General features: G+C 67.3%; 52 protein-coding genes, 1 tRNA gene and 1 pseudogene (1 of these 54 only partly in view). 36 read left to right on the top strand and 18 right to left on the bottom strand.

The features are described from left to right. The 5 genes from feoB to G6032_RS00455 form a co-directional block, all read right to left on the bottom strand. A protein-coding gene (gene feoB / locus G6032_RS00475) for a Fe(2+) transporter permease subunit FeoB (protein WP_165280164.1) crosses the window boundary here: on the bottom strand, window positions 1–24 show its 5' end (the start). 2313 nt of this gene lie to the left of the window's left edge; the window shows 24 of its 2337 coding nt (coding positions 1–24); its start codon is at window positions 22–24; its stop codon lies off the left edge, out of view. Continuing rightward, window positions 21–269, bottom strand: coding sequence for a FeoA family protein (locus G6032_RS00470; RefSeq protein ID WP_240901836.1), 249 nt, complete (start codon window positions 267–269; stop codon window positions 21–23). Before G6032_RS00470 ends, feoB begins: the two co-directional genes overlap by 4 nt. Beyond that, entirely contained in the window at window positions 259–840 is a 582-nt protein-coding gene (locus G6032_RS00465) for a c-type cytochrome (protein ID WP_165280163.1), read from the bottom strand. The genes G6032_RS00470 and G6032_RS00465 overlap by 11 nt, the downstream gene beginning before the upstream one ends. Before the next feature lie 10 nt (window positions 841–850). Then, entirely contained in the window at window positions 851–2089 is a 1239-nt protein-coding gene (locus G6032_RS00460) for a carbohydrate porin (protein WP_165280162.1), read from the bottom strand. Between the two features lie 234 nt (window positions 2090–2323). Further along, window positions 2324–2410 (bottom strand) — tRNA-Leu (locus G6032_RS00455). Between the two features lie 125 nt (window positions 2411–2535). Here G6032_RS00455 and G6032_RS00450 point away from each other — a divergent pair. The 10 genes and pseudogenes from G6032_RS00450 to G6032_RS00405 all read left to right on the top strand — a co-directional run bounded on the left by G6032_RS00450 (window position 2536) and on the right by G6032_RS00405 (window position 16545). Further along, window positions 2536–3135: an RNA polymerase sigma factor gene (locus G6032_RS00450; RefSeq protein ID WP_165280161.1), complete on the top strand. Its 600-nt coding sequence runs from the start codon at window positions 2536–2538 to the stop codon at window positions 3133–3135. Continuing rightward, window positions 3108–3752 (top strand): hypothetical protein, encoded by a 645-nt coding sequence (locus G6032_RS00445; RefSeq protein ID WP_165280160.1) that lies wholly within the window; start codon window positions 3108–3110, stop codon window positions 3750–3752. Before G6032_RS00450 ends, G6032_RS00445 begins: the two co-directional genes overlap by 28 nt. Before the next feature lie 35 nt (window positions 3753–3787). After that, on the top strand, window positions 3788–4735 hold the full coding sequence (locus G6032_RS00440; protein WP_165280159.1) for a PDZ domain-containing protein: 948 nt from the start codon (window positions 3788–3790) through the stop codon (window positions 4733–4735). 17 nt (window positions 4736–4752) lie between these two features. Next, window positions 4753–5805, top strand: a complete 1053-nt coding sequence (queA, locus tag G6032_RS00435; RefSeq protein WP_165280158.1) for a tRNA preQ1(34) S-adenosylmethionine ribosyltransferase-isomerase QueA — start codon at window positions 4753–4755, stop codon at window positions 5803–5805. Further along, window positions 5802–6931: pseudogene (gene tgt / locus G6032_RS00430) on the top strand (tRNA guanosine(34) transglycosylase Tgt). The gene queA and the pseudogene tgt overlap by 4 nt, the downstream one beginning before the upstream one ends. Before the next feature lie 57 nt (window positions 6932–6988). Then, the gene (gene yajC / locus G6032_RS00425) at window positions 6989–7312 is read left to right on the top strand and encodes a preprotein translocase subunit YajC (RefSeq protein ID WP_165280156.1); all 324 of its coding nucleotides are present in this window, start codon (window positions 6989–6991) and stop codon (window positions 7310–7312) included. A gap of 24 nt (window positions 7313–7336) precedes the next feature. After that, window positions 7337–9190: a protein translocase subunit SecD gene (gene secD / locus G6032_RS00420; RefSeq protein WP_165280155.1), complete on the top strand. Its 1854-nt coding sequence runs from the start codon at window positions 7337–7339 to the stop codon at window positions 9188–9190. 13 nt (window positions 9191–9203) lie between these two features. Further along, window positions 9204–10139 (top strand): protein translocase subunit SecF, encoded by a 936-nt coding sequence (gene secF / locus G6032_RS00415; RefSeq protein WP_165280154.1) that lies wholly within the window; start codon window positions 9204–9206, stop codon window positions 10137–10139. 107 nt (window positions 10140–10246) lie between these two features. Beyond that, window positions 10247–11359: a two-component system response regulator gene (locus G6032_RS00410; protein ID WP_165280153.1), complete on the top strand. Its 1113-nt coding sequence runs from the start codon at window positions 10247–10249 to the stop codon at window positions 11357–11359. Continuing rightward, window positions 11356–16545 (top strand): PAS domain S-box protein, encoded by a 5190-nt coding sequence (locus G6032_RS00405; RefSeq protein WP_165280152.1) that lies wholly within the window; start codon window positions 11356–11358, stop codon window positions 16543–16545. Before G6032_RS00410 ends, G6032_RS00405 begins: the two co-directional genes overlap by 4 nt. 12 nt (window positions 16546–16557) lie before the next feature. Here the strand turns inward: G6032_RS00405 and G6032_RS00400 are convergent, their stop codons facing one another. Together G6032_RS00400 and G6032_RS00395 are read right to left on the bottom strand one after the other, a co-directional pair. Beyond that, a complete protein-coding gene (locus tag G6032_RS00400) occupies window positions 16558–17163 on the bottom strand; it encodes an outer membrane beta-barrel protein (RefSeq protein ID WP_165280151.1) in 606 nt (201 codons plus the stop codon). Between the two features lie 59 nt (window positions 17164–17222). Next, window positions 17223–18023: an inositol monophosphatase family protein gene (locus G6032_RS00395; RefSeq protein ID WP_165280150.1), complete on the bottom strand. Its 801-nt coding sequence runs from the start codon at window positions 18021–18023 to the stop codon at window positions 17223–17225. 113 nt (window positions 18024–18136) lie between these two features. Here G6032_RS00395 and G6032_RS00390 point away from each other — a divergent pair, with 113 nt between their 5' ends. The 13 genes from G6032_RS00390 (at window position 18137) to G6032_RS00330 (ending at window position 30113) form a co-directional block, all read left to right on the top strand. Next, on the top strand, window positions 18137–18898 hold the full coding sequence (locus tag G6032_RS00390; RefSeq protein WP_165280149.1) for an RNA methyltransferase: 762 nt from the start codon (window positions 18137–18139) through the stop codon (window positions 18896–18898). A 46-nt stretch (window positions 18899–18944) separates the two neighbouring features. Further along, on the top strand, window positions 18945–20132 hold the full coding sequence (locus G6032_RS00385; RefSeq protein WP_346763734.1) for an IscS subfamily cysteine desulfurase: 1188 nt from the start codon (window positions 18945–18947) through the stop codon (window positions 20130–20132). A 2-nt stretch (window positions 20133–20134) separates the two neighbouring features. After that, entirely contained in the window at window positions 20135–20527 is a 393-nt protein-coding gene (locus tag G6032_RS00380; RefSeq protein ID WP_165280147.1) for an iron-sulfur cluster assembly scaffold protein, read from the top strand. Window positions 20528–20590: 63 nt separating this feature from the next. Beyond that, window positions 20591–20914 carry an iron-sulfur cluster assembly accessory protein gene (locus tag G6032_RS00375; protein ID WP_165280146.1) on the top strand — a complete coding sequence of 108 codons (324 nt, stop codon included), beginning with the start codon at window positions 20591–20593 and terminating at the stop codon, window positions 20912–20914. A 135-nt stretch (window positions 20915–21049) separates the two neighbouring features. Continuing rightward, window positions 21050–21481 carry a nucleoside-diphosphate kinase gene (gene ndk, locus G6032_RS00370; protein WP_165280145.1) on the top strand — a complete coding sequence of 144 codons (432 nt, stop codon included), beginning with the start codon at window positions 21050–21052 and terminating at the stop codon, window positions 21479–21481. A gap of 7 nt (window positions 21482–21488) precedes the next feature. Then, complete coding sequence (gene rlmN, locus G6032_RS00365) at window positions 21489–22595, top strand: 23S rRNA (adenine(2503)-C(2))-methyltransferase RlmN (protein WP_165280144.1); 1107 nt, start codon at window positions 21489–21491, stop codon at window positions 22593–22595. Next, window positions 22592–23329, top strand: coding sequence for a type IV pilus biogenesis/stability protein PilW (gene pilW / locus G6032_RS00360; RefSeq protein WP_165280143.1), 738 nt, complete (start codon window positions 22592–22594; stop codon window positions 23327–23329). Before rlmN ends, pilW begins: the two co-directional genes overlap by 4 nt. Beyond that, window positions 23326–24312: a RodZ domain-containing protein gene (locus G6032_RS00355; protein WP_165280142.1), complete on the top strand. Its 987-nt coding sequence runs from the start codon at window positions 23326–23328 to the stop codon at window positions 24310–24312. Before pilW ends, G6032_RS00355 begins: the two co-directional genes overlap by 4 nt. A gap of 15 nt (window positions 24313–24327) precedes the next feature. Continuing rightward, on the top strand, window positions 24328–25605 hold the full coding sequence (hisS, locus tag G6032_RS00350) for a histidine--tRNA ligase (protein ID WP_165280141.1): 1278 nt from the start codon (window positions 24328–24330) through the stop codon (window positions 25603–25605). Window positions 25606–25660: 55 nt separating this feature from the next. Next, entirely contained in the window at window positions 25661–26359 is a 699-nt protein-coding gene (locus G6032_RS00345) for a tetratricopeptide repeat protein (protein ID WP_165280140.1), read from the top strand. Further along, entirely contained in the window at window positions 26356–27522 is a 1167-nt protein-coding gene (gene bamB, locus G6032_RS00340) for an outer membrane protein assembly factor BamB (protein ID WP_165280139.1), read from the top strand. Before G6032_RS00345 ends, bamB begins: the two co-directional genes overlap by 4 nt. A 13-nt stretch (window positions 27523–27535) precedes the next feature. Beyond that, window positions 27536–28933, top strand: coding sequence for a ribosome biogenesis GTPase Der (gene der / locus G6032_RS00335; RefSeq protein ID WP_165280138.1), 1398 nt, complete (start codon window positions 27536–27538; stop codon window positions 28931–28933). Window positions 28934–28955: 22 nt separating this feature from the next. Then, window positions 28956–30113 (top strand): homoserine O-acetyltransferase, encoded by a 1158-nt coding sequence (locus G6032_RS00330; RefSeq protein ID WP_206211720.1) that lies wholly within the window; start codon window positions 28956–28958, stop codon window positions 30111–30113. On the opposite strand, the gene xseA is transcribed toward G6032_RS00330, so the two are convergent. Beyond that, window positions 30095–31342, bottom strand: coding sequence for an exodeoxyribonuclease VII large subunit (xseA, locus tag G6032_RS00325; protein ID WP_165280137.1), 1248 nt, complete (start codon window positions 31340–31342; stop codon window positions 30095–30097). The genes G6032_RS00330 and xseA overlap by 19 nt on opposite strands. Window positions 31343–31430: 88 nt before the next feature. Between xseA and guaB the strand changes: the two genes are divergently transcribed. Together guaB and guaA are read left to right on the top strand one after the other, a co-directional pair. After that, window positions 31431–32897, top strand: coding sequence for an IMP dehydrogenase (gene guaB / locus G6032_RS00320; protein ID WP_165280136.1), 1467 nt, complete (start codon window positions 31431–31433; stop codon window positions 32895–32897). Between the two features lie 13 nt (window positions 32898–32910). Further along, window positions 32911–34488 carry a glutamine-hydrolyzing GMP synthase gene (guaA, locus tag G6032_RS00315; protein WP_165280135.1) on the top strand — a complete coding sequence of 526 codons (1578 nt, stop codon included), beginning with the start codon at window positions 32911–32913 and terminating at the stop codon, window positions 34486–34488. Window positions 34489–34786: 298 nt separating this feature from the next. Here guaA and G6032_RS00310 read toward each other — a convergent pair whose 3' ends face one another. From G6032_RS00310 to G6032_RS00300, 3 genes are all read right to left on the bottom strand, one after another. After that, window positions 34787–35365, bottom strand: coding sequence for a hypothetical protein (locus G6032_RS00310; protein WP_165280134.1), 579 nt, complete (start codon window positions 35363–35365; stop codon window positions 34787–34789). A gap of 19 nt (window positions 35366–35384) precedes the next feature. Then, the gene (locus G6032_RS00305) at window positions 35385–35855 is read right to left on the bottom strand and encodes a hypothetical protein (RefSeq protein ID WP_165280133.1); all 471 of its coding nucleotides are present in this window, start codon (window positions 35853–35855) and stop codon (window positions 35385–35387) included. Window positions 35856–35916: 61 nt separating this feature from the next. Next, window positions 35917–36210, bottom strand: a complete 294-nt coding sequence (locus G6032_RS00300) for a hypothetical protein (RefSeq protein ID WP_165280132.1) — start codon at window positions 36208–36210, stop codon at window positions 35917–35919. A 259-nt stretch (window positions 36211–36469) separates the two neighbouring features. On the opposite strand from G6032_RS00300, the gene G6032_RS00295 reads away from it, so the two are divergent. The 4 genes from G6032_RS00295 to tadA all read left to right on the top strand — a co-directional run bounded on the left by G6032_RS00295 (window position 36470) and on the right by tadA (window position 40949). Beyond that, window positions 36470–38464: a tetratricopeptide repeat protein gene (locus G6032_RS00295; RefSeq protein WP_165280131.1), complete on the top strand. Its 1995-nt coding sequence runs from the start codon at window positions 36470–36472 to the stop codon at window positions 38462–38464. 130 nt (window positions 38465–38594) lie between these two features. Continuing rightward, window positions 38595–39887, top strand: a complete 1293-nt coding sequence (locus tag G6032_RS00290) for a hypothetical protein (RefSeq protein ID WP_165280130.1) — start codon at window positions 38595–38597, stop codon at window positions 39885–39887. A 146-nt stretch (window positions 39888–40033) separates the two neighbouring features. Continuing rightward, entirely contained in the window at window positions 40034–40480 is a 447-nt protein-coding gene (locus G6032_RS00285; protein WP_165280129.1) for a hypothetical protein, read from the top strand. Next, a complete protein-coding gene (gene tadA / locus G6032_RS00280; protein WP_165280329.1) occupies window positions 40461–40949 on the top strand; it encodes a tRNA adenosine(34) deaminase TadA in 489 nt (162 codons plus the stop codon). Before G6032_RS00285 ends, tadA begins: the two co-directional genes overlap by 20 nt. Here the strand turns inward: tadA and mltF are convergent. Further along, window positions 40946–42313, bottom strand: coding sequence for a membrane-bound lytic murein transglycosylase MltF (mltF, locus tag G6032_RS00275; protein WP_165280128.1), 1368 nt, complete (start codon window positions 42311–42313; stop codon window positions 40946–40948). The genes tadA and mltF overlap by 4 nt on opposite strands. A gap of 85 nt (window positions 42314–42398) precedes the next feature. Further along, the gene (locus tag G6032_RS00270) at window positions 42399–43208 is read right to left on the bottom strand and encodes a DUF3667 domain-containing protein (protein ID WP_165280127.1); all 810 of its coding nucleotides are present in this window, start codon (window positions 43206–43208) and stop codon (window positions 42399–42401) included. A 92-nt stretch (window positions 43209–43300) separates the two neighbouring features. Between G6032_RS00270 and G6032_RS00265 the strand changes: the two genes are divergently transcribed. Then, window positions 43301–43918 carry a class I SAM-dependent methyltransferase gene (locus G6032_RS00265; protein ID WP_165280126.1) on the top strand — a complete coding sequence of 206 codons (618 nt, stop codon included), beginning with the start codon at window positions 43301–43303 and terminating at the stop codon, window positions 43916–43918. Here the strand turns inward: G6032_RS00265 and G6032_RS00260 are convergent. Both G6032_RS00260 and G6032_RS00255 read right to left on the bottom strand, forming a co-directional pair. Continuing rightward, on the bottom strand, window positions 43891–46914 hold the full coding sequence (locus tag G6032_RS00260) for a hypothetical protein (protein ID WP_165280125.1): 3024 nt from the start codon (window positions 46912–46914) through the stop codon (window positions 43891–43893). The genes G6032_RS00265 and G6032_RS00260 overlap by 28 nt on opposite strands. Before the next feature lie 135 nt (window positions 46915–47049). Continuing rightward, window positions 47050–47958, bottom strand: coding sequence for a radical SAM protein (locus G6032_RS00255; protein ID WP_165280124.1), 909 nt, complete (start codon window positions 47956–47958; stop codon window positions 47050–47052). Window positions 47959–48126: 168 nt separating this feature from the next. Between G6032_RS00255 and G6032_RS00250 the strand changes: the two genes are divergently transcribed. Genes G6032_RS00250 through G6032_RS00240 form a run of 3 tightly spaced genes read left to right on the top strand, consistent with a single transcriptional unit; the run spans window position 48127 to window position 50588 of the window. Further along, complete coding sequence (locus G6032_RS00250) at window positions 48127–49926, top strand: sodium:proton antiporter (protein ID WP_165280123.1); 1800 nt, start codon at window positions 48127–48129, stop codon at window positions 49924–49926. A 49-nt stretch (window positions 49927–49975) separates the two neighbouring features. Beyond that, complete coding sequence (locus G6032_RS00245) at window positions 49976–50185, top strand: DUF3185 family protein (protein WP_165280122.1); 210 nt, start codon at window positions 49976–49978, stop codon at window positions 50183–50185. 10 nt (window positions 50186–50195) lie between these two features. Further along, on the top strand, window positions 50196–50588 hold the full coding sequence (locus tag G6032_RS00240; protein ID WP_165280121.1) for a hypothetical protein: 393 nt from the start codon (window positions 50196–50198) through the stop codon (window positions 50586–50588). Window positions 50589–50806: 218 nt separating this feature from the next. Here the strand turns inward: G6032_RS00240 and G6032_RS00235 are convergent, their stop codons facing one another. Both G6032_RS00235 and G6032_RS00230 read right to left on the bottom strand, forming a co-directional pair. Continuing rightward, a complete protein-coding gene (locus G6032_RS00235; RefSeq protein ID WP_165280120.1) occupies window positions 50807–52999 on the bottom strand; it encodes a patatin-like phospholipase family protein in 2193 nt (730 codons plus the stop codon). Window positions 53000–53031: 32 nt separating this feature from the next. Beyond that, the gene (locus tag G6032_RS00230; RefSeq protein ID WP_165280119.1) at window positions 53032–53874 is read right to left on the bottom strand and encodes a type II CAAX endopeptidase family protein; all 843 of its coding nucleotides are present in this window, start codon (window positions 53872–53874) and stop codon (window positions 53032–53034) included. A gap of 299 nt (window positions 53875–54173) precedes the next feature. Between G6032_RS00230 and G6032_RS00225 the strand changes: the two genes are divergently transcribed. After that, window positions 54174–54629, top strand: a complete 456-nt coding sequence (locus G6032_RS00225) for an META domain-containing protein (protein ID WP_165280118.1) — start codon at window positions 54174–54176, stop codon at window positions 54627–54629. Further along, window positions 54629–55807, top strand: coding sequence for an META domain-containing protein (locus G6032_RS00220; protein ID WP_165280117.1), 1179 nt, complete (start codon window positions 54629–54631; stop codon window positions 55805–55807). Before G6032_RS00225 ends, G6032_RS00220 begins: the two co-directional genes overlap by 1 nt. Before the next feature lie 94 nt (window positions 55808–55901). Here G6032_RS00220 and G6032_RS00215 read toward each other — a convergent pair whose 3' ends face one another. Beyond that, on the bottom strand, window positions 55902–56549 hold the full coding sequence (locus G6032_RS00215; RefSeq protein WP_165280116.1) for a cation transporter: 648 nt from the start codon (window positions 56547–56549) through the stop codon (window positions 55902–55904). Window positions 56550–56639: 90 nt separating this feature from the next. Here G6032_RS00215 and G6032_RS00210 point away from each other — a divergent pair. Further along, window positions 56640–57171 (top strand): amino acid permease (locus G6032_RS00210; RefSeq protein WP_165280115.1); only part of this gene is annotated, 532 nt, incomplete at its 3' end.

Below are 57171 nucleotides of genomic sequence, written 5' to 3'. Positions count from 1 at the left end.
TCCAAGGGTGTAAAGATCTTTCATGAGAGTTTCTCCACGAGTACGGCGGCGGCCTCGCCGCGGCGCAGCGACATGGAAAAGCCGCGCACGGAGATTTCCACCGGGTCGCCCATCGGGGCGAGACGGGTGACGCTGAGCTCGGCACCGGGTGTCAGGCCCATGGCCAGCAGCTTGCGCCGGTAGGATGCCGAGGCGCCGGTGAAGCCCGTGATACGGACGCGGTCGCCGGTCTGCAGGTCGCCGAGCGTCATGGCGTGCTTATCGTTCATCGGACTGCTCCGCCAGGGTGCGCATGTAGGTCACGAGCTGCCAGATCTCGGTCTCGCTGAGCTGCTCGCCGAAGGGCTGCATCGAGGTTGCGCTGCGACGGCCGGGACGCTCGATCTGCTGGGCGCCCTGGGTGGCGGGGTCGTGGAACACGCCCGAGCCGCGCTCGATGACCCAGTACAGCTGCCCGTCGGGGAGCGGGTTCATGGTTTCCGCGCAGGCGAGGTTCCGCGGCGGCGGCACGAGTCCCTCACCGGCAGGGCCGCCGCGACCATCGTCGCCGTGGCACGTAGCGCACGAGGTGGGGGTCCGTGGCGCTTCATAAAGCATCCGACCGCGGGCGATGTTCTGTTCGCTCGCGGGAAGCGGATTGGTCAACGCCAGGTAGGTGTCGGGCGCCTGCTCCGTCTGGCGGCTCTGCGGGCAGTCGAGGGCGCTCGCGGCTTGCCGGGTCGCGTCCGCAGCGGATGTGGTGGCCGCCGGCTCCGGGCCGGTCGTGCAACCCCATCCGCCCGACAGCAGCAGCAGGCCGACAAGGCCGAGGCGGCGAGAGGCTGGTTTCAGGAAGGTCATGGCAACGTCCTCAGAATGTGACCTGGTAACGCAGGCCGACGAGGGTCGCGTCATCCAGCATGGGATCGGTCGATGGATTCTTGATGTACTGGGCGTCGAACTGCACGCTCAGCCAGGGCAATACCGGAATCCAGTATGTCAGCTCGAAGGCGATCTCCCGGCTGTCCACCGGGGCGCCCGCGGCCTCCTGGGCCGTCTCGAAGCTGTCCCCGTTGAAGGCCGCCGAAACGCCGAGGCCGAGCACGTCCTCGTCGCGTCCCGTGAACGGGCCGGTGTATACGAGACCACCCCCCGCATAGTAGCCGAACTGGTTCACGTCTTCGTCGGCCAGGCCGAGCCTCAGGAAGCCGCTGAGGCCCTGGGTGAACTGGCCGGGTTCGGTGTACAGGGCGCCTTCCAGCAACCCGTAGATACCCTGGGTGCCCTGGCGGCGTCGCGGCTCACCCTGCGCATCGGTGGCGAGCAGGTCGTCGAAGTCCGTCGTGTAGTGCCAGGCGCCGAGCGCCGCGCGCAGGAAGCGCCCTTCGTCGCCACTCCGCTGGAATCCCGCTTCGGCGAGAAACAACAGCCCGTCGTCGTCGCCGAGAATGATCTGTGTGCCCTTCGGGTCATCGGGGTCGCCGGCGACGCCGTCGAGCACGGCCGCCTGCACGTAGTGTTCATCGGTGGCCTGGAATCTCGCCCGCAGGCCGAGGCATGTCGTGGGATAGACGCAAGGCCCGTTGAGGCCGGTCTCCGACAGGTCCAGGCCGGTGCCGAAGCCGCCGTTGATGAACACGCCGGCGGTTTCCTTGACGTCGAACTCGGCGTCGGCCCCGTAGAGCCCGCCGAGGATCGCAAGCCGGTCGTCGAAGAAGGAGCGCTCGACCCACGCCTCGAGGAGTTTCGCGGTCTCGACGTTGGCCAGGTTGCTGGGGGCGTGAGCGCTGCCTGCGCCGTCGCCCGGATCGCGCCCGAAAGTGCCGATCCCCAGCACGAAGATCTGCGTGCTGGACCAGCCGAACAGCCGCTCGGCATCGATCGAGACGCCGGCTTCCACGAGCCCGGAGAAGTACGTGCTGCGTGCTTCGCCGCCGTCTGTCACGGCGATCACGTCACCCGTGTGCGCCAGGTCGATCTCGATCCCCCGGTCCGCCCAGTCGCTGCGCAGCCCGTTCCAGTCGCCCGTCAGCCTGAGGCGTTCGGATAACGGGATGTCGGTCCCGGGCGCTTGCGCCTGGGCTCCGGCCATCCAGCAGGTGGCGCTCATGCCCAGCGCCAGGGCCAGTACAGTCTTCTTTCCGGACGAATGCTTCCGGTTCGACCGACACCCGGGGCGGGTTTTCGTGTCAGTCCGTTGTGGCAAACCCCATTCCATGGTGGCTCCCTCGTTGTTGCAAATAGGAACAGTTCGTATTCGCAACAGTACGACGAAGCTGACGGCTCGACAATACGTATCAACCAATACGTAAGAACCGTCGAACGTCGTCGATCTTCGAGGAAGTGGTGCCCGGGGCGAGAGTCGAACTCGCACGATGTCACCATCGGCGGATTTTGAGTCCGCTGCGTCTACCAGTTCCGCCACCCGGGCTTGCGGGGAGGCAGGGCCGCCCGCAGCGGCGAAGCTTACCATTGGTCCACCCCGAGGTGGATACTGCGACCTTTCGGGGTTTTGCGGCATCTGAACAGCAGGATCACTCGTCTTCCGGAGCCAGAGTGGCGGGATTCTCCGATTGCACACCTGACCCGGCGCTACTCGAACGGGCGCGGCGCGGCGACATGCAGGCGCACGAAGTTCTGTACCGGGGTTACGCGCGACCCGTGTTCACCCTGGCCAGCCGGATCCTCGACGACCCGGCGCAGGCCGAGGAAGTCCTGCAGGACACCTGCATCGAGATTATCCGGAACGTGGCCGGATTCCGCGAGGACGCCGCTTTCGGCGGGTGGGTGAAACGCATTGCCACCAACAAGGCGTTGGCGCACCTGCGCAGTGCATGGCATCGCAAGGGACGGCGCTTCGCGGACGACGAGGCCGAAGACCCGGCCATGGCGGGATCCACCCAGGGCGACGTCGCCGTCGGCGTCGCCGACCAGGAGGGCCTGGCCCGGGCACTCGCCATGCTGACGCCTGCGGCGCGCGCCGTGGTCTGGCTCTACGACGTCGAGGGATTCAGCCACGAGGAGATCGCCGCCCTGATGGGCAAGAGCATCAGTTTTTCCAAGTCCCGGCTCGCGCGCGCTCACCGGCAATTGCGCGCCCTGCTGGCCGAAGACGAAGAGGTGCAACCATGCATGCGACAACCGAACAGCTGCTGAACCTGCGCGATGGCGCGCCGGTGGCGGAGTTGACCGCCGCGCACGTCCGGGCCTGTCCGGCGTGCCGGCAGGAGCTCGAAGAGCTCGTCGAGATGCGGGAACGGCTGCGCGGCTTGCCCGAGGTCGCGCCCCCCGTCGCGTCGTGGGACGCGGTCGCGGCGCGGCTGGCCTCGGGTCCGGAACAACCGGTGCGGTCCGCGCGCCATGCGGCGTGGTCCTGGCTGGCGATGGCGGCCAGCATCACCCTGGCACTGTCACTGCTCTGGATCGTCGACCACGACCCGGCTGATCGTCCGGCGCCCGGCACGACCACCGACCTGGTCGCGTCCACGCCGGCGCCGTCGAACTCCGTCCCGGGCGGGCGCGCGACGGCGCTCGTCCATGCCTCGCGCGAGCTGGAGGCCGCGTTGCGCGCCCTGCCGGCGGCGCCCCGCGTGACCCGCGCCAGCACGGCGCTCACCGTCGCGGAACTGGAGGATGGTCTCCTGCGGATCGACGCCGAGTTGAACCGCCAGGGCCTTCCTCCGGAGCGGGAAGTGACGCTGTGGCGCCAGCGCGTCGGATTGATGGATGCGCTGATGCAGGTCCGCTATGCCGAACTCGCCGAAACCTATTGAGGGGCGAACGCCCCGCCGATCGAAGGAGAAGCCCGATGAGAAACCTGTTCCATGGCAGTGCGCTGGTGATGCTGATGATCTTTGCGCTGGGCGGTCCGTACGCCATCGCCGAGCCGGAGGATCGCGCGCCCGCGCCGGAAGTCGACGTCGAAGTGGAAGTCGTCGTGCCGCCCGATGCCGAGGCGGATGCCCGCTTCCGCGAGGCCCGCGCGCGCCTCGAGGCCGCTGCGCGCGAGATCGCGGAACTGACCGCGCAGGCGGTGGGCGAAAGCAGCGTGGAGATCCGGGAGTTGCTGCGCGCCCCGCGGCGCATGATGCTCGGCGTCAGCATCGGCCCGACCGAGACGGTCGGCGAGGGCGAACCGGGCGAGGCTCGCGCGGCGGGCGTCCAGGTGCTCGGCGTGACGCCGGGCGGACCTGCTGAGGAGGCGGGTATTCGCAGCGGCGACGTCCTGCTGGCGATCGGCGACACCGAGCTGGACTGGACCGCCGACACCTCGCCGACGGACAAGCTGCTGGCGGCGCTGGATCGCAGTGAAGCGGGCGACGAACTCGAGCTTCGCTATCGGCGCGCCGACGAGGTCGCCACGGCGGCAGTCGAGATCCGTCCCTGGACGGCCCGGCTGTTCGGCTGGTCGTCCGACGGCTTTGGATTCCCGACACCTCCGGACGCGCCGCGCCCCCCCGCATTCATGCACCGGTTCATCACCGCGGGCTGGGGCGACATGGAGCTGGTGGAGCTGACGCCGACCCTGGGCGAGTATTTCTCCGCCAGCGAGGGCGTGCTGGTGGTGCGCGCGCCGTCCGACCCCGTGCTGGGCCTGCAGGACGGCGACGTCATCGTGGATATCGCGGGGCGCAAGCCGGCCGATCCGGGCCACGTGGTGCGGATCCTGCGTTCCTATGCGCCCGGCGAGCGCCTGGTGATGACGGTCATCCGCAAGGGGAAATCCGAGCAACTGGAGGCGGACATCCCCGGCTGAGGTAAGATCTGCGCCCCATGCGGCGCGCTGAATTCAGTTACGAACTTCCCGAGGAGCTGATCGCCCAGGCCCCCCTGGCCGAGCGATCCGCCAGCCGGCTGCTGGTCGTGGACGGCGCCGCCGCGAATTGGCGCGACGGCGCTTTCCGCGACCTGCCGGACCTGTTGCAGGCCGGCGACCTGCTCGTGGTCAACGACACGCGCGTCATCCCGGCGCGGGTATTCGGCCGCAAGGCATCCGGCGGACGGGTGGAACTGCTCGTCGAACGCGTCACCGGCGAACACACGGTCGTCGGCCAGCTGCGCTCCAGCAAGACGCCACGGCCCGGCACGCGCCTGGACTTCGACGGCGGCGCCCGCGCCGTGGTCCAGGGACGCTGCGGGACGGGCGACGCATTGTTCGACCTGCAGTTCGACGCGGCCGTGATGCCGTGGCTCGAGGCGCATGGGCGGATGCCATTGCCGCCGTATATTCACCGCGACCCGGACGCCGCCGACAGCGCGCGCTACCAGACCGTCTACGGCCGCCAGCCCGGGGCGGTGGCTGCACCCACTGCGGGCCTCCACTTCGACCCGCCGCTGCTGGCCGAGCTGGCGGACCGCGGCATCGAGGTGGCCAGCGTGACCCTGCACGTCGGCGCGGGCACCTTCCAGCCGGTGCGCACCGAGGACCCGCGCGCCCACCGCCTGCATGCCGAGCGGGCCGAGGTGAGCCCCGCCACCTGCGCCGCCATCGCCGCGACCCGGGCCCGCGGCGGGCGCGTGATCGCCGTCGGCACGACCGTGGTAAGGAGCCTCGAGGCGGCGGCCCAGGGCGGGGCGGTGGCGCCGTTCGCCGGGGAGACCGACCTCTTCATCCTGCCGGGGCATCGCTTCAGGGTCGTGGATGGGCTGGTCACCAACTTCCACCTGCCGGAATCCTCGTTGCTGATGCTGGTGTGCGCCTTCGGCGGCCAGGAGACGCTGCTGGCCGCCTACCGGCATGCCGTCGCGGCCCGCTATCGCTTCTTCAGTTACGGCGATGCGATGTTGATCTGGCCGACGCCGGACGCCCGCGGGACGACAGCGTGAAGTTCACGCTGCTCAGCACCGACGGGCGTGCGCGCCGCGCCCGGCTCGAGTTCGCCCGGGGGGTGATCGAAACCCCGGTGTTCATGCCCGTCGGCACGTACGGGACGGTCAAGGCGATGACGCCGGAAGAACTCGAATCCCTCGGCGCGCGGATCATTCTCGGCAACACTTTCCACCTGATGTTGCGGCCGGGCGAGGCGATCATCCGGGCGCACGGCGGATTGCACGGCTTCACCCACTGGGAACACCCGATCCTGACCGATTCCGGCGGTTTCCAGGTCTGGAGCCTGGCCCAGATGCGCAAGATCACGGAGGAGGGCGTGCGTTTCGCCTCGCCGGTGGACGGTGCGCCGGTGTTCCTGGGGCCGGAGCGATCCATCGAGATCCAGCACGCCCTGGGCGCGGACATCGTCATGGTGTTCGACGAGTGCACGCCGCACCCGGCGACGGAACGCCAGGCGCACGATTCCATGGCGCTGTCCCTGCGCTGGGCGGCGCGCTGCCGTGCGGCCCATGGCGATCACCCGTCGGCCCTGTTCGGCATCGTCCAGGGGGGCATGTTCCCGGCGCTCCGCCAGGCGTCCCTGGCCGGGCTGCTGGAGCTGGGCTTCGACGGCTATGCGCTCGGCGGCCTGTCGGTCGGCGAGAGCGCGGCCGAGCGCGAGGAGGTCATCGACGCGGTCGAGCCGGCCATGCCGGCGGACCGGCCGCGCTACCTGATGGGGGTGGGCACCCCGGAGGACCTGGTCGAGTCGGTGGCGCGGGGGATCGACATGTTCGATTGCGTCATGCCGACCCGCCATGCCCGCAACGGCTACCTGTTCACCCGCCGCGGCACCGTACGCATCCGCAACGCCCGGCACCGCGACGATACGGGACCGCTGGACCCCGAATGCGGCTGCTACACCTGCAGGAACTACTCCCGCGCCTACCTCCGGCACCTGGAGCGCTGCGGAGAGATCCTCGGCGCCCGGCTGAACACCATCCACAACCTGCATTATTACCTCGACCTGATGGCGCAGATGCGTGCGGCCATCGAGTCCGGGGGCTTCCAGGCCTGGCGTCGCGAGTTCTACCGGCAGCGCACAGGCGAGGAATGAGGCAAGCGGCGCGGAGCGTGGCATAATAGCCCGCTGTTTTACCGCCGCTCCCTCCGGGGCGGCGCACTGCGGGGGCGTATTCGATGGATTTCTTCATTTCCGACGCGTGGGCACAGGCAGCCGGGCAACCCGACCCGTTCATGAGTTTCCTGCCGCTGATCCTGATTTTCGTGATTTTCTACTTCCTGCTCATCCGGCCGCAGACCAAGCGCGCCAAGGAGCACCGGAAGATGGTTTCCGAGCTGAAGGCCGGCGACGAGGTCGTCACCGGCGGGGGGATTCTCGGCCGCATCACCGAGGCCGGCGAACAGTTCATCAAGGTCGAGGTCGCAGACGGCGTCGTGCTCAAGATCCAGCGCCAGACCGTCATCTCCATCCTGCCCAAGGGCACCGTCAAGTCCGTCTGAGCGGCCGGCTACCAGGAATTTCACGTGGTTCTCAACCGTTTTCCTCTCTGGAAGAATTTGCTCGTCGTCGTGATCCTGCTCGTCGGGATCGTGTTTGCCTTGCCGAATATCTACGGTGACGCGCCGGCGGTGCAGGTCACCGCGGAAGCCGGCCAGCCGCTCGACGAACTGGCACTGAACCGGGTGACGGCGATTCTCGATGCGCGCGGCATCAGCCACGGCCCGAGCTACGTCGAGGACGGGCGGGTGACCGTGAAGTTCCCGGATGTCGAGGAGCAGCTGCGCGCGCTCGACCTCGTGCGGGAGCAGCTCGGCGACGGCTTCGTCGCGGCGTTGACCCTGGCGCCGCGCACGCCCGCCTTCCTGCGCGGGCTCGGCCTGCAGCCGATGAGCCTCGGGCTCGACCTGCGCGGCGGCGTGCACTTCATGTACGAAGTGGACATGGAGGCCGCCATCGGCCAGGCGCTGGACCGCTACGAGGCCGATTTCAAGACCCTGTTGAGAGATGCGCGCATTCGCTACAAGGCCGTGCGCCGCGACGGCGACGTGGTGCGCGTGGTGCTGGACAGCGCCGCAGACCAGCAGGCCGCGGCCGGCGTGATCGCGGAGGCCGACCAGGAGCTCGACATCGACCGGCGGCAGAGCGGTGCCGATTTCGAGCTGGTGGTCCGCATGACCGAAGAGCAGGTCCAGGAGCGCCAGAACTTCGCCATCGAGCAGAACACGGTCACGCTGCGCAACCGCGTCAACGAGCTCGGCGTCTCCGAGCCGGTGGTGCAGCGCCAGGGCGCGGATCGCATCGTCGTCCAGCTGCCCGGCGTGCAGGACCCCGCGCAGGCCGAACGCGTGCTGGGCGCCACGGCCACCCTCGAGTTCCGCCTCGTGGACGAGGTCAACAGTCCCTTCGAGGCCGCGGAGCGCGGCCGCGCGCCGCTCGGCTCCGCGCTCTACACGGACCGCAACGGCCAGCCGATCCTGCTGCGCCGTGATCTCATCGTCAGCGGCGACCAGTTGACCGGCGCCTCCGCGGGCTTCGACGAAGGCCAGCCCGCCGTGTTCGTCAATCTCGACGCGCGCGGCGCGCGCAAGATGGGCGAGACCACCCGCGCCAACCTGAACAAGCGCATGGCGGTGGTGTTCATCGAGCAGAAGCGCGATCTCGTGGAGCGGGGCGGCGAGACGGAGGAGGTCACGCGCACCGAGGAACGCGTCATCAGCGTCGCCACGATTCGGGGCGTGTTCTCCAACCGCTTCATGATCACCGGGCTGGAGCCGCTCGAGGCGCGCGACCTCGCGTTGTTGCTGCGCGCCGGTTCCCTGGCTGCGCCCATTTTCAAGGTCGAAGAGCGCACCATCGGGCCGAGCCTCGGCCAGGAGAACATCGATCGCGGGATGCAGGCCGTGGCCATCGGCTTCCTGCTGGTGATCGTGTTCATGGCGCTTTATTACCGGGTGTTCGGACTCGTCGCCAACCTCGCGCTGTTGACCAACCTGGTGCTGGTCATCGCCCTGCTTTCGATGCTGCAGGCGGCGCTCACCTTGCCGGGCATCGCCGGCATCGTGCTGACGGTCGGCATGGCGGTGGACGCCAACGTGCTGATCTTCGAACGTATTCGCGAGGAGTTGCGCAACGGCAACACGCCGCAGGCCGCGATCCACGCCGGCTATGAAAAGGCCTTCTCGTCCATCGCGGACGCCAACATCACCACGCTGATCGCGGCGATCGTGCTGTTCACCTTCGGCACGGGCCCGATCCGGGGATTCGCCGTGACGCTGTCACTCGGCATCATCACGTCGATGTTCACCGCGATCGTGGGCACGCGCGCCGTGGTCAACCTGCTTTACGGCGGTCGGCGCGTCCAGACGCTGCCGATCTGAGGAGTCTGCCGGGATGGATTTTTTCAAGATCGAATCGCATATCGATTTTCTCAAGCCGAAGAAGATCGCCTTCATCATTTCGGCCGTGCTGATCGTCGTGTCGCTGGTGTCGCTCGCGACCCGCGGCCTGAACTTCGGCATCGAGTTCCGCGGCGGCGTGGTGGTCGAGGCGGGGTTTCCTGACTCGGTCGAGTTGCCGCCGATACGTGACGCGCTCGAAGCGGCGGGCATCGATCGCAGCGTGGTGCAGCACTTCGGCAGCTCGCGCGAGGTCACGGTGCAGCTGCTGGCCGAGGAGGGTGCCCGGGCCGGTGAGACACGCGACCGGATCATGGCGCTGCTGCGCTCGGTGGACGCCGGGGCGGAGCTGCGGCGCGTCGAGTTCGTGGGGCCGCAGGTCGGACGGGAACTCGCCGAGGCCGGCGGCCTGGCGGCGCTGTTCGCGCTGTTGATGATCCTGGCTTACGTGTCGTTTCGCTTCCAGTGGAAGTTCTCGCTCGGCGCGGTGGCGGCGCTGGTGCACGACGTCATCATCACGATGGGTATTTTCTCGCTGCTGCAGCTGGCTTTCGACCTCGCGGTGCTGGCGGCCCTGCTGGCCGTGATCGGCTACTCGCTCAACGACACCATCGTGATCTTCGATCGCATCCGCGAGAACATGCTGCGCCTGAGGCGCAAGAGCACCGAGGAGGTCATGAACACCTCGCTCAACCAGACCCTGTCGCGTACCATCATGACCGGCGTCACGACGCTGCTCGTGTTGCTCGCGCTTTATTTCCTCGGCGGCGAGGCTATCGCCGGCTTCTCCCTGGCGCTGATCATCGGCGTGCTGGTCGGCACTTACTCGTCCATCTACATCGCCAGCGCCACGGCCCTGGCCCTGAAGGTGACGACGGTGGATCTCGTGCCGCCGCAGCCCAAGGACGACGAATCGGGCGTCATGCCCTAGGCGAGGGGGCCGCGGGAACCCTCCCCGCGGGTGGTGAAAACCCTGATTCAGGGCGTCGAGCGCCGCTGCTAGAGTGGCGGCCTGTTTTCGCCCCAGCGGAAATCAAAGTGTCACCCGACCCGCCGCCTCAAGACAAAGCCACGTTGCTGATCGTCGACGACGAGGCCGTGAACCTGGCATTGCTCACCAGGCTGTTGCGTCCGGCGTACCGCGTGCGCGCGGTGAACAGCGGCGCTCGTGCGCTGCAAGCCGTCACGAGCACCCCGCGGCCCGACCTCGTCCTCCTCGACGTGCTGATGCCCGACATGGATGGGTACCAGGTGCTCGCGGCGCTGCGCGGCCGGCCGGAGACGCATGACATCCCGGTGATTTTCCTCACTGCCCTGGCCGAGGCCGATGACGAGGAGCGGGGCCTGCAGTCGGGTGCGGCGGACTACATCACGAAGCCGATCAAGCCGGCGGTGTTGCAGGCGCGTGTCGGCGCCCAGCTGGAAGCGAAGCGTGCGCGTGAGTTCATGCGGGACAAGAACGCTTTCCTCGAGGCGGAGATCGCGCGACGCATGTCCGATAACGAGGCGGCGCAGCAAGTCGGCATCCGGGCGCTGGCGCATCTCGCGGAGACCCGGGACTCGGAAACCGGAAATCACATTCTGCGCACCCAGTACTACGTGCGCCTGCTTGCCGAACACCTGCAGACCCATCCGCGCTTTCGTGATGTCCTCACGCCGGCCAACATCGAATTGCTGGCCAAGTCGGCACCCTTGCATGACATCGGCAAGGTGGGCATCCCCGATGCCATCCTGCAGAAGCCCGGGCCGCTTACGGCGGATGAATGGGAAACGATGAAAAGGCATGCAAGGATGGGCTACGACGCCATCGAGCGTGCCGAGGCGGACGTCGACCGTCCCGTGCCTTTCCTGGTTCTTGCCAAGGAGATCGCTCGCTGGCACCACGAGCGCTGGGATGGCACCGGCTACCCCGACGGGCTTGCGGGCGAGGCGATTCCGGTCTCGGCCCGGATCATGGCGGTGGCCGACGTTTTCGACGCGATGAGCTCGTCGCGTGCCTACAAGGCGGCAATAGAGGTCGACGCGGTGCGTGACTTCATCCTCGCCGGCAGCGGCACGCAGTTCGACCCCGACGTGACGGCCGCGTTCGAAGCGCTCTATCCTCGGTTCGCCGCGATTGCGAGGCGCCACGCCGACGCACCCGGAACATGAGTGACCGTGGCACCTACGCGCTGATTATCGCACTCGGCTATGCCGTGGCCGCAAGCGCATGGATCATTCTCTCCGATTTCGCGCTCGGCGCCATGGTGACGGATCTCCGTACAGCGACGGTCGTCGGCGCGATCAAGGGCATCGGTTTCGTCGCCGTCACCACGGCCATGCTCTACCTGACGCTGCGGCGACTCGTGCCGAGCGCCGTCGCCGAGGAAACGGCCCTGCCTCGTCGTTGGCTGGGCTGGGGGTTGGGAGTCCTGCTCACCGGCCTCGCGGCGGCTGGTATCGTCGCCACGCTGTCGCTCACCGCGATGCACGAGCGCCACGAGGTCGAGCACCTCCAGGTGCTCGCCGAGTCGAAAGCCGTCCAGGTCGGAGACTGGTTGCGCGAACGCCGCCAGGAGGCGCGATTCGTGGCCGGTTCCGGCGTGCTGCAGAACGCCTTGAGCCAGTGGCGTGGTGCGCAGGAAGAGGACAGCAGGCGCTTGATCCTGGGCCGTCTCGAGTCCATGCGGGAAATGATGAACTACGAGACCGTGCTCGTCGCGGATCGCGGCGGCGAAGTGCTGCTCGGGGTCGGAATGCACCAGGCGATGAGTCCTTCCATGAAGGACGCCTTCCAGCGGGCGCTGCAGACCGGCGAGGTGCAGTTCACGGATAATTACCACGACGATCGCGACGGCGCGGCGCATCAACATATCGACCTGGTGGCGCCCATTCGGTTACCGGGCAACGAGTCGGAGCTCGGCCTGGTATTGCGTCTCGGGCAAGCGGAGTCGCTGTTCGCCTTCCTGCAGGACTGGGCCGCCGCCACGGAGACCGGTGAGGCGCTGCTCGTGCGGCCCGGTGCCGATGCGCCGGTGTTGCTCAACAATGCCTCCCTCGAGTCGGCGGGCAGCACGGCGGCAAAGTTCGATGTTCCGCCAGGGGAAGAGATCATTCGCTCCGTGGCAACCGGCGAGGCCGGCTTCGGCGAGGCCCTGAAAGGCCGCGACTTCCGTGGCGACGCGGTGGTGGCCGTGGCCGCCAGGGTGCCGGACGCCGACTGGTGGGTGTTCGCGAAAATGGACCAGCGGGAGGTCTACGACGCGATTGCCGGGGATATCGCGCGCACGGCGCTGGTCGTGTTGCTCCTCCTGCTGGTCATGATCGCCACCGGGGTGATGTGGGCCCAGCGCAAGCAGTTGTCGTGGGCGCAGGTACGGGAAGGTGACCACCGCGCGCGCTTGCAACTCGAGAAGGAGATGGCGCAAGAGCGCAATCGCCGCCTGCAAACCGCTGAGCGATACCAGGCGCTGATCGAGCATGCGCGCGACATCATTATCACGAGCGACGCCGCCAACCGCATCGTTCAGGTGAACAAGGCGGCGGTGGCTGCGTACGGCTGGGACGAGGCGGCGCTGCTCCGGAAGAAACTCGGAGACCTGCGAGCCGCCGAGACCCCGCCGGAGCTCGACGTGCTGCGTCGCCGTGCCGGCGAGATGGACGGGGTGTTGTACGAAACCACGCACATCCGCCGCGACGGCACGACATTTCCCGTGGAAGCGAGCTGCCAGTTCATGGAGATCGGGGGTGAAGTATTTCAGCAATACATCATTCGCGACTTGAGTTCTCGCAAGGCCTCGGAACGCAAGCTCGACGCCAATGCGCGCCTGCTGGCGCTGGCCTCGGGAATGGCGCATATCGGTGGCTGGGAAGTGGATCTCGACCAAGGCACGATGACCTGGTCGGATGAAGTCTGCCGCATTCACGAGGTCCCGCCGGGAACGGTGCTCGATGTCGCAGAAGGCATCGATTATTACGCGCCGGAAAGCCGCGCGCGCATCAACGAGGTCTTCACGGCTTGCACCACTCTCGGCACTCCCTACGACGAGGAACTTCAGATCCTCACGGCCCGCGGTCGTCGCGTCTGGGTGCGCACAGCCGGCCAGGCCGTGCGGGATGACTCCGGGCGGATCGTCCGGGTGCAGGGCGCTTTCCAGGACATCACCGAGGCGAAACGCGTCGAAGAGGAGCTCCGCGAACGGGAAGAACAGCTCAATCTCCTGATCGAATACACGCCGGCGGCGGTCGCCATGTTCGATCGCGAGATGCGTTACATAGCGACGAGCCACCGGTGGCGGAAGACCTATGGCCGTGGCGAGCTGGAGGTGCCGGGACGCTCGCATTACGAGGTGTTTCCCGACATCGGCCCGGAGCGCCGGGCGGCCCATGCGCAGGCGCTGGCCGGAGAGGTGGTCAGGGCGGATGCCGATCCCATGGAACTCGGCGACGGTCGGACACGATGGTTTCGCTGGGAAATTCGTCCCTGGCTGAAAGCCGACCGGGCCGTCGGGGGGATCATCATACTCAGCGAGGACATCACCGAGCAGCGCGAGAACCAGGCGCGCCTGGTCATCGAGGCGAAACGCGCGAAGGCGTTGCTGGAGTTGCCGATCGCCGCGGAATCACTGGATGAGAAGGCTTTCATGCAGCGCGGTCAGCAGCTGGCCGAGAATCTCACTGACAGCAACATCGCCTTCATCCACTTTGTTCACGACGACCAGGAGACGATCGAGTTGGCAAGCTGGTCCCGCCGGACACTGGAGGACTTTTGCACGGCCGACTACGAAAGCCATTACCCCGTCAGCAAGGCCGGCATCTGGGCGGATGCGCTGCGCCGGCGCGAGGTCGTCGTGTGCAACGATTATGCGAGCTTCCCGGACAAGCAGTGGCTGCCCGACGGACATGCCGCGTTCCGGCGGATACTGACCGTGCCGGTCATCGAAAACGGTCGGGTCGTCATGCTCATGGGCGTCGGCAACAAGCGTACTGACTACACCGACGCCGACAAGGAGACGGTGCAGCTGATCGCCGACCAGGTGTGGCGCATCGTGCAGAAGCGGCGCGCCGAGAACCGGCTCCGCCAGCTCTCGCTCGCCATCGAGCAGAGCCCCGACAGCATCGTGATAACGAACCTCGACGCCGAGATCGAGTATGTCAACGAGGCTTTCCTGCGGACCAGCGGTTATGCGCTGGACGAGGTCCTCGGCCGCAATCCGCGCATTCTGCGCTCCGGCAAGACCCCGCGCGCGCATTACGAAACCATGTGGGCGGCACTCTCCGCAGGCGACAACTGGAAAGGCGAGTTCTACAACCGGCGCAAGGACGGCAGCGAGTACGTCGAGCTCGGACACGTGGCGCCCCTGCGCCAGCCCGACGGCACGGTCACGCATTACGTGGCGGTCAAGGAGGACGTCACTGAGCGCAAGCGGATCGACGAAGAACTCGCACAGCACCGCGACCGGCTGGAGGAGCTCGTACGGGAGCGTACGCTACAGCTCGAGGAAGCGCGTGGCCGCGCCGAAACGGCGAGCCGTTCCAAGAGTGCCTTCCTGGCGAACATGAGCCACGAGATTCGCACTCCGTTGAACGCCATCGTGGGCCTGGTCCATATCCTGCGGGGGGACGAAGCGACGCCGGAGCAGCTCGAGAAACTCGAGCGGGTCGAGAACGCGGCGGGTCACCTGCTGTCCATCGTCAGCGACATCCTGGACATCTCGAAGATCGAGGCCGGCAAATTCGTCCTGGACAGCCAGGATTTCCGTCTCTCGGCGGTGCTCGATCATGTCCGCTCGATGATTTCCGCGAACGCCCGGGAGAAAGGACTCGACGTCAGCATCGACCCCGACGGCGTGCCGTATTGGTTGCGGGGCGACCCGGCGAGGCTCCGGCAGGCGCTGCTCAACCTGGCGGGCAATGCCGTCAAGTTCACCGAACGGGGCACGATCCAGCTTCGCGCGCAGCTGTTGGCCGAGGATGCCGACGGACTGCGGGTCCGTTTCGAGGTCGAGGATACCGGGATCGGCATCGCGCCCGAGCGCGTCGGGCAATTGTTCCAGGCCTTCGAGCAGGGCGATGCCTCGGTGACGCGCAACTACGGCGGCACGGGACTCGGCCTGATGGTGACACGCAGGCTGGCGGAGCTGATGGAGGGGCGCGCCGGGGTACGGAGCGAGCTGGGTGCCGGCAGCGTGTTCTGGTTCGAGGTTCGCATTTCGCGGGGCCGCGGCGTCGAACCGCCCGATATTTCGGCGCCTGAACCGCCGGCCACGGGAGCGGATGCTTTCGCGCCGTACCGCAAAGCCCGGGTCCTGCTGGTGGAAGACAATGCCGTCAACCGTGAAGTGGCCGAGGCCCTGCTGCATGGTGTCGGCTTGTCGGTGGAATGCGCGATGGACGGGCTCGAAGCGCTCGAGCGCGTCACGGCGGGTCGTTATGACCTGGTGCTGATGGACGTCCAGATGCCCCGCATGGACGGCTTCACCGCGACCCGGCGGATTCGGGCGATTCCCGGCTGCGAATCGTTGCCGATCCTTGCAATGACGGCCAACGTGTTCGCGGAGGACCGCCGGCAGGCCTTTGCGGCCGGAATGAACGATTTCATCGCCAAGCCGGTGCAGCCCGAGTCGCTGTACCGCACCCTGCTGCACTGGTTGCGGGCCCGCGCCGCGGCTATGCGGAGCGACGACGACAGCGGGTTGGCTGCCGCGCCGCCGCCCAACGGTCGCGACGTGATTCCCGTACAGGACGGGACGACGGCGGCCGAAGTGCCGTCACTGGAGACGGTCGAGGGTCTCGACGCAGGGGCGCCGCTCGCCATTCTCGGGGGCGATGTGGATGCGTACCTCCGCCTGGTGCGCCAGTTCCTCCGTCAACACAGCGATGAGCCTGAACGGATGCAGGCGGCGTTGGGAGAGGCAGGCGAGGATGCGCTGCGCCGCAGGGCGCATTCGGTCAAGGGAGCCGCTGCATCACTGGGGGCGCACCGGGTCGCGGCGATCGCAGCCGAGCTGGAGCAGGCTGCAGCCGGTCATGCGCTGGAGGGTACCCGCCTGGACAGTCTGCTGGATGACCTGGCGGATGCGCTCGCCGCGCTGGCGCCGTTCGCCGATGCGGCAAGAGATGCGCTGTCGCCCGACGGCGGGTCGGATCCAGCGCCACAGTCCGCGGACCCGGCCGAATTGCTCAACCGCCTCGAGGCACTGTTGAGCGCCGACGACACCGGGGCCATCACGACATACGAACTCCACCGTCATTCCATGACCGCGGCGTTCGGTGATGCAGCGCACGAGCTGGGCCGGCACATCGAGGACTTCGATTTCCCGGCTGCGCTGCAGTTGCTCAGGCAGATGCGAGAATGATGTCGCCAGGTTTCAGAACGTCCAGACGACGCCGACACTCAGCAGCGACACGTCGGTGTCCTCGACATCGAAGTACTCGTATTCGCCGCGCACCTCCGCCGAGAACAGGCTGAAGCGCAACCCGATGCCGTAGGCGGGATCGGTGCCGCTGTCGCTGGCCACCCGGGTGCCGTTCACGGTGGCGTCAGCGGACCAGTCGATGAAGCCGGCCTTCGCGAACACGCCGACCGGTCCCAGTTCGAGGCCGGCCAGGCCGAACACGTCCCAGCCCGTCAGTTCGAAGCCGACGTCGTTGCCTGCGATACGGTCCGTTGGCTGGCCGAAATCGACATAGCCGCCCTCGATGGCGAGATCGATGACGAAAGCATCGATGTTGAAGCCCCCGAAAGCCTTCCAGGCCGAATCGCCGTCGTCGAAATCGAGCGATCCCGTGCCCGGATCGGCGATGTCGGCGTCCACGAGCGAACGGCCGATGCTGCCGCCGACATAAAAGCCGGAATCGGCATGTGCCGGAACGGACGTCGCGAGGCCGGCGAGCAGCAGTATTGCTGCGGCCGGGACGGCTGCGACAGCCGGGACGGCTCGGCGGGTGAGTTCGATGGTGCCTGTCTTGTCCATGTCGATGACTCCGTTAAGCGAAACAACATGCCCGTGTGCGGGCACCCGGAACACTGAGTCTAGCGCCTCAGCTCCTGCGTGAGGTGCGGCTCGATCAGCGCCAGCAGCGACTCGTGGATCTTCGGGTTGCCCGCCACCACGTTACCGCTCTGCTGCCAGCCGTCGCGCCCGCTGAGGTCCGTGACGATGCCGCCGCACTCCTGGATCATCAGCGCGCCGGCCGCGATGTCCCAGAGCTTGAGGTCGATCTCCCAGAAGCCGTCCAGGCGCCCGGCGGCCACGTACGCGAGATCGAGCGCCGCGGCGCCGGGACGGCGCACGCCGGAGGTCGCTTTCATGGCGTCCTTGAGCATGTCCATGTAGGCATCCAGCCAGGCGGAACCCGGCCGGTAGGGGTAACCGGTCCCCACCAGGGATTTCTCCAGCAGGCGCGTGTCGCTGACCCGCATCCGCCGGCCGTCCACCGTCGCGCCGGCGCCGCGGCTGGCGGTGAACAGTTCCTGGCGCAGCGGATCGTAGATGACGCCGTGCTCGAGACGCCCACGGTGCATGACCGCGATCGACACGCAGAACACCGGGAAGCCGTGCAGGAAATTGGTCGTGCCGTCCAGCGGGTCGATGATCCACGTGTACTCGGCCTCACCGTGCGCGCCGCTCTCCTCGGCGAGAAAGGCATGGTCCGGGTAGCTGCGCTGCACCGTCTGGATGATGTCGAGCTCAGCCTTGCGATCCACTTCGCTGACGAAGTCGTTGCGCCCCTTCGAGTCCACCTTGATGGCGTCGAGCTGGTTCATGTGGCGGACGATCAGGTCGCCCGCGCGGCGTGCGGCGCGAACGCCGATATTCAAGAGAGGGTGCATCGCGTGGTCTCCTCCGGCGGCGGGCGGGCGGCATGCCGGTTCCGCGCGCCGGAGCGGCTAGTAGCCGGTTAGAATAGCAACTCGAACCACTTCGTGCAGGCCTTTCGAGAGACATGAGCATTCCCGTACGCATCGTGCTGGTCGGCACCACCCACCCCGGAAACATCGGCGCCGCAGCCCGGGCGATGCGCACCATGGGGCTCGATCGCCTGACCCTGGTGGCGCCGCGCACCTTCCCCAGCGAGGAAGCCACCGCGCGCGCCGCGGGTGCCGATGAAGTGCTGGCCGGCGCAAGGGTCTGCGAACGCCTCGACGAGGCGCTGGCGGATTGCCGTTTCGTCATCGGCACCAGCGCGCGCCTTCGCGCCCTGTCCTGGTCCACCTTCACGCCACGCGAAGCCGCTCCCCGCCTGCTGGCGGAAAGCGCGCAGGGTGAAGTCGCGGTGGTGTTCGGGCGCGAGAGCAGCGGCTTGAGCAACGACGAACTTGCGAGTTGCCATGCCCTGCTGCATGTGCCGACGGATGAAAGCTTCAGTTCGCTGAACCTCGCCATGGCGGTGCAGATCGTGGCCTACGAGCTGCGCCTCGCCCTGCTGGCGGGCGTCGCGCCCGAACCGCCCCCGGAGCGCGTGGATCCGCTGGCGACCGTGGACGACCTCGAGCGTTTCTACGCGCACCTGGAAAGGACGCTGGTCGATGCCGGTTTTCTCAATCCGGCAAACCCGCGGCATCTCATGATGCGCCTGCGCCGCTTGTTCAGCCGGGCGCTCCCCGAAGAAAAGGAAGTGCGGATCCTGCGGGGCATTCTCAGTGCACTTGCGCCGGTTCGCGCTGCGGCTGATGGCGATGAGACACGCGAGGCGGGGACGCGTTAAGGTAATGGCAGTTGGCCCACCCGAAGGGCCGGGGATCACCATGACGATACAGCCGCCCGTCTATCTCGATTACGCCGCCACCACGCCGGTCGATGCCCGGGTGGTCGAGCGCATGGTCGAGTGCCTGGGCCGGGACGGCTGCTACGCGAACCCGGCGTCGAGTTCCCATGGCCCGGGGCGCGCCGCACGGGGCCGCGTCGAGGCGGCGCGTCGCGAGGTGGCGGCCGTGCTGGGTGCGCGGCCGACGGAGATCATCTGGACCTCGGGAGCGACCGAGTCGGACAACCTGGCGATCACGGGTGCAGCGCGTTTTCATGCCGACCGCGGGCGCCACATCGTGACCAGCCGCACGGAGCACAAGGCGGTGCTGGATACCTGCCGCCAGCTTGAGAAGGAGGGCTGGCAGGTCACCTACGTGGCGCCGGGTCCCGGGGGGATCGTCACGGCGGCCGAGATCGAGCCGGCCCTGCGGCCCGATACGGTACTGGTGTCGGTGATGCACGTGAACAACGAGATCGGCACGATCAACGACCTGCCCCCCATCGGCGCGCTGTGCCGGGAGCGCGAAGTGTTGTTCCACGTGGATGCCGCCCAGGCCGTCGGCAAGCTGCCCGTCGACGTGGATGCGCTCGGCGCGGACCTGCTGTCGGTGTCCGCGCACAAGGTCTACGGGCCCAAGGGGGTCGGCGCGCTCTACCTGCGGGGCAGCCCGCGGCGCCGTCTCGAGCCGCTGATCCACGGGGGCGGGCACGAGTGGGGCATGCGCTCGGGGACACTCGCGACGCACCAGATCGTCGGCATGGGCGAAGCGCTCAGGATCGCTGCGGCGGAACAGGCGGCGGAGGCCGAACGCCTCTGCGGCCTGCGGCGGCGTCTCTGGGACGGCATCGCCGGGCTGGGCGGCGTGCACGTGAACGGCGATGTCGAGCGGCGCGTCGCAGGGATCCTGAACGTCTGTTTCGAGGGGGTCGAGGGCGAAAGCCTGCTGTTCGGCCTGCGTGACCTCGCCGTGTCCAGCGGCTCCGCCTGCACCTCGGCGAGTCGCGAAGCGTCGTATGTCTTGCGGGCGCTCGGCCGGGACGACCAGCTGGCGCAGAGTTCGTTGCGTTTCAGCCTCGGGCGCTACAGCACGGTCGAGGAAGTGGATTACGCGATCCGCGTCATACGCGAACAGATCGATCGGTTACGGGGGCTGGCGCCGCAGGATGGCGAGGACGGCCGGGAGGCGATGTGACGATGGATGCGGGGATACTGGACTACTCGGGCGAGGTGCGTCATCGTTTCGAGACGGCGCCGCGCCATGGGCGGGTGCTGGCACAGGCCCACGAACGGCTCGCCGGGGGCGCGGGCGAGCCGCGGCGGGGGGTGCGCGTGGAGTTCGAGGCGCGGGTTCGCGGCGGGCGGATCCTCGAGTGCCGCTTCAGGGCCTACGGGTGTCCCCACGTGATCGCGGCGGCCTCCTGGGTCGCCGAGCACGCCGAGGGGCGCGCGCTGGACGAACTCGACTGGCTCGACCCGCGGGCGCTGGCCGCGACGCTGGAGGCGCCGGCACACAAACTGGGCAACCTGCTGGTCGTGGAAGATGCTTTCCGCGCCTGCGTCGCGGGGAAACCTGCGGCGGCCGGCTGAAACCCTTAACAAGGCCATGGCGGCTTGCCGCCATGCCGACGAACGACGAGGAGCAATAGCACGATGGCCATTACCCTGACCGAATCGGCGGCTACGCGCGTCAAGGATTACCTGGCGCGCCGTGGCGGAGGCGCGGGCATTCGCCTGGGCGTGAAGCGCACCGGGTGCTCGGGCTGGGCATATGTTGTTGATTATGCAGACGATGTAGCGAGCGAGGACGTCGTTTTCGAGGACCGCGAGGTGCGCGTGTTCGTGGCGCCCGAGCATCTTCGCCTGATCGACGGGACGGAACTCGACTTCGTCAAGCAGGGTCTCAACGAGGCGTTCCGTTTTCGCAACCCCAACGTCAAGGGTGAATGCGGCTGCGGCGAGAGCTTCAACGTCTGATTGTACGCCCGGGTCCCGTCGCAGTAAGATAATCCGTTGCGCTCCGCGCGGACACGGAGTGCGACGCGTGGTCGCAGGATGCCGTTTTGTAACGCATTTCGACCAGAATCCAGACTGTGAATCCAAGGGAACCCCATGGCGATCGAACGCACGCTTTCCATCATCAAGCCCGACGGCGTCCAGAAGAACCTGCTCGGCGAGATCTACCGTCGCTTCGAGTCGGGCGGCCTGCAGGTGATCGCTGCGCGGATGCGGCATCTCTCGCCGGCCGAGGCGGGCGCCTTTTATGCCGTGCATCGCGAACGGCCTTTCTACCAGGACCTGGTGAGCTACATGACGTCGGGACCGGTCATGGTCAGCGTGCTGGAGGGCGAAAACGCCATTGCCAGGCATCGCGAGATCATGGGCGCGACGGATCCGGCGAAAGCCGATCCGGGCACGATTCGTGCAGATTTCGCGGACAGCATCGAGGAAAACGTCGTGCATGGCTCAGACGGCCCGGACACGGCGCGCGACGAGATCGCGTTTTTCTTCGCCGGCACCGAGATCTGCCCGAGGACGCGCTGAGCGCAGCATGAGCGACGCGCGCGTCAACCTGTTCGGCCTGTCCCGCGAGGGGCTGGAAGGGTTTTTCGCCGGGCTCGGCGAGAAGCCGTTTCGCGCGCGCCAGCTCATGACCTGGATGTATCGCTTCGGCAACGCCGATTTCGCCACCATGACCGACATCTCCAAGGCACTGCGCACGCGCCTCGCGGAAATCGCCGAGATCAGGACGCCGGAGATCCGCTCCCTGCACGACGCCGGCGACGGCACGCGCAAGTGGATGCTATCGATGGACGGCGGCCAGGCGATCGAGACGGTGTTCATCCCGGAACCGGCGCGCGGGACGCTGTGCATATCCAGCCAGGTCGGCTGTGCGATGGATTGTTCGTTTTGCGCCACCGGCAAGCAGGGCTTCAACCGCAACCTCTCCGCGGCGGACATCGTCGGCCAGGTGTGGCTCGCCAACCGCGAGCTGGGGTACCGCCAGGACGGCGACCGGATCATCACCAACGTGGTGTTCATGGGCATGGGGGAACCGCTGGCGAACTATCGCCAGGTCCTCCCCGCGATCCGCGTGCTGATCGATGATTTCGGGTTCAATATTTCCCGTCGCCGTGTGACCGTGAGCACCTCCGGGCTGGTGCCGCAGATCGACCGGCTCGCCGAGGACTGCAACGTCGCGCTCGCGGTGTCGCTTCACGCGGCCGACGATGCGCTGCGCGATGCCCTGGTGCCGATCAACCGGCGTCATCCCATCGAGGAGTTGCTCGAGGCCTGCTGGCGCTACGCCGAGCGCGGCGCCGGGCGGCACATCACCTTCGAGTACGTGATGCTCGACGGCGTCAATGACGGGGAGGCCGACATGCGGCGGCTCGCGAAACTGCTGGCCAATCGGCCCGCCAAGGTCAACCTGATTCCATTCAATCCTTTCCCGGGCACCGACTATCGCCGCTCGCCGCTCCCGGTCATCGAGCGGTGTCGCGACCAGTTGCTGCGCAAGGGCGTGCGCACGACCATCCGGCGCACGCGGGGCGACGACATCGACGCGGCCTGCGGCCAGCTGGCCGGCCAGGTCAACGACCGGATGCGCTACCGGCTCGGGAACAAGCTGGTCAGCATCTCTGCGAGGGCGTCATGAGCTTTTTCCGGATCGTCCTTGTCGTCGCCGCGATCGTGGCGGCGGGCTGCGCCACCACGTCGTCGGACAGCCAGGTATCGAACAGCGACGCGGCGCGTTACAACGTGCAGCTGGGCATGAGCTACCTGCAGCGCGGCGACCTCGAGGGGGCGCGCGAGAAGCTGGAACGGGCCGTGCAACAGGATCCTTCCCTGCCCGCGGCCCATGCCGCACTCGGCATCCTCTACGAGCGGGCCGGCAAGCTCGAGCGGGCCGGAGAGCACCTGCGCCGCGCGACGCGCCTGGCGCCCGAAGATCCGAACATGCTGAACAGCTACGGCGGGTTCCTGTGTCGGCGGGGCGACCGCCAGGAAGGCATCCGCTATTTCGAGATGGCGGCGTCCAACGCCTATTACCGGACGCCCGAGACGGCGCTGATCAACGCGGGCGTCTGCGCGCGCGGCATTCCGGATGCCGCACTGGCCGAGGATTTCTTCCGCCGGGCGCTCGACCGCAACCGCGGCAATGCCGAAGCGCTGCTGCAACTGGCCGACCTGAGCCTCCAGACGGAGCGTTTGCTGCAGGCTCGCGCCTTCCTGCAGCGCTACGAGTCGGTCGCTGAGCACTCTGCTTTCAGCCTGGCGCTGGGCCTGCGGATCGAATCCGCCGCGGGGGACGATCGTGCCGCAGCGGACTACGCCGCCCGCCTGCGCCGCGAGTTTCCGGAATCGCGCGAAGCGAGGAATCTGCCATGAGCCAAGAACATGAAGCCGCAATGCACGAGGCACCGGAGGAGATCGTCTCGCCGGGCGCCCAGCTGCGGGCCGCGCGGCAGCAGGCCGGCTGGACGGCGGAGCGACTCGCCGCCGAACTCGGCCTGCCCCTCGAGCGCATGCACGCGCTGGAACGAGACGAGCACGACAGCTTCGGCGGAATCGTGTTCGTGCGCGGCTACCTGCGGCGTGCGGCCGGCCTGCTCGGGATTCCCGCCGCGGAGCTGATTGCGGCCTTCGAGGCCTGTTGTGACACGACCCGGCCGGCGGAGGTCGTTCCCGGCCTGCCGCCCGGACGGATGCCCGGCCGCGGCCTGCCCGGCTGGGCCGGCCCGATGGTCGGGGCCATTGCCGTCCTGGGGGTCGTCGCCGCCACGTGGTGGCTCGCCGAGCGCGGCGGCCCGGCGGGGCCTGCGCTGGAGCAGGCGACGCGCGGCCAGCCGGCAGGACTGGAATTCAGCGTGCCGCGCGAGCCCGATGCGCAACGTCCCGAGGATATGGCAGACCCGGCGCAGGAGGCGGTGCAGTCCGCGACGGCAAGCGACGATGCCGAGACCCCGCCGGCGCGGGTCGCCGATGCTGCCAGCGATTCGCCCGGCGCCGCACGGGAACTGTCCGCGCCCGACAACCCGGAGCCGGCAGAGCCGGCGGAGCCTGCGGCGTCGTCGGCCGCGACGGTCGTGGCGTCACCCGAGCCGGCCATCCCGCCTCCGGGCACCGTAGACCTGCGCCTGGAGTTCACCGAGGACTGCTGGCTGGAGGTGACGGATGCGCTCGGGCGTCGGCTCGCCTACCGGCTTTATCGTGCGGGCGATGTCGCCCGCCTGCGCGGCAAGGCGCCGGCCACGGTCTTTCTCGGCAACGCCGACGGTGTACGGATGACGGTCGACGATACGCCGATCCCGGTGCGCCCCGCGCGTCGCGACGGCACGGCCCGCCTGACGGTCGGCGGCGGCGCCGGCTGATCCCGGGAGTCTTGCATGGCGGCCGCAATCCAGCCCGTCCGGGGCATGAACGACATACTGCCGGATGTGACACCGACGTGGCAGTGGGTGGAGCGTACGGCCCAGGCCGTCTTCGCCGCTTACGGGTATCGCGAGTTGCGCATGCCGCTGGTCGAGCGCACGGAGCTCTTCAGCCGTTCGATCGGCGAAGTCACGGACATCGTCGAGAAAGAAATGTACAGCTTCACCGATCGCAACGGCGATCGGTTGAGCCTGCGCCCGGAGGCCACCGCGAGCTGCGTGCGGGCCGCGATCAGCAACGGCCTCATCCACAACCAGCAGCAACGACTCTGGTATGCCGGGCCGATGTTCCGCTACGAGCGCCCGCAGAAGGGCCGCTACCGACAGTTTCACCAGGTGGGTGCGGAGGCGCTGGGTTTCGCCGGTCCGGACGTCGATGCGGAGCTGATTCTCATGTCGGCGCGCCTGTGGCAGGCGCTGGGGCTTCAAGACCTGCAGCTCGAGTTGAATTCGCTGGGTACGCCGGCGTCCCGCCGGGATTATCGCGCTCTGCTGGTCGAGTATTTCATGGCGCATCGCGATGCTCTTGACGAAGACAGCGTACGGCGGCTGGAGCAGAACCCGTTGCGCATCCTCGACAGCAAGAACCCGGAGATGCGTGCGCTGATCGCGGCGGCGCCGGTGATCACCGATCACCTCGATGCGGAATCGGCGGTGCACTTCGAGCAGCTGAAGGCGGCGCTGGATGCGGCCGGGGTGTCCTATCGGGTCAACCCGCGGCTCGTGCGCGGGCTCGACTACTACAGCCGCACGGTGTTCGAATGGCTGACCGACCGGCTGGGCGCGCAGGCCGCCGTGTGCAGCGGCGGTCGCTACGACGGCCTCGTCGAACAGCTCGGGGGCCGGCCCACGCCGGCGATCGGCTGGGCCCTCGGGATGGAAAGGCTGGTCGAACTGGTGCTGGACGGCGCGCCCGCGGCCCGTGTGGCGCACGCCTACCTGGTGCCGGTGGGCGACGCTGCGCAGGCCGCCGCGCTCGCAATGGCGGAAACCCTGCGGGATCATGTTCCCGGCCTGCGCCTGCAAACCCATTGCGGCGGCGGCTCGCTGAAGGCAGCGATGAAGAAAGCGGACCGCAGCGGCGCCACGTTGGCCCTGATCCTCGGCGACGACGAGCTCGCGGCCGGCCAGGTGCGCGTCAAGCCGTTACGCGGAGACGGTGAACAAGCCGCGCTGGATCCGGCGCAATTGCGCGGGCAACTGGCGGCTCTCGTGGGGGCCGAACAGGCCTGACCGACCATCATGAACTGAACCGCCGGCCGGGCCCGGCGCGGTGACGGAGAACGAAGTGGAAGATTATCTTTCTGAACGCGAACAGGTCGACCGGATCCGCCAGTGGTGGAAGGAAAACGGTGCGTGGATCATCGTCGGCCTCGGCGGCGGCCTGTTGGCGCTCGCGGGCTGGAACTGGTGGCAGAACTACCAGGAGGAGCGGGCCGCGCAGGCGTCGGCGCTCTACTCGGTTGTGGCCGAGGCCGCGATGGAGGAGCGCGTGGATGAAGTCAGGCTCGGCGTGGAGCGCCTGGCCTCTGGTCATGCGGGCTCGCCGTACCTGCAGCACGCGCGCATGGCGCTGGCGGCGGCATCGGTGCGCTTCGGCGACACGGACGCGGCCATCGCCGAGCTCGAGCGGGTGCTCGCGGACGCTGCGGATCCGCAGCTCAGGCTGGTGGCGCGCCTGCGCCTCGCGCGGGTCGTGCTCGCGACCGGCGATCAAGATCGCGCCCTCGAACTGGCGCGCGGCGCCGACGGCGGCGCCTTCGCCGCCGCGCTGCTCGAGGTCGAAGGCGATGCCCTGGCGGCGCGTGGCGAGGATGCCGCGGCGCGCGATGCGTACGAGCAGGCCATCGCGGCGGGGCAGGGCGCGCCCGGCATCATCGACGAGGCCTTTGTTCAGCTGAAGCTCGAGGCCCTCGGGCAGGGCGTCCCGGGCGCCGCCGACGCCGCCGCCGACGCCGACGCCGACGTCGGAGGCGAGACTTCGTGAGAATCCGCCCCCGCGCATGGCTGTGGCCCCTGGCGTGTTCGTTGTTCCTGGTCGGCTGCGGGATGTTCGGTTCGGAGGACGAACCGATCGAGCCGCCGGCCGAGTTGACCGAGTTCGATGCTTCCCTGGCCGTCCGCGAGGCCTGGGACGTGCGCGTCGGGTCCGGCGCCGAGGAGTTGAACCTCGCTTTGCGGCCGGCAGTCGAGGGGGGGCGGGTCTACGCGGTGGGACGCGACGGCGTGCTCCACGCGCTGGACCTCGAAACCGGTGACGTGACATGGAAGGTGGATACCGAGTTGCGCGTATCGGCCGGTCCTGCAGTGGGCCACGGGCTGGCCGTGCTCGGCACGACGAGCGGCATACTGGCCGCCTTCGACCTGGCGGACGGGGCCGAGTTGTGGCGCACCGACCTCTCGGGCGAAATACTCGCTGCGCCCGACATCGCGCCGACGGCCGTCGTGGTGCGCACGGTCGACGGCAAGTTGCGGGCGCTGAGCGCCGACACGGGTGCGGAACTCTGGATGGTGGAACATCGGCCGCCACGGCTGTCGCTGCGTGGCACGGCCGGGCCCGTCATCGTGGGCGAGATCGTGGTGGCCGGCTTCGACAATGGCCGGATTGGCGCGTATGGGCTGCGGGATGGCGAGCCGTTGTGGGAAAACACGCTGTCATTCGGCCGGGGCCGCACCGAGATCGAGCGGCTTGCCGATGTCGATGCCACGCCGCAAGTCGTCGGCCAGGACGTCTACATCGTGAGCTATCGCGGCCGTCTCGTGAACGTGACCGCCGCGTCCGGGCAGCTGCTCTGGGCCAATGAGATATCCAGCTACAGCGGCCTCGACGTGGACTGGACGACGGTGTTCGTCACCAACGACGAGAGCGTGGTGCTGGCCCTGAACCGTTCCAGCGGCGCCGAACTCTGGAGCCAGGATGCATTGCGCATGCGGGCCCTCACCGCGCCCGGGGCGATCGGCAACAGCGTCGTGGTCGGGGATTTCGAAGGCTGGCTGCATTGGCTCGACGCCGTCACCGGCGCACTGCAGGCGCGTCACCGGCCGGGCAAGGCGGCATTCGTCACGCGGCCGGTGGCCAGCGGTGGGGTGCTGGTCGTGCAGGACGAGGCCGACCGGGTGTACGCCTTGCGCGCGGAGCCGCGAGGCTGAGGCCTCGCCCGCGATGCTTCCCGTCGTCGCGCTGGCAGGCAGGCCGAACGTCGGCAAGTCCACGCTGTTCAACCTGCTGACCCGCACCCGGGATGCGCTCGTCGCGGATCTCCCGGGGTTGACGCGGGATCGCCAGTACGGCTTCGGCCGCATGGGGCCCGTTCCCTACATCGTCGTCGATACCGGCGGGTTGAGCGGTGCGCAGGACGAGCTCGACGGCCTCATGGCCCGCCAGACCCTGCGGGCTCTGGACGAGGCGGATGTCGTGTTGTTCATGGTCGATGCCCGGGAAGGGCTCACGGCCAGCGACGAGCGGGTGGCCGACCTGCTGCGCCGTCGCGGCCGTCCCGTCCGGCTGGTCGTGAACAAGGCGGAAGGGCAGAGCGCCGCGATGGTCGCTGCCGAGTTCCATCGCCTGGGGATCGGCGAGCCGGTCGTCATCTCCTCGGCTCATGGCGACAACGTACGGGCGCTGATGGACGACGTGCTTGCGCCTTTTCCCGGTACCGACGAGACGGATGCCCCGGAACGCGCGTCGGATGCGATTCGCGTGGCCGTCATCGGCCGGCCCAACGTGGGCAAGTCCACGCTGATCAACCGCATGGTCGGCGAGGACCGGCTGGTCGCGTTCGACCAGCCCGGCACCACGCGCGACGCGGTCGAGGTGCCCTTCGAGCGTGACGGCGAACGCTACCTGCTGGTCGACACCGCAGGCATCCGGCGCCGTTCGCGCGTTTCGGAAGCCATCGAGAAGTTCAGCATCGTCAAGACGCTCGGCGCCATCGATGCGGCTTCCGTGGTGGTCGCGGTGATCGACGCGCGCGACGGGGTCACGGAGCAGGACGCCAGCCTCCTCGGGCTCGCGGCGGAGCGCGGTCGGGCCATGGTGATCGCCGTCAACAAGTGGGACGGCCTGCCGCCGGATCAACGCGACGCAGTGCGCCGCCAGCTCGACCTCAAGCTGACTTTCGTCGACTATGCGCCCATCCAGTTCATCTCCGCGCTGCACGGCACGGGCGTCGGCGACCTGTTCGCCCTCGTGACCCGCAGCCACACCGCCGCACACCGGTCACTGTCCACGCCGGAACTGACCCGGACCCTGCAGGATGCGGTCACGGCGCACCAGCCGCCGCTCGCGCGCGGGCGGCGCATCAAGCTGCGCTACGCGCACCAGGGCGGGCGCAATCCCCCGGTGATCGTCGTCCACGGCAGCCAGGCCGAGTTGTTGCCGGCCTCCTACCAGCGTTATCTTGCGAATACCTTCCGCAAGGTGTTCCGCTTGCAGGGCACGCCGGTGCGCATCGAATTGCGCTCGGGTGAAAACCCGTACGCGGGCCGGCGCAACACGCTGACGCCGCGCCAGGAAAGAAAACGCGAGCGCATGATGCGTCACGTGAAGAAACCGCGCTGAACCGACCGGAGGTACCGCGGCCATGAGCAAGGTGAAAAAAATGATTACGGCGCCGAGATTCGCCCCCAGCGAGGCCCGTGCAGCCACAGGCGCACGGCGCTTCGTGCGTCTCGACACGCCGTTCCGCATGCACCGGGGCGGCGTCCTGCCGCGCCTCGATATCGCCTATGAGACGTGGGGGGAACTCGACGCCCAGGGCGGCAATGCGGTGCTGCTGTTCACCGGCCTGTCGCCGTCGGCGCATGCCGCGTCGTCGCCGGAGGACCCGGCCTCCGGATGGTGGGAGGAGATGGTCGGGCCGGGACGCCCCATCGACACCCGCCGCTGGTTCGTCATCTGCGTCAACTCGATGGGCAGCTGTTTCGGCACGACCGGGCCCGCCTCGATCGATCCGCGCAGCGGCCAGCCGTACCGGCTGAACTTCCCGGTCCTGACCGTCGAGGACATCGCTGCGGCCGGGCGCGAGGTCGTGCGGCACCTCGGGATCCGCAAGCTGCACTCCGTCATCGGCCCGTCTTTGGGCGGCATGACGGCGCTGGCGTTCTGCACGATGTTCCCCGAGATGAGCTACGGCCTGGTGGCGATCTCTTCGGCCGCCCGCTCTACCTCGTTCGCCATCGCGCTGCGCTCCCTGCAACGGGAAATCATTCGCAGCGATCCCGCCTGGCTGAAAGGCGAGTACGCCACGGAGCATCCGCCGCTGGTGGGTATGCGCCTCGCGCGCAAGCTCGGCATGATCACGTACCGCTCGGCAGAGGAGTGGGACCAGCGTTTCGGCCGGGAGCGGGCGGGCGGCGAACATGACGCGGGCGACCAGTTCGGGGTCGATTTCGAAGTCGAATCCTATCTCGAGCACCACGCGCAGAAGTTCGTCGGCCAGTTCGATCCGAACTGCTACCTGTACCTGTCGCGCGCCATGGACCTGTTCGATGTCGCCGAACACAGCGGTTGTGTCGCCACGGAGCTGTCGAAACCCGGCATCGAGCGGGCCCTGGTCATCGGCGTGGAGACCGATTTTCTCTTCCCGCTGCACGAGCAGGAACAGCTGGCCGAGTGCCTGGAGCGCCCCGGCCGCGAAGTGGAGTTCGTCGGTCTCCCGTCACTGCAGGGTCACGACTCCTTCCTCGTGGACATGGACGGCTTCCGCCCGGTGATCGCGCGTTATTTCGACCGGTCCTGAGGTCCGCTCTGGGTTCCGGCCCCGGCCCGCGCCTGCAGCCGCCCGCGAGCGAGCCGGATCTCGAGCGCTTCGCCCGGTGCCACCGCCGCAGGGTCCAGCAACACCGTGCCATCGGCCGCGCGGCTGACGATCGCGTAACCACGCTCGAGGGTGGCCAGCGGGCTCACGGCGTGCAGGGTGCGTGCGGCGCTTTCATATCGCCCTCGCAGGCTCGCCAGGCGCTGACTCACGGCCCCCTGGAGGCGCCGCTCCAGTTCGTCCAGCCGCTGCCCGGTCTGGCGCAATCGATTGCCGGGATGGGCGATTGCCAGGCGTCGCTCCTGCCATGACAGCCGTTCCCGGCGGGACCCCAGCAAGCGGCGCATCGCGGCCCGCAGGCGCCCCGCATCCGCGTCCACCCGGGCCAGCCAGTCCGCGGCGTCCGGAACGGCGATCTCGGCGGCGCCGGAGGGGGTCGGGGCACGCCGATCGGCCGCGAAGTCCGCGATCGTGAAATCCACCTCGTGGCCCACGCCGGAGATCACGGGGATGGCGCAGGCGCGGATGGCCCGCGCCACGACCTCCTCGTTGAAGCTCCACAGGTCCTCCAGCGAGCCGCCGCCCCGCGCCAGGATCAGCACATCGCACTCGGCCCGTCGGCTTGCCAGCTCGAGCGCCGCGGCGATCCGGGCGGCGGACCCCTCGCCCTGGACCGGCACCGGGTACACCAGCACGGGGACGGCAGGGAAGCGGCGCGCCAGCACGTGCACGATGTCGCGTACGGCCGCGCCGCTGGGCGAGGTGATCACGCCGATGCGGGCGGGCAGCCGCGGCAGGGGACGCTTGGCCGCCTCGTCGAACAGCCCCTCGGCGCGCAGCCGGGACTTCAATTCCTCGAAGCGCCGGCGCAGCGCGCCTTCGCCCGCTTCCTCCATCCGCTCGATGATCAGCTGGTATTCGCCGCGCGGCTCGTAGACGCTGACGCGGGCCCGCACCAGCACCTGCAAGCCGTTGCGCGGCGTGAAGGCCACGCGCAATGCGGCGTTGCGCCAGAGGGCGCAGCGCACTTGGGCCGCCTCGTCCTTGAGGGAAAAATACACGTGGCCCGACGCGGGCCGCGCCAGGTTGGAAATTTCGCCCTCGAGCCACAGTGCAGGCAGGCCGGTCTCGATCAGGAGCCGGACCTCGCGATTGAGGCGCGAAATGGTCCACACGTCGCGTTCGGGCAGGTCGAAATCGTCAGCAGGCATCAGCGAATCATACCTCGAGATTTACCGTCGCCGGACCGGGGCGTAGAATGACGCGTTTACCTGATTCACCTTATCAGAGGGACCCCCAATGCGCCTGGTACAGGAAGCCCTCACGTTCGACGATGTTCTCCTCGAGCCGGCCTACTCGGCGGTCCTGCCGCGCGACGTCAGTCTCGGGACCCGTCTCACCGCGGAAATCACGATGCAGTTGCCGATCCTTTCCGCGGCGATGGACTCGGTCACCGAGGCGCGCCTCGCCATCGCGCTGGCCCAGGAAGGCGGCATCGGCGTGATCCACAAGAACATGACCGCGGAAGCGCAGGCCCGCGAGGTGCGGCGCGTCAAGAAATACGAAAGCGGGATCATCAACGATCCCATCACGGTGACCCCCGACAAGACCATCAGGGAGGTCCTGGAGCTGACCCGCGCCAAGGGCATCTCGGGCGTGCCGGTCGTCGACGGCGACCAGACGCTGGGGATCGTCACCAACCGGGACCTGCGCTTCGAGACGCGACTCGACCTGCCGGTTTCCGAGGTGATGACGCCCCGCGAGCGCCTCGTGACGGTGCGCGAGGGCTCCGCCAAGGAAGAAGTGCTCCAGCTGTTGCATCGCCACCGCATCGAGAAAGTGCTCATCGTCGACGGGGACTTCCGCCTGAAGGGCATGATCACCGCGAAGGATTTCCAGAAGGCGACCGATTTCCCCCGCGCCTGCAAGGACGAGCGCGGCGCCCTGAGGGTGGCGGCCGCCGTCGGCACCAGCGCGGATACTGACGAGCGCGTGGCTGCGCTGGCCGCCGCGGGCGTCGACGTGATCGTGGTCGATACCTCGCACGGTCACACCGAAGGCGTGCTGCAGCGGGTGCGTCGCGTCAAGCAGGCCTTCCCGGACATCCAGGTGATCGGCGGCAACATCGTCACCGGCGATGCTGCGAAGGCGCTCGTCGAGGCCGGCGCCGACGGCGTGAAGGTCGGCATCGGTCCCGGCAGCATCTGCACGACGCGCGTCGTCGCGGGCGTCGGCGTCCCGCAGGTCACGGCGGTGGCGAATGTCGCCGCGGCACTCGAAGGCACGGGCATTCCCTTGATCGCCGATGGCGGCATCCGCTATTCGGGCGACTTCGCCAAGGCGATCGCCGCCGGCGCCCACAGCATCATGGTCGGCGGGCTGTTCGCCGGGACCGAGGAGTCCCCGGGGGAGGTCGAGCTCTACCAGGGCCGTTCCTACAAGACTTACCGCGGCATGGGCTCGCTGGCCGCCATGTCGCAACGCAACGGTTCGAGCGACCGTTACTTCCAGGACGCCACCGACGAGATCGAGAAGCTGGTGCCCGAGGGGATCGAGGGCCGCGTGCCTTACAAGGGCAGCCTGCTGCAGATCATCCACCAGCTGGCCGGCGGCCTGCGCGCGGCGATGGGTTACACCGGTTGCAGCACCATCGAGGAGATGCGCACCAAGCCGAAGTTCGTGCGTATCACCAATGCGGGCGTCCGGGAGAGCCATGTGCATGACGTGGCGATCACCAAGGAAGCGCCGAACTACCGCGTGGATTGAGCGACCAGTCGAAATGAGCACCGATATCCATGCGCACCGCATCCTGATCCTCGATTTCGGCTCGCAGTACACACAGCTGATCGCGCGCCGCGTGCGTGAGGCGGGGGTCTACAGCGAGATTCGCGCGTGGGACTGTTCCGGCGAGGATATCCGGGCATTCGCACCTGCGGGGATCATCCTGTCCGGTGGGCCGGAGTCGGTGACCATCGAAGAAGGCCCGCGCGCTGCCGATACCGTGTTCGACCTGGGCGTCCCGGTGCTGGGAATCTGCTACGGCATGCAGACCATGGCGGCCCAGCTCGGCGGCGAGGTCGCCGGCTCGGCGCATCGCGAGTTCGGCTATGCCCGCGTCAGGGTCACTGCCTCCTCCAACCTGCTGGACGACATCGAGGATCACGAGGATTCGGACGGCAATCCCCTGCTCGACGTTTGGATGAGCCACGGCGACCGGGTCGAGGCGTTGCCCCCCGGCTTCGTCGCAATTGCCGGCACGGACAGCGCCCCGCTCGCAGGGATGGCCGACGACGGACGGCGTTTCTACGGGCTGCAGTTTCATCCCGAGGTCACGCACACCCGCCAGGGCAATCGCATCATTTCGCGCTTCGTCCACGATATCTGCGGCTGCGCCAGCGACTGGAATCCGGGCAACATCGTCGACGACAGCATTGCGCGCATCCGCGCCCAGGTCGGCAGCGACAAGGTGTTGCTCGGCCTGTCCGGGGGTGTGGATTCCTCGGTCGTGGCCGCGCTGCTGCACCGGGCGATCGGCGACCAGCTGGTCTGCGTGTTCGTCGATCACGGCTTGTTGCGCCTCAACGAGGGCGACCAGGTCATGGCCACCTTCGCGAGGCACATGGGGATCCGCGTCATCCGCGTGGACGCCGAGGATCGTTTCCTTGCCGCCCTCGCGGGCGTCTCCGATCCGGAAGAGAAGCGCAAGATCATCGGGGGGCTGTTCATCGAGGTGTTCGAGGAACAGGCGCAGCAACTCAGGGACATCGACTGGCTGGCGCAGGGCACGATTTATCCCGACGTGGTGGAATCCGCGGGATCGAGCACCGGCAAGGCGCACGTGATCAAGTCACATCACAACGTCGGGGGGCTGCCGGCGCGCATGCGCATGCGGCTGGTGGAACCGTTGCGCGAGCTGTTCAAGGACGAGGTGCGCAAGATCGGCCTGGAACTCGGCCTGCCCTGGGACATGGTGTATCGCCACCCGTTTCCCGGCCCAGGCCTCGGCGTGCGGATTCTCGGCGAGGTGCGCAAGGAATTCGCCGAGCTGCTGCGCAAGGCGGACGACATCTTCATCAGCGAACTGCGCAACCACGATCTCTACGAGAAGGTCAGCCAGGCGTTCGCCGTGTTCCTGCCGGTGCGCTCGGTCGGCGTGATGGGCGACGGTCGGCGCTACGACTACGTCATCGCACTGCGCGCCGTCGAGACCATCGATTTCATGACGGCGCGCTGGGCGCACCTGCCATACGAATTCCTCGACCTGGTGGGACGGCGCATCATCAACGAGATCGCCGGGATTTCCCGCGTCACCTACGACATCTCGGGGAAGCCGCCGGCCACGATCGAGTGGGAGTAACGTGGATCGACAAGTCATCATCGATGGCGGTTCATCCTGGGGACCTACCGACCAGATCGTATGAGAAGACAAAGACGATCGCGTTGAGCGACATGATCAACACGGCTCTCCCAGTAGCAATAGAGCAGCGTGGGCAGGATCAGCGCCAGCCATGAGTGGCGCGACTGCAGCGCCCGCCAATACGTAGCCAGTCATGCGGGGACCTCCGCTGGTGGTCAGGGAACAAAGCGCGCCAGTTGCGGACCTTGGGTGTTGCGGCTGGCGTCACTCCGCGCGGCGCGCGCGTGGTTGCAACCTTTCAGGCTGAGGCGCGGAGCAGGAGGGCGAAGAACGGGAACAGCGCCAGCACCGCCCAGAAAGCGCGTTGCGCCCACGGGAAGAAGTAGCTGAAGCTCACGTCGCGGGCAGTCAGGAAGGCCTGCTCAACGTCGATCGTGCCGGCGCTCTGCATGGCACGCCCGAGCAGGCGCGTGTTCTCGAGCCAGGCGCCGAATTCGTGCCCCTCCAGCAGCTCGAGAAACCATTCCGCGTCCTGGCGCGCGACCTCCCGGTGCAGTGCCTGGTCCATGACCTCGAGCATGCGGCCGACCTCGCCCACCGGCACACGACCCGGGTCGAGGCCGGCCGCGTGCATCCCCGCATGCACCGTCGGCCGGATCCTCTCGGTCATGTCATCGAACAGTCCCTTGTAAGCGCGTTCGACGCCGGCGAGTCCGGCGAGCGCCAGCCCGAGCACGACGAAGAACACGTAAGCGAGCGTACGCATCGATTCCGCGTTTTCTCGTGGCATGAGCAGCCGGTTGTTAAGCCAAGCGAGCACGAGCCCCAGCAGCAGCCCCGCGCCCAGGATCGCCAGCGACTCGGTCACATAGTCCATCCGCCCGGTCCCGGCGCTGTCAAAGGTCGGAAATGACCATGTTCATTTGATTGGCGTAAGCCTCGACTTCCGCCTGCGCCGTGATGATGACTTCGCAGCCGAGCTTCTGGCCAGCGTTATTGGTTACGTCGAAATACGCCGTGTAGCAGGTGAGCAGGTTGCCCAGGCCGATGAGCGCGACGAACAGCCCGACGAGGAACGGCACGTCGGAAGCAGTGATCATGATCAGTCCGAGGACAAGAAAAATCAGCCCGAACAGCAGGCGCTTGAACCAGAACTTCGAGACGCAGGCCACGGACGCGATGGTCTTCAGCGGCTGGGAGATGTTTACCTTGCCGAGCGGGATGATGCCGAACAGCGTGTTCGGATGCTTGCCGGTCAGGCGCTTGTTCGTGAGCACATAGTGCGCCTTGATCCAGAACAGGACGAGGTTCGGGCTGAAAGTGATTTCCTTGATGATGGCCTCGTCCTTCCCCAGTGTCGTATTCATGAGTGTCCCCTGTCGGTTTGCGTATGCCGGATTTTTTTGCGGTTCTGGTGCGAAGCGAGCTTCATGGGTCCCGCCGCGTGAGGATGAGCCCCATCGGCCCATGGAGGGCGTCGTTCCGTTTCGTGAGTACGAGCGTGCCCTGCGGCCCTGTCACCAGCACCTTGTCGTTCTCGAGCAGGTATTCGGCCACGACGGTCGTGCCGAGCACCGAGACGTTGACCCGCCCTTCGCCCTGGAACTCGTAGCGCGTGATGCCGAGCTCGTCCTCATAGGTGCCCACCAGTTCCGCCTGGCTGCAGCCGGCGAGCGCGAGCAACGCGAGCAACGACCACATTTCCCCGCGCCTGGATTTCATCGCCATGCTCCACGTCGCCCGAGTGGCCATTGAGCGCCAGCACGGGCTGGCGTGCATCGACAGCTAGCGGCGGTTACAGCCATTTAGCGGGAGATAGTGCAGGTTGCTCCACGCGGCGGGGCGGCCGTGCGGCCGCAGCATTGTGATATAAACGGCCATCCGGGTCCTTGCAGTGGCCGCAACCAGGCGCTGACCGAGACGGATGTCAGCCGGTACTCGAAATAGCCGGAGACGGGGCGTACGCGCCTCGCGGGCGCGCTTGTACCACGCGCTTACGGCCTGCGGCCTCCGCAGCCAGGCTGCACTCGCCGAGCGGATCGCGGATATCGAGGACCTGGAGCAGGCGCCCAAGGACCTCGTCAGCCGCGTGTTTCGCGAGCAGCCCGTCGAGCTGCAGACCATCGAACGGGTGGCCCGGGCGCTCGGCGTCGAGGCTTGGCAGCTCTACCTGACCAGTGATGAGAACGCCCAGCTTCCGGGGGACGGCGCGGCAGCCGGAGATGCGGACGCTGCTGTAGAAGCAGTGCCCGGTCCGCTTGCGGCACAGCCTGTAGCCCGGCCGCGGAGGCGCTGGCTAGCGCCCGCGTTCGCCGTCGCGGTCATGGCGGCCGCGGGGCTCTGGTGGTCCGGACTCGGGAGCGGGGATCGGGCGGCGGGCATTGCTGCGTTGCCGGGCAGGCTCCTGCCATCGGCGCAGCCCACGGTGGTGGTGCTGCCATCGCCGGACGATCCGGATGGCCTGCTCGCGGCTGCGCTGCGGCAAAAGCTCGAGCAGAAGTTCAGGCTCGCCGCGCCGACCGCCGACCTGCTGATTCATGGCATGGACTCCGATGAGGTCGCGGCATTGCTGCGCAGTGACGCGGTGGTCGAGGGTGAAATCCGCACGCTCGGGCGGTTCGCGGGGGTGCGGGTCTATCTCTATCGTGACGGCGCGCGCCAGCAGGTGTGGGCGGAAACGGTGCCGGCCGCGGGGCTGCAGGGTTGGCTCGACGCGGTCGCGGCGAGCGCCGTGCGGGCGATCGAGCATGCCCTCGGCGCGCCGGTCGCCGCCGAGGACTGGCCGGTGCATTATCCCCTGGCGCCCGTGCAGAACTATTACCTGGAGGGGCGCATGCATCTCGACGGCCCCTCGAGCGAGCTCAATATCCGCCGTGCCCAGGCGCGCTTCGAGGCGGCGCTGCGGCTCGACGCGAACTACGCGGAGGCGCATGCGGGGCTCTGCGAGGCGTTGCTCGAGGAGTACTGGATGGAGGATGCGCAGCGTGCGCTCAATGATGCGTCGCTCGCATGCGGACGGGCACTCCAGCTCGGGCCGGGCGCGGCGGCGACGCGGGTCGCGCATGCGCATTTCCTGCGTGTGACCGGGCGAGTGGAGGAATCCGCGCAGCATCTCCGTGCACTTCTGGAGGAGCGCCCGGGCGACAGTGCGGCGCTGGTGGGGCTCGCGCTGACCTTGCTGCAAGCGTACCGCAGCGAAGGAGACAGCGAGCTTCTCGAGGCAGCGCGCGCCGCTGCTCTCGAAGCGACGGAAGTTGAACCGGGTTTCTGGAAGCCGCCGTTCTGGCTTGCGAGTCTCGCGTATTTCGCGGGCGACCTGCCGGGGGCGATCGCCGCGGCCGAGGAAGCGCTTGCGCGCGACGAGAATGAATACGTGCTGGCCAACCTTGGTACGTTCTATTTCTGCGCAGAGCAGCTCGAGGACGCGCGTGGTGCGTACGAGCGCGCGAAGGCCGTCGCGCCGCAATCCTACGTCGGCGACGAATTTCTCGGCATGCTGTATTACCTGCTGGGCGATTACCCGAGAGCCACGCAGCTGCGCGAACAGGCGATTGAGCGCCTGAGCTCGGGCGGGCAGCCGGAGATTCACGAAATGTGGGGCAACCTGGGCGATGCCTACCTTCGCTCCGGGCGGCAGGAGGAGGCCGGTCCGGCATTCCTGCGCGCCGTGGAGATCGCGGAACGGGACGTGCTGCAGGGTATCGAGACCCCGGCGGATCGCGCATCGCGCGCCTATTACTACAGTCGGCTCGCGGATCTCATGCCGGACGGCCTGCCGGCCGACATCGAGACGCGCGTCAAGGCGGACCTGCTCGAGGCGCTCGAGCATTCGCTCGATCCCGGTACCGCCGTGCGCGTCGCCACCGCCTGGGTCCGCTACGAGCGCCCGGAGCTTGCCATGCGTGCTTTCGAACAGGCTACCAGCCGCTGCCGTGGCTACGCCCACACGCCGGGCCTGGACTCGCTCCGTCATTAGCGTCGCCTGTCGCTTTTCTTGCCTTAAATGCCGCTTTCCGGCGTTAACTGTCGATGCAGTGCGCAGCTCTCCGCCGCATGGTTGCGATTCCTGCCTGGCAAGGGGCCGGGCACCGGTGGGGGGATGATTCATGTACTCGCAACACGTAAATCGATGGCTTGCAGCGACGCTGGTGATGGCGGTGATGGCCGCGCAGACGGCCTGTGGGCCAAGCGCGTCCGCGGACCTCTCGGGGGTGTGGCGCTTCGATCGCGAGGCCACGCTGGCCGGCCTGCAGAAAAGCCGGGGCGGCCCTGAAGCGGATATGCAATCGCGCATGGCGCAAGCGATGGTCGAACAGATCGACTGGCGGCTGGTGCTGCACCACGGGGGCGATGCGGTCCTCGTGTTTGCGGAGGGCAGCGGCGCCAGCGGCGCGACCGGCACCTGGTCTCAGGAGGGTGATGCCTTGCGTATCGATTACCTTGGAAAGCGAGACCGAGCCGCCCAGTCGCTGACCGCCAGGATCGACAAGCGTGGGCTCGTGCTCGAGCCGCGGGAGCCTGGCGAGCCCGCTCTGCATTTCGTGAAGGACGAGGAGACCAGCCTGGCGGCAACCCCACCGCTCGGCTCACTGCGCAGCGAGTGTGACGGGGTCACAGCCAAGGCGGACAAGTCGGCCGTCCCTGGCGATATCGTCGGCGTGTCGCCCGGCATGAGCTTCGACGAGGCCGTCGCGATCCTCGAGTGCCGCAGCGACGTGCGGGTGGTGGACACGGCGCCGCTCTGGACGTCGCGAGAGAACTTCGGCCTCGCCACGCGAGGCATGCTGCGCGGCACGGACGGCGTGCCTTGCCAGGATTTCGAGGCGCCGGCCTGTGAGCAGGGCGCCTACGGGCTTGGCCCGATGCGCAAACTGCGGACAGAGTATGTCGCCGGCTTGACAGGCATGCCGGGCGAGGAGGTCGTGCGCGCCGTGTGGCGCCGCAGCCGCTTCTCCGAAGCCGACGGCCAGTCGATCCAGGCGCTCACCACCGCGCTCAGCCAAAAGTACGGCGTCCCGCAGATCCAGGCCGAGGGCAATCACCTGCGGCTGAACAACCTCCGCGCCGGCAGCACAAACCTCGTGTGGGTCTTCGATGTCAAGGGACATGCCATGCCGGTACCTGCCAGCCAGTTCAACAACGCGGCCATGCAATTCGAGCAGTGCATCAACGGGCCCAAGCCGGCGTTCACCGCCGCGCAGAGCTGGAACTCAGGGTGCGGCCTGACCATCCGTGCCGAGATCGTGCCGCTGCCGGGTAACTCGCTGGTGGCCGGTGAATTCAACATGGTGGTGATGCATCAGCGGGACCTGTACCACGGCAACCAACAGTTCCAGCACGCGCTGCGCCTGGCCGGCGAGCAACGTGTGCCGCAGCCGAAAGCCGCGACGGACCTGTGAGTTCCCGCCGGCCGCGCTTTCGGCGTGAAGCGCTTCGTAGAACGGGAGTGATCGGACCAAGGAAAGTGACGCCAGGCAGACAATTTGGATTATTCTTGGATCGGCCCGGCTGATAAACAGAGGAAGCGGTGAGCATGTTTTCCGGAATGTCCAAGAAGCAATCCTACACAATCGGTTTCCTGGCCGTGGTGGCCGCGACGATCGCCCTCGGCTGGCTCGGCAAATCGATGCTCGGGGAGGAAACCGCCAGCGCCACGGATTTCTGGCATGTCGGGTACTTTCGCGATGAAGGCATGGACAGGCTGTTCACGGTGGCCTACCAGGCCCCTGCGGCCGAGCAGGACGTGCGCGAATATGCCGGACAGCTCACTCATACGCCGGGCCACACGACCGTGGCTTTCTTCTACGCGGAAGGCAGCCGGATTCCTTCCGCGGGCATCACGAATGCGCAAAGCCTCGCCGAGGCAAAGCAGGCCGTGCGTACCATGACGGGGGCGAGTCCATGGCGATTCGCTTCGTTGAAAGACGAACAGGGCGAGCTCAGGCTGGTGGATTGTGAAGCGACGCCCGGCGATGTCCTCTGCCGGTACTGACGCCGCCGCCGACGAACGCTACATGCGCCAGGCGCTGGAGCACGCAGCACGCGCCGAAGCGGAAGGTGAAGTGCCGGTGGGTGCCGTGCTGGTGGCGGACGACCGCGTCGTCGCTGCGGACTGGAATCGTTGCATCGCCCTTAGTGATCCCACCGCGCATGCCGAGCTGCTGGTGCTGCGGGCGGGCGGCCAGGCGCTCGGGAATTACCGTCTTCCGGGCGCCACGCTGTACGTCACGCTCGAGCCCTGCGCGATGTGTGCCGGCGCCATGGTCCACGCGCGGATCGCACGCCTGGTCTACGGTGCGGCGGACCCGAAAACGGGTGCGGCCGGCAGCGTCTTCGACCTGCTGCGGACGTCTCAGCTGAACCACCGGGTCGAGGTGACGGGCGGCGTGTTGGACGACGCTTGTGGCGCGGTATTGCGCGATTTCTTCCGCGCGCGCCGGGCGCGACCGGCGCCAGGCTAGTTGCCTGCCGTGACGATCGCCGGGTCGTAGCTGTCTGCCGTGATCCAGGCCATCACTTCGTAGTAGCGGCGGATATTGTCCACGAAACGCACCGGCTCCCAGCCGCGCGCGTAGCCGAAGCGGGTCTGCCGATACCAGTTCTCCTGCGCCAGCAACGGAAGGCGCTCGCGCACATCCTGCCAGCGATCCGGGTCGCCGCCCTGTCCCTGGGTGATCCGGCGGGCATCCTCAAGGTGACCGAATCCCACGTTGTAGGCGGCCAGCGCCATCCAGGTGCGGTCGGGCTCCGGGATGCGGTCCGGGATCTTGCCGAATACCCGCTTGAGGTATCGCGCGCCGCCACGGATGCTCTGTTCGGGATCCTCGCGGTCGGTGACGCCCACGGCCTCGGCGGTGCGCTGCGTCAACATCATCAACCCACGCACGCCGGTGGGTGAAACCGCCAGCGGGTTCCAGTGCGATTCCTGGTAACTGAGCGCCGCCAGTAACCGCCAGTCCATGTCCTGGTCCGCTGCCGCATCCTCGAACCATTCACGGTAGCGCGGCAGTCGCGTCTCGATGTGCCTGAGAAAAGTGCGGGTGCCCACGTAGTCGAAACGCTCGGTGTGGCCGAAGTAGCGATCCTTGATCTCGTCGAGCCGGCCGTTGGCGAAGACCTCCGCGAAATAAGCCTGCGCCGCGCCCAGCAGGGTGTCGTCGCCGCCACGAAAGGCCCACGCCACCGGTTGCGGTTCGCTGACGTCGAAGGCCACGCGGATATCGGGATGGAAATAGCGATTGATTCTCACGGCCGCGGAATCCGCCACCGTGAAATCGATCTCTCCGGTCGATACGCGCGCGAGAAGGCTTTGCAGGTCGCTGGCAGGGTTTTCCACCCAGGTCAGGCCGGGTGCCTCTCGCCGCAACGTCTCCAGGGTATCGACAAAGCTGCTGTTCGCCACGACTTCGAGCCGCCGGCCGTAGGTGTGGTCGAGGCGGCGCGGTTTGCGGGTGTCGAGGCGGTAAATCAGTTGATGCGTGACCTCGCTGTAGGGCGGACCGAATTCGAACACCTCCCGTCGCGACGGCGTGACCATCAGTCCCGCGGCAGCCACGTGAGCGCGCCCACGCGCTACTTCGTCCAGCAGTTCCGCGGGTTGGTCCCGGATCGAGACGCGCAGGCGCACGCCAAGAAAATCGGCGAAGCCCCGGGCCAGTTCATACTCCGGTCCGACCGGACCCTCCGGCCCGATGTAGTAACTCGTCGGTGCGTTCCGCGTGACGACCGTCAGAGCGCCTTCACGCTCGACCTGCTCAAGCAAGGTGAGGTGCGGGCTGCACGTGCCGAGCAGCAACGCGACGACGAGGACGGCGAAAATCCTCAACGCGACCTCGGCTGCGGCGATTCCACTTTCATGGCGCGATCATAGTCACTACGCCGGGAAGGGTCACTGTGCATCGCGATCATGCTCAGCTCAGGAGGAAAGCCAGCAGGAATTGCGCGGCGCGGTAGGTGAAGTGCGCAAGCACGAGGCCGAGCAGGAACAGCGGAAGTTTCGCGAGCGCCAGCCAGCCCGGCTGTACATACGCCACCGTCATCTGCCGCCATGCATAGCAGCCGACCACGGCCAGCAAGGCGAGTTGCAGGAAGCCTTGCGACCCCATTCCCGCGACGCTGACCAGGACGGCGAGCACCCACGGCAGAAACATGATCATGAACAACGTGAAGGCCCAGAAATGCAGGCTCACCATGAGGTGTTCGACGAAATACGGGTAGCGACGCGCGTGCAGGGCCAGCAGGACGAGGGCGAGCAAAGGCGCATGCAGAATCACCAGCAGCTTGGCGATGTCGTTGGCTTTCGCCTGGTATTGCAGGGCGTAGACTTCGAAGTCGAGGCCGCGTGCTTCGAGCCGCGCCGATACCAGCCGCTCGACAATGGCGCTGTAGGGCTGGTGGGCCGCCTGGTCCGCCAGCGACAGGTTGAAATCGGTCAGCGGCGGATAGAAGAAATACACAAGGTTGGCGATCAGAAAGAGCGAAAGGGGCGCGAGATTGCGCCTACGCCGCCCTTCCAGCCAGTCGCGGTCGAGACTCCCCGGCTTGAACATCAGCCGCGCGATGCTGCCGAGAAAGCGTCGATCGGCCATGGTGAACGCTTCCACCAGCTGGCTGAAGAACCAGCTGAGCCGGCGTTCTTCCGGCTCGATCCGGCGCTGGCCGCAGGCATGGCAATAGCGCCCCTGCAGGATCGCGTCGCAATTCGGGCAGCTGTCGGTCATTTGCAGCGTGTCACCTTGATCCATACACCAGGCACCGAGGGATGCACCCCACTTCGCGTATCCTACTGCCCGGAACCGCTATAGGCTAAACGATGAGCTTCTATGACCGACATGTCCTGCCGCGCATCGTGCACCTCGCCTGCAGCACCCGGCCGGCGATGCGCCAGCGGTCGAAGGTCGTGCCGCGGGCCCGCGGCGACGTGCTGGAGATTGGCATCGGCTCCGGGCTCAACCTGCCGTTTTACGACCCGGCCAGGGTGCGCCGCGTCTGGGGGCTGGAGCCATCGCCCGAGATGGTGGACCGGGCGCGGGAAGTGGCCGAGGGCCTGGCGCTGGACGTCGAATTCATCCCGCTGCCGGGACACGAGTTGCCGCTCGAAGACAACAGCGTCGATACGGTGCTGACGACTTACACGCTGTGCACGGTACCCGATCCGACCGAGGTGCTGGAGCAGGCCAGGCGCGTGCTCCGGCCGGGTGGCGAATTGATTTTCTGCGAGCACGGCGCCGCGCCTGATCGCTGGGTCCGTCGCCAGCAGGCGTTGATCAATCCCGTGTGGTCGCGCCTCGGCGGCGGCTGCAATCTGGATCGCGTGATTCCGGACATGCTCGAAGCGGGCGGCTTCAAGCCAGGCCGACTCGAAACGGGCTACATCCCCGGCTGGCGCCCAGCCTGTTTCAACTATTGGGGCAACGCGGTGCCGCGATAGTCGGGGAAGCCCTTGCGCGTCTCGAAGTCGCGGTAACGGGTGCTGAACAGGTTGGAGCCGGAGAGTCTGTCCAGCTCCAGCAGCAAGTCATCGAGGCCGTGGTTGCGGTGCCTGCAACAGCTCACGTAGTCGCGCAGCACATCCGTGAATGCCCGTCCCGATGTCTCGCGCAAGGCGGCGTCGACCTGCAGGAAATAGACGGCGCCGCCCCAGTACATGGTGGGATAGTTACCTTCGGCACGCAGGCGCGGGGCGGCGGCGGCGAAGGGCCGCTCCGGGTAGCGGTAGCGCCGTTCCGCGCGCGCCAGCTTCCACTCGTAACGCCGCGCGACTTCCTCGGGTGAAAGCTCTCCCATGGCCTGCATCACCTGGTATTGCATATAGCTGGCGAAACCTTCCGCGAACCAGGCGTGACGGGAGCCCAGGTAGGGCAAGGCGAGGTGGCTGAGTTCATGCGACGCTGTCCAGTCCGCGCGCAACGCTTCCGCGGAATAAGCCGGATCCACGTGGAAGTGCACGCCCTGGATGCGGCCACGCTGCGTGTTGGCCCACGGCACGGGTTCGCGCGCGTCGTTGCGCCGATGGAAGGTCACGTGCACATCGAAAGGGAAGGGGCCGACCAGTCGCTCGACGCCGGCCCGGGTGTCCTCCACCCATCGCTTCAGTTTTTCCTGTTCCGCCGGGGAGAATTCGTCCGACCACTCGAAGCGCAGCGCCGTGTCCGCCTGGTTGCAAAGCGGCAGCGTGCCGAAGCGATTCATGCCGGAGCCGCCGTCGGAGCCCGCGTCGTACACGTAGCCGTAGACGGGCCGGCTGTGCCGCTTCTGCAGGATGGCCCCGCGCACCCACTGGACCCGGGCGTCGTCCACCTGCAGGGTCGGCTCCGTCCACGCCTCGCCGGCCGCCCGCGACGTATGGAACAGCTGGCCGGTCCCGGCTTCGATGAACAGCACATGCACGCTGTCAGCGTGGCCGACGGCGTCCGCGCCGACCTGGTCCGAGTCCACGGCGTTCTGCACTACGGCGCGACGCGTGACCTGTACCGGCTCGGAGAATGCCCCATCCGGTCCGATGCGCCGCTCCCACAGCCGGCCGTCTGCAAGGCGATAGATCACGCTGAGAGTCTCCGAATCCGGCAGGTAGACCAGCGGCAGGATCGCGCCGACGTCCTCGCTCCCTGTGCCCAGTCCGTTCGCGAGCAAGCGGCGCGGCGTCAGTTCGCCGTCCGGGCGCAATTGCCGATACCACGCGGTGCCGTCGTCGCCGGTGTAGGCGAGGTGGATGACGTCCCCGGGGTCACGCACCAGCATGGGTCCCGACAGCTTCGGCTCGACCCCGGCGTCGATCACCGTCTCCGGGCCCCAGTTGCCCTGGGCCGAACGCACGCGGTAGCGGATTTTCTCCGGCCCCCCGTAGACGCCCACGACGCTGCCGTCGGAGCGCACGGCGAGATCCGCCACCTGGGTCGGTGGCTCCGGGGGGGAGGCCAGGCGCTCGTCGCGGATCGCCCAGCGATCCGGCCTTTCGGGGTGATCCGCAGTGAGAAACACATGATAGAAGACGTCATCCGACGTCTGGTGCAGCATGTGGATACGGTCGCCGTCGAGCACCGAGGCGAAGCCTTCGAGATCGCCGCTGGCCGGGCGATGCTCGCCATCCATCTCCTGCCAGCTCATGCCGCCATCGGATGACTTGACGGCCATCAGCATGTTGTCGGTTTCCGCCGGCTCCATGAGGAAGTAGTAGTCGCCGCCGGCGGTTTCCCACGGGCCGATGCGGGCGGGCGTTTCCACGAACGTGCCGCCGAGGTGTCCGGCCGGCACCTCGAGCGTGACGGCAGCCGTGGCGACGGCGGGAACGGGCTGCTCCCGAGCGTCCAGCACCCGGAACTCGAAGCGGTCTCCGGTCGCGTTGCGCGCGGCGCCATCGGCGAAGTGGCGAATGACCAGCGGGAATTCCCACTCGGTGTGGCGGGACGAACCGCTCTGCGCCGGCAACGCGCGCGCCGGGGCCTGGCGGGCGAAACTGACGCCGGCGCCCCCGGCAAACGGTCGACCGGATCCCGCGATCAGGTCGGCGGTGTCCGCTCCGTGGCTGAACGCCCCCGCAGCCATGATGCTCGCCCGGGGAGACCGGGGAAGGCCCTCGACGGTCAGCGAGCGCAGTTCGAGTGCGCTGCCCCCGGGCACGAAGACGCCGCTGTTGAGCGCATCGATCGGTCCTGGCGGTCGTTGGGTGAACACCAGCGCCTCGTCGTCGTATTCCACGGTGATTTCCGAGTCCTCGAGGACCACCTTCAGTTCCGCCCACTGTCCGGTCTGCACGTCGTAGCGATGGGTCGCCAGGCGCACTTCCTCACCGTCCCGCAATTGCACCAGGTGCAGGCCGTGGCCCCCCTCCAGGTCCACGCGGTAATGATTCAGCGCGTCCCGGTAGTCGAATACCAGGCCCGCCGTGGACGCGCCGGCGGGCAGACGCAATATTGCAGCGACCTCGACCGGCTCCCAGTGCACGTCATGCAGGCCAAGGGCCAGGATCGCGTCGGTGCCTGGCTCGAATCGCAGGTGGCCGCCGTCGGCCGTCTCCTGCCGGTGCAGCGCCGACTCGTCGCCCTGGCGCCAGCCCCAGGACGCGCCTGCGGGGTCCCCCGGCGGCGTCTCGAAGTCCAGCACGTTCACCTTCGCCGGTTGCGGGAAATTCTCCGCCAGCATCGCTTCCCAGGCGCCGTCGTTGCGCCGCCATTCGAGTCGGTAGGGCCCCGCAGTGTCCGCCGCATCCGGGTGTTCGAGTTCGAGGCGCAGCCGGAAGGGCTGGTCCGCCAGCACCCGTGCCACTTCGTTGATTCCGCCCGCCCAGCCGTGGTCGGCATTCAACCCGGCGTCGAAGTCGCTGCGCACCCGGTAGGCGGACTGGCGTGCTGTCCGTTCGGCCGGATCCGCCGGCGTCGCCGACTCCGTAATCCCGGTTTCTTGCGCCCGTTGGGTGGGCTCAACCAATGCAGCGGTTTCGTGTCCAGGCTGGCTACAGCCTGTGAGTATCGCCGCCAATCCGAGGGCGGCCGAGGCGCTCAGCGTAGTCCGGCGCCGGCACTTCCGACGTCGTGCAGGAATCGATTTCATCTCTGGACTCCTTCAGAGGCCGCGCGCCCAGGCGGGCCGCAGCGGGGCACGCTCCGGGTGCGCAATGGCAGAGCGCAGTTCGGCGAGCAGCCGATCCTTGTCTGCGCCGAGTACGCCCTTGAGCACCAGCCAGTTCGAGGCGTGATCCGAGCGGAACATCGTGTCCTCGAGTTCCAGTGCCGCAAGAAAGCGCTCCATTTCGCGAAACAGCCCAGGCGGGTCGAGGGGTTCCCATTCGGGAAAGCCGGCGCGAAACCGGGCCTCGCCGAGCGGGAAGCTGACCACCAGGGTGGCGACATATTCGGGCTGGCAGAGGTTCATCAACCGGGCTGATTCGTCGGCGTGCTGCGCGGAATACACTGCGCCGCCCAGGCCGTTGAGAATCATGACCGAACGCCCGATGCCCGCCTCGGCGAGCTTGTCCAGCGCCACGCGCGTCGAGTCGAAGGTCTCGCCCTTGCCGACGCGTGCCAGCACCGTGTCGTCGCCGGATTCGGCACCGACATACGCCAGCTTCAGCCCGGCCGCCCGCAATTCGGTGAGCTCCGCCACCGACTTGCGACGCAGGTTGCGCGGCAGGCAATAGCTGGAGACCCGTTCCACACCGGGCAGGTGCTGCGCAATCGCCTCCAGTATCACCAGCAGCCGCCGGGTAGGCAGCACCAGTGCATCGCCGTCGGCGAGAAACACGCGGCGGACGCGATCGGCTCCGGCGGTCGCCGCGGTGCGGCGGATCGAATCGATGACTTCCGCTTCGTCACGCGCGCGGAATTTCTTCTGCGGCGCCGTGTACATCTCGCAGAAGCTGCACTTGTTCCACGAACAGCCGTCGGTGACCGGCAGGACGAGCGAACGCGCTTCGCTGGGTGGGCGGAACACCGGTTCGACGTAACGGATGGGTGCGGTCTCGATCAACGGCATGCGCGGCTCGTCTCTTTTGCTCGGCAAGTTGCATTTTAGCGTTGCCGGGACTGCGTTCGTATTACAGCGCGCCGGAACGTGATTCCGTCACCGGCCGAAGGCGCTGCGGAATCGACTTTCGGCTTCCTGTCTATAGTAAATGCAGGCAAGCCAACTAAAGAGTGCTTCATGCACGGCGCCACACTGCTGTTGGTGATTCTCGCCGCGGGACTGGCCAGCCAGTGGCTCGCCTGGCGGATCAAGTTCCCCACCATCGTCGTCCTGATCGCGGCGGGCATCCTGCTCGGTCCGGTGACCGGAGTGATCGAGATCGGCCTGCCGCCGGAGCAGTTGACGGAACTCATCGGGCTCGGGGTCGCCATCATCCTGTTCGAGGGATCGATGGAGCTGAAGCTGGGGGAGTTGCGCCGGGTCGGGCACGGCATCGGCCGCCTGACGATCCTGGGGCCCCCGCTGGCCTGGCTGTTCGGCACGCTCGCCGCCCATTATCTCGCCGGCCTGAGCTGGCCGGTCGCCACGGTGCTCGGCGCGATCCTCGTCGTGACCGGCCCCACGGTCATCGGCCCGCTCGTGCAGCAGGCCCGGCTGAACAAGGAGTCGGCGGCGCTGTTGAAATGGGAGGGAATCGCGAATGACCCGGTCGGTGTCCTCCTGGCCGTGTTGACCTTCCAGTACTTCACCGTCGCCGGGGAGGATTTCTCTACCACGCTGCTCAGTCTCGGCATGGCCCTCGCGGCGGCGGCGTCGCTGGGTGGTCTCGGGGGATGGCTGACTGGCTGGGTGTTCCGCCGCGGATGGGTGCCGGAGCACTTGAAGCCGCCGATCCTTATGGTGCTCGTGCTCGTGGTGTACTGGCTCAGCAACCTCGTGCAGCATGAGTCGGGCTTGCTGAGCGTCACGGTGATGGGGCTGGTGATCGGCAACATGCACCTGGTCGAGCGGGAGGTGCTGCAGCATTTCAAGGAAAACCTGTCGGTGATCCTGCTCTCGATGTTGTTCATCGTCATTCCCTCGCAGCTCGAGCTGCAGCACTTCGGCCTGCTGGACTGGCACCTGGTGGTGTTCGTGGCGGCCATGCTTTTCGTCGTGCGGCCTGCGACTATCGGGTTGGCCACCATCGGCGCGCCCATGCGCAAGGAAGACAAGCTGCTGCTCGCGTGGATCGCGCCGCGGGGCATCGTCGCGGCCGCGGCCGCGAGTATCTTCGGCCCCGGCCTGGTGGCCAGAGGCTATCCGGACGCGGAACGCCTGCTGCCGATCGTCTTCCTGCTCATCATCGTCACGGCGCTGGCGCATGGTTTGAGCATCGGCGTGATCACGCGCCGCCTGGACCTCGCCGCGCGGCGTGCCAACGGCGCGTTGATCGTCGGCGCGAACCGCTGGACGCACGCGCTCGCGGCGGCGCTGCAGGAACTTCGTGTGGATGTGCTGGTGGCGGATGCCTCGCGACGGCGCCTTGCGCCCTTCCGCGATGACGGGATCCAGACCTACGATGGCGAGATCCTTTCCGAGGATGCGGAGCAGCGACTGGACGTGCAGCACCTGAGTTTTCTTCTCGCGGCCACCGACAATGATTTCTACAACGCGCTGGTCTGCAAGGCGCGCGGCGGCAGCTTCGGCCGCCATCGCAGCCTGCAACTCGCGACCAACCGGGAAGCGCGCGAAAAAGAAGAGCGTATGACACTCCAGCATCGCGGCTATACGGCATTCGGCAGCGATGCCGATTACGACAGCCTCGTGAAACGGCTGGACCAGGGCTGGACGGTGCAGGCTACGCGCCTGGACGATGATTTCGGGCTGCAGCAACTCGGTGAGCACCTCGGCGAGCGGGGCGAGGAATGGTTGCTGCTTGCGGGATTGTCCGCGCAGGGCAAATTCGCGCTCTGGGTTGAAAACCAGCCTTTCGCCCCTGCTCCGGGATGGACACTGCTTTATTTCGCGCCGGCCGGGCGATCGCCGGGTGGATGACCGTGGTTGCTGCTACGCTGAAAGCTGAACGCTGCAAGAGGAACTGAGCATGCACTGGACGAGAATCCTGGGAATCGCGCTGATCGTCGCGGGCGCGATCATGCTGTACATGGGCTGGACGGCGACGGAGAGCCTGACCGAGCAGGCCAGCGAAGCGATCGCCGGCAGTTATACCGAGGGCACGCGCAGGTACCTGATCGGCGGCGCGGTGTCGGCCGTCGTCGGTTTGCTCCTGGTGGTTTTCGGCGCCAGGCGCTGAGTAACCCGCAGTGAGCAAGCCGCGATTCCGCGTGTTTCGTGATGTCGTGGTGTTCCAGGCCAAGCTGCTGATCGACGGGCTGCGGGACTTGTTGCTCAGCCCGGTTTCGATCATGGCTGCGTTGGTCGATCTGCTGGTGCCGGGCGATGACGGCGGCAAGCGGTTCTACGGCGTCGTGTCCTTCGGGCGCAGAACGGAGAAGTGGATCAACCTGTTCGGTGCTGCCGACCGGCTTGGGCCGGAGGCTCCGCCACAGGGCATCGACTCGTTGCTCGAGGAAGTCGAGAGACTGATGCGCGACCCCGATCGGCGGGAGGAAGCGAGGGATCGCGTGCAGTCGTTTGTCGAACAAGTCGGGAAAGGCGCACGTCGTCGGGACGATCAACGACCGCACGTGGAATGACCTTCGCGGGCGCATGAGGAGGTGCGTGCCATGCGAACAAGTCCAGTGGTGGCTGCGGCGTGCATGGCGTTCACGCCGCTCATGGCATGACCGTGGCGTTTCAGGTCAACAGCGACGTGGGAGTCGTGGACGGCAGCACGGACCTCGTGCCGGCGCTGGAGGCGGCCCTCGCGGATATTGCTATCGGGGTGCGCCCATGAACATCGCCGGGCCGGTCGTCAGAAGGTCTGCCCGAGGTACAGGAAAGCGGACCTGCGGTCGTCCTCGCCGAGGCCATAACCGAGGTACAACGGTCCCAGCAAGGTGTCGAACACCACGAACAGGCTCCCTGCCGTCAGCGTGTTGCGAAAGGTGATTTCGTCACGGCTCTGCCAGACATTGCCGGCCTCGAGCGAAAAGCCGAGATAAACCGGATTGCTTAATGTGGCCAGTGGCTCCTGTCCGAGCCTGCCGTAGTAGAGCAATCGCCCGATCCCACGATGCCTGCCACGGAGCTCGCCGCTCGCATAGCCGGAAAGGTTGAACGGACCGCCGAGGATGAACGGCTCGACACCGGGCGTCCGATCGCGGACCGTACTGTCGAAGTTCCACCAGCTGAGGAACGTGTGCCGGCCCCAGGTGACGGGCTTCAGCAGGAAGGCGCTGGCCAGGTCGAAGTCTCCGTCTGAGCCGAGGCTGGGGCGTGAACCGTTCCAGGCCAGCGCCATCAGTGTGCCGTGCAGTGGAATGTCCACCTGGTCAATGGTGTCGTATGCGATCTGGGCGAGTAACGCGCCGAGGTTGCCCTCTCCGGTCGCTATGCCCGGATCACCGATCCGCAGTGACTCGTCGCTCCACAGGCGCAGCACGCCGAGGCGCAACTCTCCCCAGTTGCCGAGTTGTCGTCCGCCTTCCAGCGAGATACTCGTCTGGCGAGACCGCAGTTGCGCCAGCTGAATACCGTCGTCGAAGAACCCTTCGTTCGTACGACGTACTTCGAATTTCGGGTTCAGGAACCAGCGCGTGCCGTAATCGAGCGGCTGGAATATCTCGGTGAAGAGGCGCGGTGACTCGCCGACCTGGAGTTCCGCCCGGAACTCGCCGCCCAGTGAATTGATTTCGGTCATCGTGAGCCGCGTGGCGACGTTGTAGTTGCTGTCGCCGTCGAAATCGTCTTCCAGGTTGATGCCGAAACGCAGGTAGTTGGGCCCCCAGCTCTTGGCGGTGCTCTCGATCTCCAGCGCGGTGCGGCCGCTTTCTGCAATGACGTCATAGGTGACGGTCTCGAAAGCATCGAGCGAGTAGATGTCGCGGATGTTCCGCTCGAGCTCGTCGACCTCCAGCGGTTCGCCTGCAAGCCTTGTCAGCCTTGCTTCGATCGCCTTTGGCGACAGCCCCGACTGGTTGACGACCCGGACGGCATCTACCGTCGGCGGCGCGCCGCGGCGCCCGGCGATTTCTGACCGGTACGCGTGATATGCCTTTTCCGGGACAGAAAATCGAGCAAGCGACTCGGCGTGTCCCTCCGCCGCAATCCGACCCGCTTCCATGGCTTCGGCGAGTCGATGAAATTCCTGGCTGCCGAGTGCGCCGAGGTCCGGCTTGATATGGACGTCATCCTCCCCCAGGAATCGGAGCTGCTCCTCGGCCTGGTTGTTGATGAGTATCGTGAGCATCTGGCTGGTGATGGCCAGAGCGGAACCCAGCTTTTCCTTCGGTTGTAGAGGAAAGCCAAGGTCTACGGCGATGATGATGTCGGCGCCCATGTCGCGCATGATCTCGATCGGCAGGTTGCTGGATATGCCGCCGTCGGCCAGCAGCCGCCCATCGACCCGTTCCGGCTTGAAGATTCCCGGCACCGCCATGCTGGCATGCATGGCGACGACCAAATCCCCGGAGTCGAACACCACCATTTCTCCGCTGCCGATATCGGTCGCTACGGAACGAAACGGGATGGGAAGCGCGTCGAAGTCTTCCACTGTCGCGACAGGAAGCGTCAGCCGGCGGAGCGCCAGGTCCAGGTTCTGGCCCTGTACCAACCCCCCCGGGAGCAGCAACCCGCTGCGGTCGATGCCGAGGTCGAAGTCCACCAGGAAGCTGAGATCGTCGGACTTGCGGCGGAAAGACCGTTGCGAGCGGGGCGGACGGTCTCTCAGAAGCACGTTCCAGTCCGCTGTCCTGACGACCTCTTCGAGCTCGTCGGCGCTCAACCCTGCGGCATAGAGCCCGCCCACCACGGCGCCCATGCTGGTGCCGGCGATGTAATCCACTGGCACCTTCAGGTCTTCCAGCACGCGAATGACGCCGACATGCGCACCGCCTCGCGCACCGCCCCCGCTAAGCACCAGGCCGACGGTCGGCCGCGCGCCGACTTCATGGGCTACGAATATGGCCAGGACGGCGAAAAAGAGCAGGGCGCGTTTATGCCGCATCTCGCAGGCGTCTACGCACGGCCGCTTGCCGATCACGGCGGCACCACCGTCGTTTCCGCCCGCAGCCTGCCGAACATGGTGTCACGGTACATCCAGACCAGCGCCACGGCGAGCGCAACGTTGAGGTAGTTTTCCCAGGGCTGCGCTTCCGGCCAGAACGCCACGTTGAGCTGCCAGTGAATCACGATGGGCAGCAGGAGATTGCCGCCAGTCCGGTTGTACACGACCGCCATCACGACGCCCACTGCGGTGACGCCGATGACGAACGGCGCGAGGGCCCATGCGGTGTGCGGCGTGCCGCCGAGGAAGAACGCCGGGATATGCCAGATCGCCCAGGCGAAACCCACGATGAGCCCGGCCCATACCGGTGCGAGGACGCGCTGCAGCAAGGGCAGCATGAGGCCACGCCAGCCGAATTCCTCGACCGGCCCCAGCACCAGCATGAACGCGGTGACCAGGAGCACCTCGGCAAACGGTTGCAGCACGAGCAACTCGTTGAACGGCGTGCCGTTGAGTATCGCGCTGAGTATCTTCACCAGCGGCAGGGCGAGGAACGCGAGCGCCCACCATGCCGGCGCGACGCCGCGCAGCGACAGGCGACCCAGAAAACGCCGCAGGCCGCCGATTCCGGCATGCCGCAGGACCAGGGTGAAGGCAACCACGGCAGGAGACCAGACAGCCAGTATGTAGATCGGGTGAGTGACGCCGAACTCCCCGAACAGCGACTCCATCAGGTCGCTTTCGAAGATCATGAGCGCCATGAGGCCCCAGGTGATTCCGAAGGTGAGCAAGACGAACGGGATCACCGCGCGTGTGGCGATGTCCTTCGCTGCCTGCGGTGCACCGTGCGTGCGGTTCGGGGTTCGGGCCGTCAAGTGACTGTATCCCTGGCGTGGATCGCATCGTCCCGCAACAACGGCTCGAAGTGATACCGCTCGCCGAGCTTTTTCGGCCGACGGGTGAGCAGCACGTTGACTGCGCCGCTCGCAAACTCAGCAAGCAAGCAGGCGAAGACAATGGACGATGAGCAGTTGATGGCTCGGCCCCTGGGTTGTCGGCAACGCAAACAGGTTAATCGAAAAAAATTTGATTTACTGATAACCGGGGCACTACGCTTTCACCGGTTTGTTATCCGGCGGGTGTCCGCCGAGGCTCACCCGTGGGGAAAACGTGGATGAAGTTTCGCACAAGTATGGCGACGGCTGTTTTGCTGGGAGGCGCGCTGTTGCTCTCCGGTTGCAACCCGTTCACCCGGATCGATGAAGGCGCAGCCATGAAGGGCCTCGACGGCACCTGGACCGTCGCCTTCATCGCGGGCGAGGAAATCAAGGACAAATCGGTCGTGCCGACCATCACCATCGACTCTGGCAACAGCACGCTCAGCGGCCACAATGGGTGCAATACCTTCCGGGGCCGTTACAGTTTCGAGGACGGCAAGCTGAAGGCCAGGCTGGCCGAGACCCGGATGGCTTGTCCCAACGATGTCGCAACAGCGGCGAGCAACGAGATCAGGACCGTGCTGGACGAAGGCGCCGAGGTGGTCAAGGTGGAGATGGGCGTGGGCCGGGTGCTGATGTTCAAGAGCGAGTCCGCGGAGCTGCGGTTGTTCCCGCCCGAGGCGTCTGAGTGATGCATGCCGGCAGTCTATCCCGGCTCGCGGCGCCGGCCGGCAAGGCCTGCGCCGTGGTCCTGGCCGCGCTGCTGGTCGGCTGTAACAGCCTGCAACGGGGTGTGGGGGAGAGCGACGCGAATGCGGCGCCGTCGCCGGTCGTCGCGCGGGCGGATGCAGCGGCAGCCGGCATGAGCACGACGCGTGTCGACGACCCCGTGCCGGCTCACGGCCTGCGCCTGCCGGCGACCTTCCGCGGCGACCTGCCCTGCGCGGATTGCGCAGGGGTGCGCCATCATCTCGACCTGTGGCCCGACCAGGTGTTCCACCTGCGCCGTGAATGGCTCGGCAAGGACATGGTGCGCGGTGACATGGGGCGCTGGCGGGTCGATCCCTCGCGCCGCGCCCTGGTGCTGCACGGCGGCGCGGAGATGCCGCTGCAGTTCCAGGTTCTCGGACCTGAGCGGTTGCGGCAGCTCGATCTCGCGGGCGAGCCCATCGTCTCGGAGCTGCCCTACGAGCTGAGCAGCGACGGGACGCTGGAGATGGCGGATATTCCGTCGTTCTTCCTCGGCCAGATGACCTACATGGCGGATTCCGCCCGTTTCACCGACTGCCTGACCGGGCGCAGCTACCCGATCGCACCCGGGGAGCAGGCCCTGCAGTTGCAGCGGGAATACCTGGCCACCGTCAGCGAACCCGGCGGCAAGCTCATGGTCCACTTCGAAGGCGTGCTGAAACAGTGGCCCGGCATGGAGGGCGGTCGGCTGCAGCCGACACTGGTGGTCGACCGCTTCATCGCCGTCCGGCCAGAGGCGTCCTGCGGCCCCTCCAGGGCGACGGCCTCCCTGACCAACACCTACTGGCGGATCGAGCGCATGCGGGGTGCCCGGGTGGAGGTGGTGGGCGGGCGCCGCGAGCCGCACATCATCCTGCGCGAGGTGGACGGCGAGCGGAGCTTCGCGGCGACCGTCGGCTGCAACCAGTTCGTGGGCAAGCTTGAGATGGAGGGCGCATCGCTGCGCTTTGCCGGCGCCGCCACGACGCTCATGGCCTGCCCCCCGCCGCTGGCGGAGATGGAACAGCAATTGCGCAGCGTGCTGGAGAACACCCGGGGCTGGCATGTCACCGGTAATGTTCTCGGCCTCAGGAACGAAGCCGGGGACGACATCGCCTTGCTGGTGGCCGTCTATTTGTGAGACTTCGACACGCTGAGACCCTGGCGCCGTGAGCCGATGCGTCGCTCGCGGCCATCCCCACGCTATGCCATCGCCCCGAACGACCGCACGGCGCTCAAGAGCCGCCAAACCCGTCCGTCGGCTTTGCCCTGGTGGCCTGGAGTTCCTGCCAGCCCCTGCGCAGGACGCGCGCGGCCGAGCGTGAGAACACCGCCAGGAGCAGGATCGCAACCAGGATGTCCGGCCAGCCCGAATCGAAGATCCAGACAGCGAGGGCCGCGCCGATCACTGCGAAGCCCTCGACGACATCGTTACGCGAGCACTCCCATACCGATGCCATGTTGACGTCGTCGTCGCGATGTCGGGACAGCAGCAGCAGGCAGATCGAATTCGCAGCCAGGTTCAGCACGGCGAACGTCCCCATGGTCTCGACGATGGGTGCACCGGGATGCTGGAGACGCCAGATGATGTGAGCGGCGACGGCGATCGCGGCGGCGGAAATGAGCAGGCCCTTGAACAGGGCGACGCGGGCCCGCGCTGCGGGGCTGGCGCCCACCACGGCGAGGCTGATGGCGTAGGTGAGCGCGTCGCCCAGGTTGTCCAGTGTGCCGGACAACAGCGAGGAGGAGCCGCTGAGCACCGAGCCCGTGACCATCATCACGAAGGTCGCGGCGTTGATCAGGAGCACCCAGATCAGCACCCGGCGCTGGCCGGCTTCCAGCGCTTCGGTCCGCAGCGGTTTCGAGCAGCAGTCGTCGGCCATCGTCCAGTCACCTTCGAATCGGGCGTGTCCCGGCGGCGCGATGAGCTACGGTTTAGCTTGAGACTCGACCGGGAATATTCCCAAACATACATGACCCGAACAGCGAAACAAGAATCCCCGCTCGATCGGTCCGTCGGGCTCTGGCAACTCGTTTTCTACGGTTCCGGGACGATCCTCGGCGCCGGGATCTTCGTGGTCGTGGGCGAGGTCGTGGGGGAGGCGGGCCGCCTCGCGCCGCTGGCCTACGTGCTCGCCGGCGTCGTGGCCATCACCTCGGCCCTGTCCTTCGCGGAGATGGGCGCGCGCATTCCGACGGCCGGCGGGCCGATCGACTATCTCGAGCGGGCCTTCCATGTCCGTTGGCTCGGTTCCGGGGCCGGATGGATGCTGATCGTCGCGAACACGGTGTCGGCGGCCACCATCGTCACGGGGTTCGTCGCCTATCTCAACAGCTTCGCTGCCGTGCCGGACTGGATGGCCACCGTGGTGCTCGTCATCGTCCTGGGCGGCGTCGCCGTCGCCGGCATGAAAGAAAGCACCTGGCTCATGACGGCGACCACGCTCATCGGCATCGCCGCCCTGCTTGCCGTGCTGTGGGCGTTGCGGGGCGCGCTGGCCGCGG

It is taken from the genome of Wenzhouxiangella sp. XN24 (assembly GCF_011064545.1).
In the GTDB taxonomy this organism is placed as follows: domain Bacteria; phylum Pseudomonadota; class Gammaproteobacteria; order Steroidobacterales; family XN24; genus XN24.
Note: the sequence above shows the minus strand (reverse complement) of the source record. Positions and strands in the feature narration are given on the sequence as shown.

Excerpts from the sequence above, each read along its gene's own strand:
- hisS (WP_165280141.1), top strand. The coding sequence starts at position 24,328 with ATGGCGGCCGCAATCCAGCCCGTCCGGGGCATGAACGACATACTGCCG.
- G6032_RS00395 (WP_165280150.1), bottom strand. The coding sequence starts at position 18,023 with ATGCACCCTCTCTTGAATATCGGCGTTCGCGCCGCACGCCGCGCGGGC.
- G6032_RS00285 (WP_165280129.1), top strand. The coding sequence starts at position 40,034 with ATGTCCAAGAAGCAATCCTACACAATCGGTTTCCTGGCCGTGGTGGCC.
- der (WP_165280138.1), top strand. The coding sequence starts at position 27,536 with ATGCTTCCCGTCGTCGCGCTGGCAGGCAGGCCGAACGTCGGCAAGTCC.
- G6032_RS00400 (WP_165280151.1), bottom strand. The coding sequence starts at position 17,163 with ATGGACAAGACAGGCACCATCGAACTCACCCGCCGAGCCGTCCCGGCT.
- G6032_RS00290 (WP_165280130.1), top strand. The coding sequence starts at position 38,595 with ATGTACTCGCAACACGTAAATCGATGGCTTGCAGCGACGCTGGTGATG.
- G6032_RS00300 (WP_165280132.1), bottom strand. The coding sequence starts at position 36,210 with ATGAAATCCAGGCGCGGGGAAATGTGGTCGTTGCTCGCGTTGCTCGCG.
- G6032_RS00470 (WP_240901836.1), bottom strand. The coding sequence starts at position 269 with ATGAACGATAAGCACGCCATGACGCTCGGCGACCTGCAGACCGGCGAC.
- rlmN (WP_165280144.1), top strand. The coding sequence starts at position 21,489 with ATGAGCGACGCGCGCGTCAACCTGTTCGGCCTGTCCCGCGAGGGGCTG.
- G6032_RS00310 (WP_165280134.1), bottom strand. The coding sequence starts at position 35,365 with ATGGACTATGTGACCGAGTCGCTGGCGATCCTGGGCGCGGGGCTGCTG.
- G6032_RS00245 (WP_165280122.1), top strand. The coding sequence starts at position 49,976 with ATGCACTGGACGAGAATCCTGGGAATCGCGCTGATCGTCGCGGGCGCG.
- ndk (WP_165280145.1), top strand. The coding sequence starts at position 21,050 with ATGGCGATCGAACGCACGCTTTCCATCATCAAGCCCGACGGCGTCCAG.
- G6032_RS00405 (WP_165280152.1), top strand. The coding sequence starts at position 11,356 with ATGAGTGACCGTGGCACCTACGCGCTGATTATCGCACTCGGCTATGCC.
- G6032_RS00460 (WP_165280162.1), bottom strand. The coding sequence starts at position 2,089 with ATGAGCGCCACCTGCTGGATGGCCGGAGCCCAGGCGCAAGCGCCCGGG.
- xseA (WP_165280137.1), bottom strand. The coding sequence starts at position 31,342 with ATGCCTGCTGACGATTTCGACCTGCCCGAACGCGACGTGTGGACCATT.
- yajC (WP_165280156.1), top strand. The coding sequence starts at position 6,989 with ATGGATTTCTTCATTTCCGACGCGTGGGCACAGGCAGCCGGGCAACCC.
- guaB (WP_165280136.1), top strand. The coding sequence starts at position 31,431 with ATGCGCCTGGTACAGGAAGCCCTCACGTTCGACGATGTTCTCCTCGAG.
- G6032_RS00390 (WP_165280149.1), top strand. The coding sequence starts at position 18,137 with ATGAGCATTCCCGTACGCATCGTGCTGGTCGGCACCACCCACCCCGGA.
- tadA (WP_165280329.1), top strand. The coding sequence starts at position 40,461 with ATGTCCTCTGCCGGTACTGACGCCGCCGCCGACGAACGCTACATGCGC.
- G6032_RS00225 (WP_165280118.1), top strand. The coding sequence starts at position 54,174 with ATGAAGTTTCGCACAAGTATGGCGACGGCTGTTTTGCTGGGAGGCGCG.
- G6032_RS00235 (WP_165280120.1), bottom strand. The coding sequence starts at position 52,999 with ATGCGGCATAAACGCGCCCTGCTCTTTTTCGCCGTCCTGGCCATATTC.
- G6032_RS00215 (WP_165280116.1), bottom strand. The coding sequence starts at position 56,549 with ATGGCCGACGACTGCTGCTCGAAACCGCTGCGGACCGAAGCGCTGGAA.
- G6032_RS00375 (WP_165280146.1), top strand. The coding sequence starts at position 20,591 with ATGGCCATTACCCTGACCGAATCGGCGGCTACGCGCGTCAAGGATTAC.
- guaA (WP_165280135.1), top strand. The coding sequence starts at position 32,911 with ATGAGCACCGATATCCATGCGCACCGCATCCTGATCCTCGATTTCGGC.
- G6032_RS00220 (WP_165280117.1), top strand. The coding sequence starts at position 54,629 with ATGCATGCCGGCAGTCTATCCCGGCTCGCGGCGCCGGCCGGCAAGGCC.
- G6032_RS00330 (WP_206211720.1), top strand. The coding sequence starts at position 28,956 with ATGAGCAAGGTGAAAAAAATGATTACGGCGCCGAGATTCGCCCCCAGC.
- G6032_RS00270 (WP_165280127.1), bottom strand. The coding sequence starts at position 43,208 with ATGACCGACAGCTGCCCGAATTGCGACGCGATCCTGCAGGGGCGCTAT.
- G6032_RS00305 (WP_165280133.1), bottom strand. The coding sequence starts at position 35,855 with ATGAATACGACACTGGGGAAGGACGAGGCCATCATCAAGGAAATCACT.
- G6032_RS00355 (WP_165280142.1), top strand. The coding sequence starts at position 23,326 with ATGAGCCAAGAACATGAAGCCGCAATGCACGAGGCACCGGAGGAGATC.
- G6032_RS00440 (WP_165280159.1), top strand. The coding sequence starts at position 3,788 with ATGAGAAACCTGTTCCATGGCAGTGCGCTGGTGATGCTGATGATCTTT.
- G6032_RS00380 (WP_165280147.1), top strand. The coding sequence starts at position 20,135 with ATGGATGCGGGGATACTGGACTACTCGGGCGAGGTGCGTCATCGTTTC.
- secF (WP_165280154.1), top strand. The coding sequence starts at position 9,204 with ATGGATTTTTTCAAGATCGAATCGCATATCGATTTTCTCAAGCCGAAG.
- pilW (WP_165280143.1), top strand. The coding sequence starts at position 22,592 with ATGAGCTTTTTCCGGATCGTCCTTGTCGTCGCCGCGATCGTGGCGGCG.
- G6032_RS00255 (WP_165280124.1), bottom strand. The coding sequence starts at position 47,958 with ATGCCGTTGATCGAGACCGCACCCATCCGTTACGTCGAACCGGTGTTC.
- G6032_RS00250 (WP_165280123.1), top strand. The coding sequence starts at position 48,127 with ATGCACGGCGCCACACTGCTGTTGGTGATTCTCGCCGCGGGACTGGCC.
- G6032_RS00465 (WP_165280163.1), bottom strand. The coding sequence starts at position 840 with ATGACCTTCCTGAAACCAGCCTCTCGCCGCCTCGGCCTTGTCGGCCTG.
- queA (WP_165280158.1), top strand. The coding sequence starts at position 4,753 with ATGCGGCGCGCTGAATTCAGTTACGAACTTCCCGAGGAGCTGATCGCC.
- G6032_RS00265 (WP_165280126.1), top strand. The coding sequence starts at position 43,301 with ATGAGCTTCTATGACCGACATGTCCTGCCGCGCATCGTGCACCTCGCC.
- G6032_RS00445 (WP_165280160.1), top strand. The coding sequence starts at position 3,108 with ATGCATGCGACAACCGAACAGCTGCTGAACCTGCGCGATGGCGCGCCG.